This window comes from Pirellulales bacterium (genome assembly GCA_036267355.1).
In the GTDB taxonomy this organism is placed as follows: domain Bacteria; phylum Planctomycetota; class Planctomycetia; order Pirellulales; family DATAWG01; genus DATAWG01.
On the sequence record DATAWG010000007.1, the window covers coordinates 1 to 57,671 of the forward strand.

At 59.8% G+C, this 57,671-nt stretch carries 44 protein-coding genes, 1 tRNA gene and 2 rRNA genes (1 of these 47 running past the window's edge); 12 read left to right on the forward strand and 35 right to left on the reverse strand.

The annotated features are described in order from the left end of the window. The first annotated feature begins 708 nt into the window (after positions 1-708). A tRNA-Leu gene (locus VHX65_01485) sits at positions 709-790 on the forward strand. 1,541 nt (positions 791-2,331) lie between these two features. On the opposite strand, the gene VHX65_01490 is transcribed toward VHX65_01485, so the two are convergent. From VHX65_01490 to VHX65_01550, 13 genes are all read right to left on the reverse strand, one after another. After that, complete coding sequence (locus VHX65_01490; GenBank protein ID HEX3997200.1) at positions 2,332-2,787, reverse strand: helix-turn-helix domain-containing protein; 456 nt, start codon at positions 2,785-2,787, stop codon at positions 2,332-2,334. Between the two features lie 747 nt (positions 2,788-3,534). Further along, complete coding sequence (locus tag VHX65_01495) at positions 3,535-3,978, reverse strand: hypothetical protein (GenBank protein ID HEX3997201.1); 444 nt, start codon at positions 3,976-3,978, stop codon at positions 3,535-3,537. A gap of 253 nt (positions 3,979-4,231) precedes the next feature. Beyond that, positions 4,232-6,112: a bifunctional DNA primase/polymerase gene (locus tag VHX65_01500; protein HEX3997202.1), complete on the reverse strand. Its 1,881-nt coding sequence runs from the start codon at positions 6,110-6,112 to the stop codon at positions 4,232-4,234. 706 nt (positions 6,113-6,818) lie between these two features. Beyond that, entirely contained in the window at positions 6,819-7,400 is a 582-nt protein-coding gene (locus VHX65_01505; GenBank protein ID HEX3997203.1) for a hypothetical protein, read from the reverse strand. A gap of 61 nt (positions 7,401-7,461) precedes the next feature. Then, positions 7,462-8,406 (reverse strand): hypothetical protein, encoded by a 945-nt coding sequence (locus tag VHX65_01510; protein ID HEX3997204.1) that lies wholly within the window; start codon positions 8,404-8,406, stop codon positions 7,462-7,464. Further along, positions 8,396-8,908 carry a hypothetical protein gene (locus VHX65_01515; protein HEX3997205.1) on the reverse strand — a complete coding sequence of 171 codons (513 nt, stop codon included), beginning with the start codon at positions 8,906-8,908 and terminating at the stop codon, positions 8,396-8,398. Before VHX65_01515 ends, VHX65_01510 begins: the two co-directional genes overlap by 11 nt. Before the next feature lie 32 nt (positions 8,909-8,940). Then, entirely contained in the window at positions 8,941-10,947 is a 2,007-nt protein-coding gene (locus VHX65_01520; GenBank protein HEX3997206.1) for a hypothetical protein, read from the reverse strand. Positions 10,948-11,011: 64 nt separating this feature from the next. After that, complete coding sequence (locus VHX65_01525; GenBank protein ID HEX3997207.1) at positions 11,012-11,848, reverse strand: hypothetical protein; 837 nt, start codon at positions 11,846-11,848, stop codon at positions 11,012-11,014. 49 nt (positions 11,849-11,897) lie between these two features. After that, complete coding sequence (locus tag VHX65_01530) at positions 11,898-12,101, reverse strand: hypothetical protein (protein ID HEX3997208.1); 204 nt, start codon at positions 12,099-12,101, stop codon at positions 11,898-11,900. A 34-nt stretch (positions 12,102-12,135) separates the two neighbouring features. Then, entirely contained in the window at positions 12,136-12,315 is a 180-nt protein-coding gene (locus tag VHX65_01535; protein ID HEX3997209.1) for a hypothetical protein, read from the reverse strand. A gap of 68 nt (positions 12,316-12,383) precedes the next feature. Next, positions 12,384-12,698 (reverse strand): hypothetical protein, encoded by a 315-nt coding sequence (locus VHX65_01540; GenBank protein ID HEX3997210.1) that lies wholly within the window; start codon positions 12,696-12,698, stop codon positions 12,384-12,386. A gap of 105 nt (positions 12,699-12,803) precedes the next feature. Further along, on the reverse strand, positions 12,804-12,986 hold the full coding sequence (locus VHX65_01545) for a helix-turn-helix domain-containing protein (protein HEX3997211.1): 183 nt from the start codon (positions 12,984-12,986) through the stop codon (positions 12,804-12,806). A 736-nt stretch (positions 12,987-13,722) separates the two neighbouring features. Next, positions 13,723-14,271, reverse strand: coding sequence for a hypothetical protein (locus VHX65_01550; GenBank protein ID HEX3997212.1), 549 nt, complete (start codon positions 14,269-14,271; stop codon positions 13,723-13,725). 1,105 nt (positions 14,272-15,376) lie between these two features. Here VHX65_01550 and VHX65_01555 point away from each other — a divergent pair. Continuing rightward, positions 15,377-16,639 (forward strand): FG-GAP-like repeat-containing protein, encoded by a 1,263-nt coding sequence (locus VHX65_01555; protein HEX3997213.1) that lies wholly within the window; start codon positions 15,377-15,379, stop codon positions 16,637-16,639. 37 nt (positions 16,640-16,676) lie between these two features. Here the strand turns inward: VHX65_01555 and VHX65_01560 are convergent, their stop codons facing one another. Then, on the reverse strand, positions 16,677-16,931 hold the full coding sequence (locus VHX65_01560) for a hypothetical protein (protein ID HEX3997214.1): 255 nt from the start codon (positions 16,929-16,931) through the stop codon (positions 16,677-16,679). Positions 16,932-17,132: 201 nt separating this feature from the next. Continuing rightward, positions 17,133-17,960, reverse strand: coding sequence for a DUF1570 domain-containing protein (locus VHX65_01565; protein ID HEX3997215.1), 828 nt, complete (start codon positions 17,958-17,960; stop codon positions 17,133-17,135). 476 nt (positions 17,961-18,436) lie between these two features. Here VHX65_01565 and VHX65_01570 point away from each other — a divergent pair, with 476 nt between their 5' ends. After that, on the forward strand, positions 18,437-19,582 hold the full coding sequence (locus VHX65_01570; GenBank protein ID HEX3997216.1) for an SAM-dependent methyltransferase: 1,146 nt from the start codon (positions 18,437-18,439) through the stop codon (positions 19,580-19,582). Between the two features lie 47 nt (positions 19,583-19,629). Here the strand turns inward: VHX65_01570 and VHX65_01575 are convergent, their stop codons facing one another. From VHX65_01575 to VHX65_01585, 3 genes are all read right to left on the reverse strand, one after another. Next, complete coding sequence (locus VHX65_01575; GenBank protein ID HEX3997217.1) at positions 19,630-19,914, reverse strand: HEPN domain-containing protein; 285 nt, start codon at positions 19,912-19,914, stop codon at positions 19,630-19,632. A 499-nt stretch (positions 19,915-20,413) separates the two neighbouring features. Next, on the reverse strand, positions 20,414-22,231 hold the full coding sequence (locus VHX65_01580) for an ABC transporter ATP-binding protein (protein ID HEX3997218.1): 1,818 nt from the start codon (positions 22,229-22,231) through the stop codon (positions 20,414-20,416). 107 nt (positions 22,232-22,338) lie between these two features. Then, the gene (locus tag VHX65_01585) at positions 22,339-24,138 is read right to left on the reverse strand and encodes an ABC transporter ATP-binding protein (GenBank protein ID HEX3997219.1); all 1,800 of its coding nucleotides are present in this window, start codon (positions 24,136-24,138) and stop codon (positions 22,339-22,341) included. Between the two features lie 518 nt (positions 24,139-24,656). On the opposite strand from VHX65_01585, the gene cls reads away from it, so the two are divergent. Together cls and VHX65_01595 are read left to right on the forward strand one after the other, a co-directional pair. Then, positions 24,657-26,129: a cardiolipin synthase gene (gene cls, locus VHX65_01590; GenBank protein HEX3997220.1), complete on the forward strand. Its 1,473-nt coding sequence runs from the start codon at positions 24,657-24,659 to the stop codon at positions 26,127-26,129. Between the two features lie 466 nt (positions 26,130-26,595). Beyond that, the gene (locus VHX65_01595) at positions 26,596-27,207 is read left to right on the forward strand and encodes a HupE/UreJ family protein (protein HEX3997221.1); all 612 of its coding nucleotides are present in this window, start codon (positions 26,596-26,598) and stop codon (positions 27,205-27,207) included. 239 nt (positions 27,208-27,446) lie between these two features. Here the strand turns inward: VHX65_01595 and nikR are convergent, their stop codons facing one another. From nikR to pheA, 11 genes are all read right to left on the reverse strand, one after another. Next, the gene (gene nikR / locus VHX65_01600; protein ID HEX3997222.1) at positions 27,447-27,863 is read right to left on the reverse strand and encodes a nickel-responsive transcriptional regulator NikR; all 417 of its coding nucleotides are present in this window, start codon (positions 27,861-27,863) and stop codon (positions 27,447-27,449) included. Positions 27,864-27,896: 33 nt separating this feature from the next. Continuing rightward, on the reverse strand, positions 27,897-29,414 hold the full coding sequence (locus VHX65_01605; protein HEX3997223.1) for a carboxypeptidase M32: 1,518 nt from the start codon (positions 29,412-29,414) through the stop codon (positions 27,897-27,899). 137 nt (positions 29,415-29,551) lie between these two features. Further along, the gene (locus tag VHX65_01610; protein HEX3997224.1) at positions 29,552-30,187 is read right to left on the reverse strand and encodes a phosphopantothenoylcysteine decarboxylase; all 636 of its coding nucleotides are present in this window, start codon (positions 30,185-30,187) and stop codon (positions 29,552-29,554) included. A gap of 93 nt (positions 30,188-30,280) precedes the next feature. Next, positions 30,281-30,820, reverse strand: a complete 540-nt coding sequence (locus VHX65_01615) for a flavoprotein (protein HEX3997225.1) — start codon at positions 30,818-30,820, stop codon at positions 30,281-30,283. Then, positions 30,817-31,080: a DNA-directed RNA polymerase subunit omega gene (locus tag VHX65_01620; GenBank protein HEX3997226.1), complete on the reverse strand. Its 264-nt coding sequence runs from the start codon at positions 31,078-31,080 to the stop codon at positions 30,817-30,819. The genes VHX65_01615 and VHX65_01620 overlap by 4 nt, the downstream gene beginning before the upstream one ends. 134 nt (positions 31,081-31,214) lie before the next feature. Continuing rightward, a complete protein-coding gene (gene gmk, locus VHX65_01625; protein ID HEX3997227.1) occupies positions 31,215-31,817 on the reverse strand; it encodes a guanylate kinase in 603 nt (200 codons plus the stop codon). A 5-nt stretch (positions 31,818-31,822) separates the two neighbouring features. Continuing rightward, the gene (locus tag VHX65_01630; GenBank protein HEX3997228.1) at positions 31,823-32,707 is read right to left on the reverse strand and encodes a YicC/YloC family endoribonuclease; all 885 of its coding nucleotides are present in this window, start codon (positions 32,705-32,707) and stop codon (positions 31,823-31,825) included. Between the two features lie 75 nt (positions 32,708-32,782). Next, entirely contained in the window at positions 32,783-33,262 is a 480-nt protein-coding gene (gene secG, locus VHX65_01635) for a preprotein translocase subunit SecG (protein HEX3997229.1), read from the reverse strand. A 171-nt stretch (positions 33,263-33,433) separates the two neighbouring features. Next, positions 33,434-34,189: a triose-phosphate isomerase gene (tpiA, locus tag VHX65_01640; GenBank protein HEX3997230.1), complete on the reverse strand. Its 756-nt coding sequence runs from the start codon at positions 34,187-34,189 to the stop codon at positions 33,434-33,436. 167 nt (positions 34,190-34,356) lie between these two features. Beyond that, positions 34,357-35,400, reverse strand: coding sequence for a 3-deoxy-7-phosphoheptulonate synthase (gene aroF, locus VHX65_01645; GenBank protein HEX3997231.1), 1,044 nt, complete (start codon positions 35,398-35,400; stop codon positions 34,357-34,359). Between the two features lie 146 nt (positions 35,401-35,546). Continuing rightward, a complete protein-coding gene (pheA, locus tag VHX65_01650) occupies positions 35,547-36,674 on the reverse strand; it encodes a prephenate dehydratase (protein ID HEX3997232.1) in 1,128 nt (375 codons plus the stop codon). A 599-nt stretch (positions 36,675-37,273) separates the two neighbouring features. Between pheA and dnaK the strand changes: the two genes are divergently transcribed. Both dnaK and clpB read left to right on the forward strand, forming a co-directional pair. Next, positions 37,274-39,202: a molecular chaperone DnaK gene (gene dnaK, locus VHX65_01655; protein HEX3997233.1), complete on the forward strand. Its 1,929-nt coding sequence runs from the start codon at positions 37,274-37,276 to the stop codon at positions 39,200-39,202. 154 nt (positions 39,203-39,356) lie between these two features. After that, positions 39,357-42,026: an ATP-dependent chaperone ClpB gene (gene clpB / locus VHX65_01660; protein ID HEX3997234.1), complete on the forward strand. Its 2,670-nt coding sequence runs from the start codon at positions 39,357-39,359 to the stop codon at positions 42,024-42,026. A 421-nt stretch (positions 42,027-42,447) separates the two neighbouring features. On the opposite strand, the gene VHX65_01665 is transcribed toward clpB, so the two are convergent. From VHX65_01665 to VHX65_01675, 3 genes are all read right to left on the reverse strand, one after another. Then, positions 42,448-43,395, reverse strand: a complete 948-nt coding sequence (locus VHX65_01665) for a hypothetical protein (GenBank protein ID HEX3997235.1) — start codon at positions 43,393-43,395, stop codon at positions 42,448-42,450. Positions 43,396-43,540: 145 nt separating this feature from the next. Beyond that, a complete protein-coding gene (locus VHX65_01670) occupies positions 43,541-44,743 on the reverse strand; it encodes a hypothetical protein (GenBank protein HEX3997236.1) in 1,203 nt (400 codons plus the stop codon). A 272-nt stretch (positions 44,744-45,015) separates the two neighbouring features. Further along, the gene (locus tag VHX65_01675) at positions 45,016-45,501 is read right to left on the reverse strand and encodes a hypothetical protein (GenBank protein ID HEX3997237.1); all 486 of its coding nucleotides are present in this window, start codon (positions 45,499-45,501) and stop codon (positions 45,016-45,018) included. 930 nt (positions 45,502-46,431) lie between these two features. Here VHX65_01675 and VHX65_01680 point away from each other — a divergent pair. Both VHX65_01680 and rrf read left to right on the forward strand, forming a co-directional pair. Further along, a 23S ribosomal RNA gene (locus VHX65_01680) occupies positions 46,432-50,149 on the forward strand. Between the two features lie 221 nt (positions 50,150-50,370). Further along, positions 50,371-50,478, forward strand: a 5S ribosomal RNA gene (rrf, locus tag VHX65_01685). 414 nt (positions 50,479-50,892) lie between these two features. Here rrf and VHX65_01690 read toward each other — a convergent pair. Continuing rightward, entirely contained in the window at positions 50,893-51,504 is a 612-nt protein-coding gene (locus tag VHX65_01690; protein HEX3997238.1) for a Uma2 family endonuclease, read from the reverse strand. A 329-nt stretch (positions 51,505-51,833) separates the two neighbouring features. Here VHX65_01690 and VHX65_01695 point away from each other — a divergent pair, with 329 nt between their 5' ends. Further along, positions 51,834-54,950 carry a PSD1 and planctomycete cytochrome C domain-containing protein gene (locus tag VHX65_01695; protein ID HEX3997239.1) on the forward strand — a complete coding sequence of 1,039 codons (3,117 nt, stop codon included), beginning with the start codon at positions 51,834-51,836 and terminating at the stop codon, positions 54,948-54,950. Between the two features lie 18 nt (positions 54,951-54,968). Here the strand turns inward: VHX65_01695 and VHX65_01700 are convergent, their stop codons facing one another. Together VHX65_01700 and VHX65_01705 are read right to left on the reverse strand one after the other, a co-directional pair. Further along, the gene (locus tag VHX65_01700; protein HEX3997240.1) at positions 54,969-56,201 is read right to left on the reverse strand and encodes an 8-amino-7-oxononanoate synthase; all 1,233 of its coding nucleotides are present in this window, start codon (positions 56,199-56,201) and stop codon (positions 54,969-54,971) included. A 34-nt stretch (positions 56,202-56,235) separates the two neighbouring features. Further along, the gene (locus VHX65_01705) at positions 56,236-56,811 is read right to left on the reverse strand and encodes an EVE domain-containing protein (protein HEX3997241.1); all 576 of its coding nucleotides are present in this window, start codon (positions 56,809-56,811) and stop codon (positions 56,236-56,238) included. Between the two features lie 215 nt (positions 56,812-57,026). On the opposite strand from VHX65_01705, the gene VHX65_01710 reads away from it, so the two are divergent. Then, positions 57,027-57,635, forward strand: a complete 609-nt coding sequence (locus VHX65_01710; protein HEX3997242.1) for a sigma-70 family RNA polymerase sigma factor — start codon at positions 57,027-57,029, stop codon at positions 57,633-57,635. Then, positions 57,632-57,671, forward strand: partial view of a hypothetical protein gene (locus VHX65_01715; protein HEX3997243.1) — the start only. It continues 725 nt past the right edge of the window; only the first 40 of its 765 coding nucleotides appear in the window; it begins with the start codon at positions 57,632-57,634; its stop codon lies beyond the right edge, outside the window. The genes VHX65_01710 and VHX65_01715 overlap by 4 nt, the downstream gene beginning before the upstream one ends.

Sequence of the window (57,671 nt, forward strand, 5' to 3'; positions counted from 1 at the left end):
GCGACAAAGCCGCATGCACATTGGATGACGCCGCGAGGCCGACCCCGCAACGGAGCGTTCCCTCGCTTACGCTTCGGACTAGTGTTGCGTCAACGCTGGATTTTGGAATGGTCAAACCACCTCGCCCGACGATTCGCCGCCCCCACCACCGCCTCACGATCCCAAATCTTTGGCGCGACACGAACCCGAAGCGTTAGCGAGGGAGCGCCGCAACGGCGGCATCGTCTCGCTGCAGGCGGCAAAGCCGCATGCACATTGAATGACGCCGCGAGGCCGACCCCGCAACGGAGCGTTCCCTCGCTTACGCTTCGGACTAGTGTTGCGTCAACGCTGGATTTTGGGAGGTCAAACCACCTCGCCCGACGATTCGCCGCCCCCCCACCGCCTCACGATCCCAAATCTTTGGCGCGACACAAACCCGAAGCGTTAGCGAGGGAGCGCCGCAACGGCGGCATCGTCTCGCTGCAGGCGGCAAAGCCGCATGCACATTGAATGACGCCGTGAGGCCGACCCCGCAACGGAGCGCTCCCTCGCTTACGCTTCGCGCCTAGTGCACGCGTGCGGTATCGCTAAATCACCTCGCCCGACGATTCGCCGGTACGACGCAATTGGGCCGGAATGGAAGCGGCGGCCAGAGATCTCCCCCGTGGAAAAAGACAGTTGGAAGGGATAGACTAGCTCGTCGGAGATCGAGGACTGGCGACGGGAGGCCGCTTGGTGAAATTGGCAGACACGCAAGACTTAGGATCTTGTGCCGAAAGGCGTCGGGGTTCGAGTCCCCGAGCGGCTAGTTGTAGTAGCGTCAACTATCGTAGAATGCTGGTTTTCCCGTGAAAAACCGCGATTAGCGCTTTGCGGTAAATGCTGTTTATCATGCGAAATGCTGAATTCTGGCCCCGATTCTGGCCCCGAATTAAATGCCGATGCCGTTGCGAAATGCTTGTCAGTTACTTGAAGGTAATGCTTCTTAGCAATCGCCTCTGAATTGCCGAGCCACGCGCAGACAACGTGAATCGGGAACGTCTCTGCTAGCTCTGTCTCGCGAGTGCTTCGGAGGTTTTGAAACAGCTTCGGCCAGGGCGTCAGGCCAGCGCGGCGTATGATCTTCTCGAATGTCGTTCGCAGGTTTTGCGTCGGTGCCCGGTATCGCGTAATCACGAATTCCGTTCCTTCCGGCGATGCCTCCCAAACGGCTTCCAGGTGCGGGCGCAATTCAGGGAAGATCGGAATCATTCTCGATTCCTTGCCATCGTGATGTTCAGTTTTCGGCGACGTAATCCGGATGCGATTCGTCGCCCAATCCACGTCGGACCATTTCAACAATAGATGCTCGGACGGGCAGCGCAGGCCGCCAAATCGACTGAGGGCGAAGATTAACCGCCATTGCGCGTCAGGACAGGCCTCGATAACTTTTGCGGCCTCGTCGCGGGTAACGAAGTACATTCGACTTTCGTTCCCCTTAACCTTAATGCCCTTCATTTCGCCAAATGGATTGCTTGCGAGAACACGACGTTTGAAAGCCACGCGAAAAAATTGCCGGGCGCGGCCGCATCGTCGCCGCACTGTGTTCGGAGCCAACCCGAGGCCGCCGTTCTCTTTTGAATTAGAGAGCCAAGCGCGGAAATCGTCGGCGCAGGCCTCCGTCACATCGGCTAACGGTTTGTTCGCTCCGAAGAACGCCGTCAGATTGTCGCGAACGAGGCCGAACTGTTGCTTCGTGCTATACTTCACTTCCACGCGCTTAGCCAAATACGACTCAATGAACGGTCCTAGCGTTTCGCATTTCGCGTGATCGCGCCGCGGGGCGAGGCCGGCGGCGGCCAGCTTGTCGTACAGGGGCCGGTCAAGGTCGCGCAGCCAAACGGCGGTTTCGGTGTCGATGCCGATCTTGGCGATCGCAGCGCCGTTCAAAGTCTTCACCTTCGATCGTATCTCTTCGGCCGTCTTTTTTCCTTGCTTGCCGAGACAGATTTTAACCCGGCGACGATCCGCGTTGAAAAATCGAATCGTCCGGTTGCCCTTTGCGTCGGTCGATAGACTGGCCATGATTCACTTTCCCTTTCGTTTGCGGTTCGGCGGCCGTTGTTTCTTGCCGTTCGATTCGAGGCTGAGCCCCAGATATGCGCACAGCGCGCTAAAATTAGCCAGTGACATTTCGTGCTTCGACCGCGCGAACCGGCTCAACATCGACTTATCGAGGCCCGTGTCTTTTGAGATTCGATATTGGCTAACGTCAGCGTTTAGAATCGCGTGGCGTGCCTGGTCAATAACATTCGTCGGCTGTTTCATTCCGCCAGCTTAGCAAATGGTGGTCGTCACGTCAATCAAAGGTTACTGAGTCCTGGGCGCAACCTTATGTCCGCCGATCCAGGCCAAAATGTCTGAACGATCGAACCGCACGATTTTCTTGGCGAACCGCACACATGGTAAATCGCCCCGCTTGGCCATCGCCCAAACTGTTTGCTCCGAAATAGCGAGCATCTTGGCGGTCGCCTTTGCACCGATCAGTGGCTCCGGCGCTTTCGGCGCAAGCGTCCGCTCGGCCGGTTCGTAAAACCGCTTGATGTCTTGTACCGTCCGCGGACAAAGACTATCGCCGGCCACTAGCCCCGCTGCTTTCGCTCGTGCCACCATCGCGTGAATCTCCAAAAGGGTTCGGTTGATTGCCCGCGGCAACGTGCCGAGAGCATTAAGGAATCGGGCCGCCGATCCTGTCCGGACCGGTTGGCCGAACCGGTCGCCGACGCGGCCGACGTTCGACCACTGGGCCAGGTCGATGCAGCGCATGGACGCGCCGGGTTCGCGGCCTGGCGTCGAGGGCGTCGACCAGCTCGGATAGAGTCGGTCCGGTTGTAACGGCAAACGGCCAATCGGTTGGCCTGGTTGCTTCACTCATCGGTTTGGCCTCGCTCATGGGTCGAAACGGCTTCGCCAGAGGCCCGCTACGGCGTTGCAAGGCCATTGTATGACTGCTGACACATTGGCCGGTGTAATGCGTGTCCGATGATCCTGGGCGATTATGAAGGATGCTATATTTTGCCGGCATAATCGCCACCCCGCTGGCTTTGTAAAAACGACTTCCCGGCGTTTGTAAAAAAGGGAAGGCACTCGCGTACCCCGTTTGTTCCCATGCCCAGCACGGCCGCGCGTCTCGAAAAGGGACCCGTTAAGCGGAAAATCTATTAGAATCGGGCGATTAACGGTTGGCGGTGGCCTGCCAATTCTGGCCATCCAAGTTGGCCCATGCTCGCATCCTAGCTGCAAGGCTTATGCGTAGCCTGCTGTGTGCCGACATTGCAGTACGCGCCCGTCTGCAATGCCGGTGGGGTGTCTCAATCGGATGGCTAATGGCCGAACAATCCCCGGCCGAGTCGATCGCGCCCGGCAATCCATCATTGGGCCATCGACCGCAAGCGAGCGACGGCAGCCAGGTTGACCGGCCGCGTCATGCCGACACGGCTGGCGTCACGTCGCGTTGGCCGGCGGTTGCAATCCCTACATCGTTCGTCGGACCATCGTTACCGGCCGGGGTGGTCAGATCACTGCGAACAAGCAATCGCCAAGAAACACGACGAATGAATCGGACTGCGCATCGGCCGGCTTTGATTCGATGGCGTATCGCTCTTCGACTTCGCTCGGCTCGTACCAATGGAGCGTCGTAAGGAGAGAAAGATACAGGAACTTCTTGCGGACCAAACCCGACTCAACTAGCCGCTCGAGAATGCCCGGCGAAAGTGATTCGAGTTGATCGCCGTAGACGGAAGCCAATGACGCGAAGCTTGTGGTTCGACCGGCATCAACCAGGCAATTGAAAACGTCGCGCCCGTCTGCCGTGAGACGCTCCCATTCCACGGCAAATTTCGCTCGCGAGATCGGCGCATCGTCGGGCATTGCGTCCAAATCCCAAACGCGATCGCGTTTGCATATCACGCGGTCGGCAACGGAATCGTACACTTGACGGTCAGGCTTTTGGCCCATGTCTTTATCTCCAATTGGTTAGAAAAATGGTTGTGACAATTATTCTGATTCGTTTGTCATACTCGTGAAACTTAGCCTTTAGAGTCTTTTGGCGGATTCACCCGTACAGCAGCAGTACGGCTTTTGCCCTCGGGGTTTGTGCAACCGGTCAGCAGCAGTACGGACGGCTCTCTATAAGAGAGAGCCGTACCGCTGCTGCTCATGCCACCGGTACGAAAAACCGTACCGCTTCTCCGTACCGCTGTACTGTTGACTAAACCGCAAGCTGAAAAGCATCGTGCAGCCTGCCATTTTTATTTTTGAATGCCGCTACAATCGTTCCATTCGTCAATAGTTCGGAAAGTGTTTCCTCGAACCGTTGTCCATTTATGCCGGTGCGTATCCTGATTGCGGTCTTCGTTTCCGGACCGATCTCGCGCACCGCTTCGATAATCCTTTGCCGCCGATCGGCTTCCGCATCGCCATCCCGAATCGACTTTGCCAGTTCTTTACCGGCTTGCTCAGCTTTCCGGCCCTCTGTCGCGCCGACCACTGACACATCCCATTGACGGCCGCCTGGATCGCTCGGTTTGCCTTCTGTTACGTCAAGATGCCAGAGCCCAGCGTGCCCGGCGGACCCGCCAGCATTCAGCCAGAGCCAATGGCGGCCGAGGCCAGAATCCCATTCCTTGCGCGCGCCGAGCAAGAGCCAGAATCGCGCCCATTCGGCAAAGCCGGCCATTGATAGTTCGCTCAATTCCGGCGGGTCGAAGTTTCCGAGAGCATGGCCGCGGCCTTTTCGTGCATGATGGAATAGCAGGATCGAACATCCCGTGTCTTCAATCAACTTTGTCAGCGGAGAGAGAATCGAACCCATGCTAAAAAGATTGGCGGACGAATCCCCAATGTCGAGCATAGCCATGTAGGTCGGATCGACTCCAAGCACTTCAAGATTCTTTTCCTCGATTACGCGGCGCATCTCGTCGAGGTGCGTTACCAAAGCCAGCCGCGGCGACGCCGTTGACCAAACGAGATTGGAAATACCGGCCAACTCAATCCCTTTCGACTTTGCAATCGCAATACCGCGCTCTTTCAGTGTTGGCCAACCTGATTCAGCCGACATTAGCCCAGCCGCGACGGGCCGCGATACGTTGAATCGGCCGAGACAGTTACTCCCCGATGCGGCCGAAATCATGGCGTCGATACCGACCGACGTTTTCAGCGACTTCGACCGGCCGCCGATAATGCCGCCTTGTCGCGCCGGCACGAGGTCGTCGATCAGGTATTCAACCTTGTCGTCGCTTGCCGCTAATTCCGCGGAAGTGCGCCATTCAAAGTTGGGCCGATCATTCGCCCCGGTTTTCTCCGCGCCGATTATCTTTCCAGGCTCGTAGCGCTCCAAGCTTCGCGCAATTTTTTCGACCTGCGCGTCGTCAAGCGGCGGCCGGCACCGTTTTTGGTTTACGACTTTGAGCGCGGCCGCGATGGCGTCTTGATCCAAGCCGACGTATCGCATACGGCCGCCGATGCGCGTCAATTCATCGTCGCGGCCACCTTCGAGGATCGGAGCGGCCGGGCCGTGTTGGTTGGCGTCGAATCCGCTCAGATTTCCAGCCGTCGCAATCGTCGGCTTGCCAGCCGCGTCGAGCAACTCGATCAGCCAGGCCGGTGGCAACGGCAGCTTGTCCGGTTCACAACCGAGAGCGTTTTGCCATTGATACGATTTGCCGTTGACTATGCTCGGCGCGACGACGATGTAGCCGCCGGTTGTGCGAATATCGGCCGCTGCGGCCAGCTTGCCGGCACTGAGAATGAATTGTTTGCCGTCAGGCAATTTGAAAACAAAATGTTTCCCGCGCGGCGTTAGCGCGAATGGCCCATCGGTCAATCCGAGAAGTCGTTCGGAACCGGGCCACGGATTCGCCGAGCCGTCTTTCAGCGGGTCGATGTCGAGGATCAAAAGCCCGGCGGCGCTCATCGCCAGGTTGCAATTGGCGGGCGCAGCGGCGAACATCCGCTCGATGGCGTCAGGATCGGTCGAAGCGTCTTTGAATCCGCTCGTTCCACGCAGCGGTATTTTGTCGCCCGGCGCGCACGGAAAAACGGCATAGCCAAGATCGGCGAGTCTCAGAGCTTCGGCGAGTGTCGCATTCATCGTGCAAATCCTGAAAACAAAAAATGCCGGCAACGACCGCCGCTGTGCTGGGGCACAAACGACGATCGGGCCGGCAAGTAAAAATGCGTCGGCAGCGATCCCAGTCGGCTGCGACGAACGTATGTATCAAAAAGCCAGCGTGCCGCAGATCGGTGGAGATCGACCAAACGGACACGCTGGCAGCTCAGCGGAGCTGCTGCCGGGAGGCGGCCGGCAAAGCTCAACGCGAGCGATTCGCCACGGATGCCGGCGGAAGCGCACCAACCGGCCGAGCCGGACGGCCGTTAGCTTGCCGGCCGCTTTTGGTTCGGCGTGCAGGGAAAAACGGCATAGCCCAGCGTGGCAAGTTGTATGGCTTCGTCGATCGTCGTCATTGGATGTTCCATCGGGAAACGAAAAAGCCGATAGACCGTGTTTGTAGGTGCGGGCTACAAAGCAACGGTCGTCGGCCAAGTAAGAATCTCGACTGCATCCCCACGATGGCAGCCGATCGAATGGTATTTCAAAAGGCCCGCGCATCGCCGATCGCGGAAGGGGAAACCGCAACCGGACGACGCGCGAGCGCAGCCCGCGGAACTAATGCGCCGAGTCTGAGCGGCGCAGCTTCAACGCGGGCCGATCGCAATGGCTTTCACCCAGCGACGAGCGGGGCCGTCGATTCGCCAGCAGGACTCAGGCGAAGCGACTGACCATTGCGGACGCAATGCTAGACCGAAAGATTCATGGCCTTCGCCTTGACCGCGGCAAATCGTTCTTTGGCCTTTTCGATTACTGCCGCGTTGCTCTGCCTTGCCTCCATTAACGGAATCTCGCTCATTGCCTGCTCGGCGAGTGTCGCAAGGAAGACTTCCCGGTTGCGAATCAAGATATGCAGATCGATCGGAAACAAAGTGACGTTTCCGGCGATTTCAGACCTTGTTTCCGTCCATCCGCCGGCGACGAGGTATTCCGTCGCCTTCCGCTTGGCATTCTCGATTGCCGTCTTTGCGGCAGATTTTGCGATGTGAAAATCGACGTTAATGACTCGCGTGAAAAAGTGGCCCATTTCTTTGCGAAGGCTTAGTTCGCCGAGCAAGGCTTCGAGCTTACGATCGCGAACTTTCGCGACGGCTTTCGAATGGGCCGCGGTCCAATCGGAATCCGGCGTGTCTTTCAATTCGGCCGACGCCTCGGCGATCGAATCGCATTCGGTATTATGCGCCTCGATCTTCTCGACTAATGCGGCTTGCACGGTTGCGGTTTCGGCTGTAAGCGGAAATGGGACATTCAGACTGTTGATAATCGACATCCAGCGGGTTCCTTTTGGAAAACGGAAAGAAAGAAAATGGGTGCGATGCTTTAACGATTGTCTACTTGGCGTTGCCCGGCAGCTTGATCGATGCGGCAAAGGTGGCGACTGCATCGATTATTGGCCATCCGGCGTCCCGCGGCGCGTCGTTTTTCACATGATTGCTCGGCGGAGTCGAAAGCTTGCTCGCAAAGGCCGTCGACATCGCGGCCGTAAGTTGTTTCAAGCCGCTGGCCGGCTGCTTGAACATTTGCGTCGCCAAATCAGGTGACTTTGGCTTGGCGAACTTGGCAACACCGTCTCGATTGAAAAGCCCGTTCGGATTAGAGGCCGGGTCGTCAACCAGATCGACGGCGGCCAGCGATTGCAACCTTACATGCGGGAAATTGTTCACGTTCGCGGCGTCCGGGCTGCGGAAGCCGTAGCTTCCGCCAAATTTCGCCATGAATGCTTGCTCGGCGTCATAGTCACGCTGAAACGCCAGCGACGCACCGAATGCAGCAGGATCGCTTTCGGCTAAGTCCATCACATAGCCGGCGAGGTCCCCGTCCGGCGTGTTGTGGGCAGGCTCCGCGAAATGCTCATCGGCTCGGACCGTATCACCGTCGATCGAGGCATTCTTGGCGCGTCCGAGGAATTTGCCGAGTGCGTCGCCAATCGGGGTCGGGTGTGTGAACCGTGATTTCACGCCAGCCGGAGCGCTATTGATTGCCGCGGCGGCCTGCCCGAGGAACGTCGCATCGATCCAAAGGCCTTGCCCCTTCACTTCACCGATCGTGCAAGCCGCGATGCCCCGAATCAAGCCCGCCCCGTAGTCGCCGCCGTTCCGGTCAACGGGCGAACCGATTGCCGAGATGCCGCTAGAAACAGCGGTGCGGAAAAGTTGTGTCCGGCTATTATGCGCCGTTGGCACAACGAAATGCGTTTGCGGCTGACGGTTCAAGAGCGGCGACGAAAAAACATCTTCAATTGACTCGTTAAGCGACGCCAGGTGATTAAGTTCCATTTGATTCCTCGGTTTCAGGTTGATGGATTCGCAAACCGTGCGGATTGTCGCGACGGAGCTTTGTTAGAATTTCCATCGGTTCAACTTGCTTCGCCGATTTCGATTCGATCGCCGCGGGCTTACATGCCGACGCTGGCATTCCAGGCATGATGCCGTTCGCGAGAATGGCCGTCTTGGTCGTGGCGTCTTCGATTGCGATTCCGTTGGGCAAGATTGAAGCCAGCTCAGCGCCATCTTGCAAAAGCAGCGAGGACGTTACGCCGGCAGTGAGGCGGAAATTATTCCCTTGTACATTGCCGATGATGTACGGCGCGGCATTCAAAACCGAGAGCCCGATTGACGAAAAGCCTTCGCGCTCGATTTCAATCCGGCCCGGTTCGATTCGCGTGCAATCGCCACCGTTAACCAATTCGAGCCGGTCCAGGCGAAGCGTCCGCGGATGCCTGGAAACGAGCGCGACGACGGCGACGCACAGCGCGACGGTCGAAAGAAAGATTGCCATAGGACGGTTCCAGGGTTGTGGTGTCCGGTCGCTTAGTGAAATTGGAGATTCTCGTTTTGCTGCCGCCAGTGATTATGTGCGGCCGTCTTTCGGTCGATCGACGAGAGGTGATGGACCATTTTTTGCTGTAAGTTCGTACCACCGAGTTGCCGTCCGGCGGTGGCTCCGGCGAACGTGCCGCCGACGACTGATTTCATCGTGTAAATCAATTCGTCTTGCACTTTCTTGACTGGTACTCCGCCGGCTGATTCACCGGGGCGATAGCCGGTCGGGCTATGCCGCTCGTCCTCCGCGTGCTGAATCAGGCCGTCGCGCTTGACGATCAAATCCGTAATTTCCTGTTGCAGCGCCTTTTCCTTTTCGGCTCGCGCCTTTTGATGGGCGGCTAGCTCGGCATCCTTGCTTTCCTTCAACGCGGCTAGCGTGCCGACGCGATCGCGTTCGATCCGATCCAGCTCGGCCTTGCGCTTGGCCTCGCGCTGGGCGATGGCCGCATTCTGCCGATCTTGCACGGCTTGTTTTTTGGCATCCGTGTCGCTGTCTATCTTATTGACCTCGGCATCGACGTTGATGTCTTTGTCGAACAGGCCCTTTAATCGGACCCATGCCTTTTGCACGAAACCGACGGCACTGAACCAGGCTTTTTGAATGAAGCCGGTGAACACGGACCACGAATCGCAGAGGAAGCCGATCGTCTCTTGCCAGGCGGCTTGCAAGCCGGCCCAGGCCTCGGTGAACACGCCGGCCGTGAAATAGACGGCCTTCGTCCAGGCGTCTTGAAACATGCCGGTGAATTCGATCCACTGCGTGTCAAGAAAATTGATGCCGCGAGTCCATTCGAGCTTTAGAGTTGTCCAAAGAATCTGAGCGGCGAGCTTGAAGTCGCCGGCGGCAAGCGCGTCTTTGATGCCGCCGAACGCCGTCACGGCATCGCCTTTCAGCGTGTCGAATGCGCCGCCCAAAAACTTGCACGCACTGGCCGCCGCACCCGTCTTGACGGCGATCGTGGCACCGAGGCCTACCACGGCCGCGACGACGAGGCCGACCGGGGAGAGAATCGCGCCGACGGCCGCAACCACCATGCCGATCGCGGAAGCCGCGACGCCCAATAACGTGCCCAGGAAGCTGAGAGCCGTTGCAAGTCCGCCGCAAACTGCGGCCGCGGAAGTAAACAGCGTGCCAATGACAACCAGGGCGGCACCGGCGGCCATAATGCCGGCGACGATCTTCGCGGCCCAAACGACGACTTCTTTGTGGGCCTTGATCCATTTGGAAGCGACCGTCAACCAGCCGGACACCTTTGCGCCCAATTCCTCGAGCGCAGGAACCAGTGCTGAGCCGATGTTGAACGCGCCCATCTTTACCTGGTCCCACAGGCTCGAAAAGCGCTGGGCGAGCGAGACGGCCGCATCGGCATCCTTGCCGCTCATCGTCAGGCCCAGCCGATCGGCCTCGGCCCGGAGCCGCTGGATGCCCTTCGCACCTTCCAGCATCAGCGGCGCGAGGCCCATGCCTTCGCGGCCGAAGATGTCCATCAACATGGCCGCGCGCTTGGCCGGGTCCTGCACCTTAGTTAGCGCGTCGGCGAGTGCCTCGAATTGCTTGTCGGGCGAGAGGTTTCGCAGGTTGTTGATATTGACGCCCAGCATCGCGAAGCTGGTGATCGCGGCATTGTTGCCTTGCAGCGCTTCGCCGAGCTTCTGTTGCATTTTCCGCAAGCCCATTTCCAGGCCGTCCATCTCGACGCCGGAGTCTTTGGCGGCGTAGGCCAACTGGCTGAGCGCCTCCACCTGGACACCGGTAGCCGTCGATGCGCGTTGCATCTCGGCACCCATCGAGGCAAAGACACCGACCGAGGCCGCGAGCGGCGCTTCGAGGGCGGCACCGAGGCCTGAAAGCTTCAGGCCGATCCCGCGGATCGACTCGCCAAAGGCCTTGAGCTTGCCTTTCCAGGCGCGCAGGCCCTTGGTGAGCTTGCCGTCTTTCAACGTCAGCTCGTAGTAGGCTGCGCCGGCTTTGATTCCCGAGGAGGATGGCATATTAAAACTCACGAATGAGAAAAATGATTTTGAAAAGTCGCGGCGTCGATCAGCGGGAATCGCGTCAGCTCCCAATGCCGATCGTGGTGAAATCGCCTTCGTAATAGACCTGCTCGACGTAGGCGGCGATCGGTTTCTTGACCATCATCAACGGCACGGCGTCCGGGTCTTTCGCGTCGGTGTACTGAATCCACAAATACTGCCAACCCTGCTGGCTAATGCCAGTGAAGGGGCCGATCGTCTGACTCGATAAGCCCGGCCGCACTTGGAACTTGTACGTGATTTCCCAATCATCGAGGCCGCGTTGCGTGCCGCTCGCACCGAGGAATAAGACACTTCCCTCGGCATAGCCTCGCCACGTCGAATCATTCACCTTGCCGCAGACGTTCGATAGCGCGGCTTGATAGGTGCTGTTGACGCTCGCGACCGGCAAATAATGTGTCTCGGAAAACGCAAATGTCGCCGCGAAAATATCGCAGCCCTCAATTCCGTCAGACGTGACGCCAATCGCCCCGTTGTGGTTCGGGGCGGTCGTAATGCCGCCGGCGGTGTTCGGGTACTTGTGGACCGTTGAGATGCTTTGCGTGGCCTTGACGGTCGTCGTGCCGATTTCGAAGTTGTAGGTCGAGTCGTTCGGATTCTTGGGTTCGCGATTCGCGTAATGAACCGTCAACAGCCAAAATCCAGCCCCCAGCGGCTCCATATCGTACCCCTGGAAAATCAGGTTGTACGTGGTCGCATACGAGCCGGAATAGGTGTCGCCGTAGGCCTGGACCTCGGTGTCGTCGTCGCTGTCGGTCGGCGAACAAGAGAGCAGCACCTTGAGGTCGGCTTTCTTGTTTTGCCAACCGATCGAGGCGTTGCGTGAATCCCACTTTTCGCCGATGAGAGCTATGGACATTGCGTGGTTCCAAAGGGATGCGCGGCGGAGAGACGGCGACGGATCGAGGCTAGTTGCGGCGCGGTTTTGCTTGCTTTTCGCGAGCATCTTCCGGCGACGAAACCGCAATCTCCGGCCCGCGCTGTCGGAGCGCGACAAGCCGGCCTGGATCGGCGAAGCCGGCGTCGCCGTCGATAAAAGCAAGCAACGCCGGCCTGCTTTTTTCGATCGTGATTTCGAAACTTTGATCGGGCGGAGCGGAAGGATTGGCCACGATGCTTTGCCTTTCGAGATAAATGGGAGCCGGTTCAAGCCGGCGGGAAATACAGATCGGGCGGAGTGCCGACGATCGCGACTTGGCGGATTGTGTTTCCGCCGCATCCGATCTTGCGAACCGCCCCGGCAATTGACACGTCGGGGCCAGCTATATCGGAGAGCTTCGAACCGGCCGGATACTCGACGTGTTCCAGGATCGTCAACGCAAGCAAACTTGCCGCCGCGGCCCTCGTGCATGATCTTGCGATCGGCGAACACGTCTAGCGCGCCAAAGGGGGCGTCACACGGTCGCTTGCAACGAGTATTGCGAATCGACCACCAGCGGAGAATTCGGCACCACGCCTACCGTCACAACGCTTTTGACTTGTCCTTGCCCGGCTGAGTACGTTTGCCGAATCGAGACGCCAGGGTTTGCGCTGTCGGTCCCGATGATCGAGGCAACGGACGAACCGGCCGGGCATTGGACGAATTCGACCAATTGCAGACAGGTCAACGTGGCGCTTTCGGTTGCGTACAATGCGGCGCGAGCGCTAAACAGTGCGACGGCATCGGCGGTAGCATTTGCGGCCGCTCCGGCTGTGAATATGGTGGACATTGGCTAACCTCGATTGCGTGAGCAGGTGTGTCGACCGCACGTCGGCCGATTAAAGAAGCGACCGCGACTATGCCGCGGCGGATGCGTGCCGTCGAAGGGTGAGAACTACGCGGCGATGGCCAGCACGTCGGACAGGCGGAAGCGCACCGAGCGCCCGATCCGCACGCGGGGCAACTTGCCGGCATCGGCCAGCCTACGGATCGTCGGCATCGAAACCTTCAACCGGACGGCAGCGCCCTCCGTCGTCAACAGCTCGGAATCGTCATGTTCCGTGCAACTGCTATTCATGGCATTCCCCTGATAATCAGGAAGGGACGGAAGAAAGCCGGCCCGGTGCGGACCGACTGTGAATTGCCTATACCCTAAGGAGAGCGCAAATCGGCGGATTTTCCGCAGCACGGGCCGCGGAGATTTTTTTGCGCCCGGCGATCGTCCGCCACTATAAAGAGAGGCCCAATAGGTAGTTTTTTCTCCGCACTACCGATTGCGGCAGCCGGCAGCGTTAAATCTATACCTAAGAAGAGCGCACGGAGCGCCGATTTTATGCAGCAGAATCCCGGCAGCCGGCGGCAAATCGCCGCGCGGCCGCGCTGCGTGTCATGCCCGTGGACCGTCTCTCATACGGCGAGTGTGTGCTGTTGCTCGTTGTAACGAACTTCGATCGCCCTCCGGCGATTATCAAATGGTCGGCCGCGGGTTTCGCCTGTGTGCCGGCAAGCGCGATTGCCTCGCATCGCCGCAGTTTCGCTTTTCAGTGTGCATACCTAAGAAGAGGCCACGAACGATGTCTTCGTAAAACTCTTTTGCGCCGTTTTACGACATATTCCGCGCTCAGCTCGATCAGCACCGAATTCATGCCGAGATAGTCGGCGACGCGCCCGACCGTGCAGCACGCGGCGCACGCCGTCGAACACGCGGACCGGTTTCGCCAAGAATTCGTCGAGCGTTTTTTCGCTGCCGAGTTCCAAATGCTTGTCGGGATGATCGGACGGCAGATACGAACGCAGCCGGATGGTTGATGCCGTCAGGCGGCCTTCACTGGATCGGCCGTTTCGCCAACCGGTCGATCAGCTTCAATGGCCGCTGCCAGTTTGGCCGCCCGCTTGGCGAGCCGATTAGCCTTCGTATCTCGGAAGGCTTTTTTGCGCTGGCCTTCGACCCAAGCATTCTTGGCAACTTCGATGCAAAGCATCGCCTGGGATGCTGATATTTGGAGCCCGTGGCAGGCGCGATTGCCGATGTTTATGGCAACCTGAATTTGCCGTTGTGTCTCGTACCGGAGTTGGTCAGCGACGCGCAGCGTCGCGAGAAGATATTTCACGCCACAGCGCGCCTCCTCTTCGCTCATTATTTGGCCGGTGGTTGGATTACGTGGCCAGCAATCGCGGAGGCGGCAAATGTCGATCAATGAACGCTCAATTGACGCTCTAGCCAAGCACCCGGCAGCGCGGGTGTAGCCCAATAAAATCAACTCGCGTGCCTGCTCTAACAGCACGATGGCCGATGGGCGCGCCTCATTATTCCACGGTTCCCGGTAACTGCTAATCGTCACAACACGCATTTGTTCGCTCATCGGGTGTACTCCAATGAAAAGCCCCGCACGCAATCTGGTACACCCGCAAGTCCCGAGGGAATCACGGCAGAAAGCGCGCGGGGTTGCTCGAAATCGCGAACATTTACGGGACCCACGGGTGTACGGGGCGGAGAATAGCAGGCGGACGAGTGGCTGGCAAGGGCGAACGGAGAGGCGATAGAAGAGGGATTCTTGGGATAAATCGCGCCGTCATGCCGTCATAGTTCCAAGGTGCGCCCCATGCGCCCTGAGACACTTTGCGGAAATAACTAAATCATCGCGGCAGCGCGCGAGATTTTCTTTCCAGCAACCGCGAGCGTGTAGAAAAACAGTGGGGCCAAACCACGAAAAAAGAGGAAACCGCAAATGAACCAGCGCGAGCTATTGAAGCCGTTCCCGAGGGAGACCGAGGTCGACCGCGTCGATCCAAAGGCCAAGCCGACGATGCTCACACTATTAGTCAAGCTCGTGGCTTGCGCAGCAGCCGCGGCGCAGCTACTGACGTGCGATTTTCGTGGCAGCGTTGAATGGCATTCGGCGGCGAGGTTCACAAACAGGCCACACGCCAGACCGCCCGTAGCCAGCGCAACAAAAAACCGGGCCGACGAGGGGCAGGATCGTCGGCCCGGCGAATAGCGGGCATTGCTGCCCGTTGACTAAATCGTAAATGGCGGTCGCGGCGGATTCAACCAGGCCGCGTAGATCGCTTGGCAGTGGCCGTCCGCCTCGGCGTCGCCGGCGGTGCCGCGGCGTCGACTATCGCACGAATGCCGGCCCGGAGGGCTTCCGGCAATGCGCCCCAGGCCGTAGCAATAGCGAGCAAATCCGCATCAGCGTCAGAAAATGGCCCCGATTCTGGCCCCGATGTTTCAGGATTCGCTATTTTCCCGCATAATTCGCATAGGGTTCGAGTCCCCGAGCGGCCACTTTGTGACGGAGCCGAAGCCAAGACTGGAGCAGGCCATTCGGTCGAGGCAGTCATCCTGACGCCTTCCAGCGAACCCGTCCCCGGCGCCGGGCGGCGGGAAGTTGGACAACCGAGCCCGGCCGTGTTATGCTCCGAATTCCCGCCTGTTTCACGCCCCGCCAGTGAGGATTTTCTCCCATGTCACGCTCCCCTTCGCGGTGGTGCGCCACCGTTGGTGTCGCTGTTTTCGCCGGTCTTGCTTCGTCGTTCATCGTTGCTCCGGCGGTTGCCGCGGATTCTCCGGCCACGGCGTCGCAATCGGACACGGCCGGCTCGCCCCCTTATCCGCGCTCCACGGTGCCCGCCAACGGTAAACCGATTCACTTCAAGAAAACGGTGCTCGACACCAAATTTCGCGGCGAAGGTGTGGCCGTCGGCGATTTCAATCACGACGGCAAGCTCGACATCGCTGCCGGCAATGTCTACTACGCGGCGCCGGATTGGAAGATGCATGTGATCTACGGCACGGCGCCGAAGGATTTCGATCCGCACGGCTATAGCGATGAATTTATCGCCTTTGCCGACGACGTGAACCACGACGGTTGGACCGACTACATCGTGATCGGTTTCCCCGGGACGGCGGCGTATTGGTATGAAAACCCGAAGGGCGCGCCCGGCCCTTGGAAGCAGCATTTGATCGGCCCGGTGGCGAGCACGGAGAGCCCGCAATACCTCGATATCGACGGCAATGGCCATAAGGCCCTGCTAATGGCCGTGTCCGAGGGCCAGATGGCGATCGTGCGCCCCGATCCGAGCGATCCGAACAAGCCGTGGATCAACGAAGCCGTCTCGGTCAAGCATGCGCCGGGAACCGATCGGTTTTCGCACGGCATCGGGGCTGGCTCGATCCGCAACAATGGCCGCAACGATGTGCTGATTCCGGCGGGCTGGTGGGAATCGCCGGCCGATAAGAGCGAGCATCCGTGGAAGTTTCACAAGGCCGACTTCGGCAACGTTGCCGCGCAGATGTATGTGTTCGACTTCAACGGCGACGGATTGAACGACGTGCTCACTTCCAGCCCGCACGACTACGGAATCTGGTGGCACGAGCAGCTCAAAGACGGCGGCTGGAAAACGCACGAAATCGACAAGACGTTTTCACAATCGCACAGCCTCGTGCTCGCCGATCTCACCGGCGACGGGCTGCCGGGATTTGTCACCGGCAAACGCTGGTGGGCGCACGGCCCGAATGGCGACAAAGGCGCCGGCGAGCCGCAGGTGCTCTATTGGTACGAACTGCAGCGGCACGACGGCAAGGCCGAGTTCGTCCGCCACGAGATCGACAACCACAGCGGCGTCGGCACGCAGTTTCAAGTGATCGATATCAACGGCGACGGCCTGTTGGATATCGTGATTGCGAACAAAGCCGGCGTGTTTCTTTTCGAGCAGTATCGCGACTGAGGGCATCGCGATTGGCGACGGCTCCGGGGCAATCGGATCAAGACTGCCCGGCTTCGCGGATCTGTTCGAGCGACTTGCCAAGTCGCTTGCGCGTTCCCGGGGCGGTGGCGATTGCGCCGGCCGTTTCGGTGCTTGTTGCCGTTTCGAGGGCGATGGTTTGGCGCAGCGTGGCCGCGAGATGTTCGCCCAGATCTTCGCCGGCTTGGCGATTGCCCAATTCGGTAACGGCGTCGGAGAAGCCCAGGAGCACGCTGCGGCGCACTCCTTCTCGGATGAATGCAAAGAAACCCATCGTTGATCCCTCGCGTTGTTTCTCTCGTGTTTGCCGCGAATGCCGGGCGGTTGCGCCGGCGAATGAAGCGGGCCGGAATGGTATCGCGACGCGGCCGAAGCGAAAAGAGCAATCCTTGGCTCGACGAATCCGCGCGAATGGGCCGAATCCGTAGCGGCCCGAATTTGCATTTGCGGCAATTCGCCTATTTCCCCGCAATTTCTAACCGCTCTTCCACTCCCGGAAATGCCGAGCGATTCGTGCGTCGAGATCGGAAATGCGGCTTTCGAGCCGTGTGCTGAGGCGGTCGGTGGGCTTGCGATCGCGAATGTCGCCGAGATAGCGGACCAGTTCGTCGTGCGCTTCCGGCGGGCCGTTGAGCAGGAAATGCACCCAAGCCCAAGAATTGCGATATTCGCTGATGCCCATTTGCCGCAGATCGCGCTTCTGCTCGAGCACCGACAGCTTGGTAAGCTGGCCGAGTTCGGCCTCGCGCCTGACGGTCTTCAGATACGGATGGCCGTCGATGCGCTTATCTCGCGGCATTTCGAAATACTTGGCCAGCCCTTCGTCGAGCCAGAGGGGCACTCGCGGGAGGCTGCCGTGCAACAGGGCATGTGTCGCTTCGTGGCGCAGATCGATCTCAAAATCGGGGCCGACCTGGGCAAACATTTCCCCCGGCCCGCGATCCTTGATATACATCGCCCGCCGGTACGGCACCTGCGGATAGCGCGAATTCAGATACTGCACATACGCATCCGGATACGCAAATAAATACAATTCGATCGGCTCGTGCGTCGGTTCGACTTCCAGCGCGCGAACCAGGTCCGACTGCAAATAAGCCAGATCGTCGAGCAGCGGTTGATACGGGTCGAGATGGAAATCGGCGTGGCAGTGAAACGGTTCGGCCAGCCGCTGGTCGACCCAATCCTCGGCCCGCAACAGCGACGCCGCGCCCGCGGCGGCAAAGAAAGCGAGAACCAAAGCCAAGCGGCATGGCAGCGGCAAGCGAAGTTTGCCATTGCCGAACGGTGAGCCGGCGTCGCGCATGCGATTCCATCCTTGGTGGCGGTCTCTTGGCACGGGCGACTGGCCCGCACCGCAATCGTTCCTTCGACCGGGCGGATGATAGCTGCTGCATTGGAAAAACGTCAAGCGGACTTTTGCTAGCGTCGGCGGTGGTATACTGACGTGCTCAAGATGAACTGGAAATTGAAGACGGTTTCGGCTGAAGACGGTTTTGGGTGCCATGCCCACCACCCTGAGTGGAACCTCCAGCGGCGTGCGTCCCTCGCTAACGCTTCGGGCTACAATGCAATCGCCGGTGTGCCACTGGCCAGCGCAGTCGGCCAGTGGGCATGTGGAGCGATCGAGAGCTTAGACCGAAACATGCCCATGTAAAACGGTGGGCATGGCACACGGCGGAAGTGATTTCGTCTGTCACGGATTCCCTCGCTAACGCTGCGGGCTTGTGTGCCGATCCGGCGAGTTTGAAGCAAAAAGATCGGGTTGTTTGAAAGCGAACGATGCGCGAACCGGAATTTATTTTTGTCACCTGCCAGATCGGCGCCGAAGCGGCGGTGAAGGGAGAACTTGCCCGCGATTGGCCGGGGCTGCGTTTTGCCTATTCGCGTCCAGGATTCTTGACGTTCAAACTCGCGGGAGAGCATGGAATCGACGATCGCTGTTTGCTCGGCTCGGTGTTTGTCCGCGCCGCGGCGCTGAGCTTGGGCAAAGCAACCGGAGAGACATTGAACGAGCGGGCCCGCAGCGTTTGGCAATTGTCGGCAGGCCACGCGATCGATCGGCTGCACGTTTGGCAGCGGGATCTGGTTTCGCCGGACCACCGCAGCGCGAAACAAGCGGAGCCGCCGCCGCTGGTGGCAGAAGTGCGCGATGCGATTCTACGCTCGGCGCCGTCGAACGTGAATGGCGATCCGAAGGCCGTGAGCGCCGGCTCGCCACTCCTCGATCGAACGCGTCCTGGCGACTTGGTGCTCGATTGCGTGCTGGTCGCGCCGGAGCAATGGTGGGTCGGATTGCACCGGGTTTCGGGCACGGCAAGTTGCTGGCCCGGCGGATTGTTTTGGGAGCCGTTGCCGCTCGACGCCGTCAGCCGGGCCTATTTGAAAATGGACGAAGCGCTGGCCTGGTCGGGCTTGCCCGTCGAGCGCGGGGATGTGTGTGTCGAGATCGGCAGCGCGCCTGGCGGGGCAAGCCAAGCGCTCTTGAACCGCGGTTTGCATGTGATCGGCATCGATCCGGCCGACATGGACCCGCGCGTCGTTTCGCATCCGCATTTCGAGCATTGGAAGAAACGTGGTGCCGACGTTCGCCGCCGCGAGTTCCGCAAAGTTCGCTGGCTGACCGCCGATATGAACGTCGCCCCGCGCTACACGCTCGACACCGTCGAAGCAATCGTCACACACCGCGAAGTCCACATCGAAGGGCTGCTGCTGACGCTCAAATTGATGGACGGCGCCCCGGCGCTCGCCGTGCCCGAGTATCTCGAGCGCGTGCGCTCGTGGGGATATTCGCAAGTCGCCGCCCGGCAATTGCACCACAATCGTCACGATTTCTGCCTGGCGGCGACGACCGGCCGCGTGCGGAAAAAAAAGGCCGTTACCGCTCGCGTGGTCAAAAGGCTCGGCAGAGCGGCCCGGCATCGATGACGAGAAGCGAAATCGCAAGCGAGCCGCAACCGCGAAGCCGGCTTGGATCACGGGAATTTCTTGCGGATTTGCCGCTCCGCCCAATTGATGACTCGCTCTGCGATCCGCACACCTCGCGCGTGTTGCGCCTTTGTCACCGGAGGGGAACGACCCGGATAACGCGCGATAACAGCATATCGGGTAAGTTGATCGGCCTGCAAGAGATACTTGGGCACCGAGACGCCCGCGTTTGCCAGCTCGGTCAGCAATCGTCCCAGGTCGTGGATGTATTGGAACTTTGCCTCGCGAAGAATGAAGACGGCTTTGATGGCCTTCTCTGTCTGGTGATCCACCCTGCATTGCGGGCAGGAAAAGTCGTGTATGTCGCGTAAGCGATTCGCTCCTCCCGATCCACGCGAGTGGTTACGCCGCGCCCAGCTCAATTCTCGAAACGTTTTGCCAGCGGCCGACTTCGAAGACTACTGTTCTGACGCCCAGCAGGCAGCCGGAATCGCATTTTCGACACGTGCGCGATCGAACTTGCCCCCCCTTGATGACCAATAGGCCAACGTCGCTGTAGCGCCCCATCGTGCCTCGATCAGCCGATCCGAAAAGGATGATTTTTTTCCGGCCGCGCCGCCGCAACGACGCGCCGCACGATGTCCCGCAGCACCGCGGGCGGCAGCTTTTTTCGCGGTTGACTTGCGGTGCTTGCGGCGCGATCCGTGGTCATGGCTCCAGCCGCCAAGTGGCCGAGTCGGCGAAGTTCGCAAAGTCGTGGGACCGCCCGATTATAATCGCCAGCCGAGGCAGATTTGCAGATCTTGGCCAATCACCGGCACGGCAATGGCGCTATTGCTCGACAAACCGCCGGTAGAGCTGCGCGTATGTGCCGCCGAGGGCCAGCAGCTCCGCGTGGCGGCCGCGTTCGACGATTTTACCGTTGTCGAGCACCAGCACCTGGTCGGCATGCCGCACCGTGCTGAGCCTGTGGGCGACGACAAAGCTCGTGCGGCCTTCGAGCAATAAGTTCAATGCTCGCTGGATGCGCGCTTCCGTGATTGTGTCGACGCTGCTCGTGGCTTCGTCGAGGATCAGGATTCGCGGGTCGGCCAGCATCGCTCGGGCGAAGCAGACGACCTGCCGCTGTCCGAGCGACAAGTTGCCGCCGCGCTCGCCGACCGCGGTGGCCATTCCTTCCGGCAGGCCCTCGATCAGGTCGAGGCAATCGAGCCGCCGCACGGCTTCGAACACTTCTTCGTCGGTCGCCTCGGGCCGGCCCACGCGGATGTTTTCCAGCACGGAATCGCTGAACAAGAAATTGTTTTGCAGCACGATGCCGATCTGCCGATGCAGCGAGCTGCTCGTGGTCTGGCAAATGTCGCGGCCATCGATCAGCAACTGGCCGGCAGTGGGCAGATAGAATTTGGCGATTAGATTGATGATCGACGTTTTGCCGCTGCCGGTGTGACCCACCAGGGCGATCATTTCGCCCGGCTCGGCAATGAAATTGACGCCGTGCAACACCAGCCGCTTCGGATCGTAGCCGAACGAAAGATCGTGAAACTCGATGCGGCCGCGGATCGGTTCGAGGTCGGTAGCGGTCGGGGCGTCGCTCCAATCGGCGGGCGTGTCCAGGAGCAGGAACACGCGCTCCGAGGCGGCCATGGCCGTCAGGGCCTGATTGTATTGATTGCCGAGCGTCGAGATCGGAGAGAAAAACATTGATGCCATGAACAAAAACCCGAGCAAATTGCCGACGTCGGTCGGCGCGCCGGGCAAGAGCGCCTTGTAGCCGCCGACGAGCAACAACGCGGCGACGAAAAACTGATTGTTCAAATCCAATAGCGGCAGGAACAGTCCTTGAGCGCGGTTCAGCACGGCGTTGTATTGGGCGTGGTCGGCCACGAGTTCGCCGAACATCTGGCCATTGGTGTCTTGCCGCACATAGCCCTGCGTCAGGCGAATGCCGTTGACGCTCTCGGCCAGCGTTGCCGTCACGCGGCTGAACGATTCGCGCAACCGCCGCAGGGCGATGCTCATCTTGCGGCGAAAATAATGATTGATCGCCGCGAGCACCGGCACTAGCGGCAGCACCATCAAAAACAGCGTCGAATCGAACCACAGCATGCACCCCGCGGCCACGGCCATCTGCCCCAGCGACACGAGGCTGACAAACAGCACTTCTTGAATTCCCATCCGCACGTCTTCCACGTCGGAACTCATGCGGCTGATGATGCGGCCCAGCTTGGTGCGATTGAAAAAGCTCATCGGCAACGTTTGCAGATGCGCGAAAATCTGATTGCGCAAGTCGAACACCACCGATTCACCCAATTCGAGCGCAAGCCGCTGCCGGAAGTGCATGACGAACTGCGTGCTGATCGCCAGGGCGAGAAATGCGACCGCGCCGATTGCGATTCCCGAAGTGCTCCCGCCCGCGACCGGCCCTTTGATCACTGCGGCGGTCAACCACGTCAGAGCCGGCAATTGGATCGCACGAAACAGCACGCACAAGAGCAGCCAATTGCGCTTCGTGGCGTATGGCCCGGTGTATGAAAGCAGCCGCACGATCAGCCGAATATCCAGCGGCCGAGTATCCGCTTCGTACGAATCGTTGCGATCCACGCGCGTCAGCGTTCGATCGACGGTGTAGGTGGTTGCAGACGACATTCGTTAGACGACTCGGTTTTCTCTGCCGATAAGTTGTACGACGCGACACCGCAAGCGAGCCGCGACGCATTCCGTCCTCGCCCGTCCCTCGTCCCTCGCCCCTTTCCTCACGCTGCCGGCATCGCCGCTCCCGCATCGGCCGCTTGCAGCCGGGCGCTGGCCAGATAATGTCCATCGCCTACCAGCAACTGCTGATGCGTGCCGCGCTGCACGATTCGGCCATGATCGAGCACGATCACCATGTCGGCCCGGCGAAGCGTGCTCAAGCGGTGCGCGATCACGAACGTGGTGCGGCCGCGCATTGCAGATTCCATCGCGGCCAGGATTTCGTGCTCCGTACCGGGATCGATCGATGCCAGCGCGTCGTCCAGAATCAGAATCGGGGGCTCGAGCAGGATCGCCCGGGCGATCGCCAATCGTTGCCGCTGCCCGCCCGACAGATTGCAGCCATGCTCGCCGATGACGGTGTTGTAGCCTTCCGGCAATTTGGAAATGAATTCGTCGGCGGCGGCGATGCGGGCCGCGCGCTGAATCTGGGCGAATGTGGCATCCGGTTGGCCGAAGGCGATGTTCGACGCCACGGTGTTGCTGAACAAAAAGCTTTCCTGAAACACCAGCCCGACGTTTCGCCGCAGGTGGTCTAATTCCCAATCGCGCACATCGACGCCATCGACGATCACGCGGCCGAACGTCGCGTCGTAAAATCGCGGAATCAGGCTGAGCAGCGTCGTTTTGCCAGCCCCCGTGGCCCCGACGACGGCGACGCGTTGCCCCGGCCGCACATCAAGCGAAATCTCCTCGATCACGTTCGATTCCGGCCGATAGCCGAACGCAACATTGTCGAACCGCACCGCGCCGCGGCTTTTCGCCGGACGCACCGGTTGCGGCGGGTTTTCCACCTCCAGCGGCGCATCGAGAATCTCGAACACGCGCTCCGCCCCGGTCAGGCTGGCCTGGATGCTGTTGGCGATGTTCGTCACTTGGCTAACTTGATTGGCAAATTGATGCAACAGATTGGCGAACACGAACAGCCCGCCGCCGAGCGCGATCTGCCCGTGGATCACCAGCCATCCGCCGTAGCCGAGCAGCACGACCATGTTCAATTGCGTGAGCAAACCCATCACAGGCTGAAAAATGCTGATCCGGCCGAAGATCCAGTGCATCTGGTCGCGAGCGGCACGGTTGGCGGTCGTGAATTTTTCGATCTCGAGCCGTTCGCGGCCGAAGCCTTTAATCACCGGCACGCCCTGTATATTCTCCGAAAGCACCAGCACCAGCCGATCGATCAACTCGCTGCTGCGCAAATAGGCCGGCCGAACCGTGCGTGAAAATCGCACCGCGGCCCACCACAACAGCGGCGTCGTGGCGAGGCAGGCGAGCGTCAGCAGCACGTGCACCGATAGCATGTAGGCCAGATAAACGGTCAGCGAAAGCGCCACCGTCAGCACCTGGATGATCACCCCGTCGATAAACATTCGCACGGCCTGCACGTCGCCGGCGACTCGATTGATGATCGAGCCGCTCTGATTGGCGTCGAAGAAGCGGAAGCTAAGCCGTTGCAATTTGTCATAGACTTCGGTGCGCAACTGCACCACGATCCTCAGCACGAGATTCGACACGGTGATCGCGGCGCGAAATCGCAGCGCGGCATGCATGAGCGCGAGACCCAGAATCGTGCCGGCGATCAAGGCCACTTGCCCGAGCGGCGACAAACCGGCGGGCGTCCAGCCGAAAGGCCAACGAAGCGGAATACTGCCGGGCAAAACATGATGCCGAATCACGTCGATGCCCAAGCCGGTCAGCCCGAGTTGCGCCAGCGCGAGCACCACCAGCAGCACCTGCTCGCCGACCACATGGACGCAACCCAAACGGTGGCGCCATGCCAGCCCGAGCAGGCGGCGGATCAAGATCCCGTTCGAAAATTCTTTTTGCGGTGGGCTCAACGGCAATGTCGCGGTCTTTAAAGTCTTGGTGCAATCGAGCGGCACATCCAACGCCGGCGCAGCAGCAGTCGCATGCTGGCCGCAAAGGCAGCTAGAACATCACGACCGCGTCGCGGTCCCAAGATCGAAGCAAAGCGGCGGGCGGCGCGCGGAAAGGTCGCTCGCGGCGGCTGGCTGGTGGGGCCGGCTTCGCAAACAAGACTTTCCGAAGGTAGGACAAATACGGAGAATCGTGTCGATTATACTGTGAATTAAGCATCGCCGACAGGATCATCGCTGCCGGGTAGGGGTATCGGCGCCACGCGCTGCGACCGCCGAACCGTACCAAACTTTGGCCGATCGGAAAACGCCGATTCTCGACTGGTTTTTGCTTGTGCCAGCCTTTGGTTGATACGATGTTGCACGACGGTTAGGACACTCGCGGTCGCCAAAGGCTCGGGTTGCTGTTTTTTTCCTTCGCGGCGCGGCAGAACCGACTTTCCATGGATCATTTCCTCCGCGGAGCGCAAGTCGTTCTGCACGATTTCTGGCAGTACGTATTCACCGGCGGAATGCTGATCGCCACGATCGTCGCCTCTTGCCATGCCGCGCTGACGAAACGGAATGTCCGCGGGGCCATTGGTTGGGTCGGCATCATCTGGCTTGTGCCGATCGTCGGCGTCGCGCTTTATGCCCTGCTAGGCATCAATCGCATCAAGCGCCGCGGAACCCTGCTGCGCAGCGGGCAATATCGGGCCGAGCCGCGCGCGCTCGAGCGCGAGGTGCCAGCCGAACAGCTCGAAAAAACGCTCACCGCTCACAACCACCACATGCGAACCCTCGTCGAACTGGTCGGCCGGGTCACCCACCGGCCGCTGTTGGCGGGCAACCGCATCGAAACGCTGGCGGGCGGCGATGCCGCCTATCCCGCGATGCTCGCCGCCATCGACGCCGCCACGCAATCCGTCTCACTGATGAGCTACATCTTCGACAACGATCGCCTGGGCCAGCGTTTCGTCGATGCCTTGAAAGGGGCGGTCGAGCGCGGCGTCGAAGTTCGCGTGTTGGTCGACGCAATCGGGTCGCGCTACAGCTTTCCTTCGATCATCGGCAAGCTGGTGCGGGCCGGCATCCGGGCCGAAAGGTTTTTGGAATCCCTTTTGCCCGGCTATTTCGCCTATGCCAATTTGCGCAACCACCGGAAGATCATGGTGGTCGATGGCCGGATCGGTTTCACCGGCGGGTTGAATATCCGTGCGGCGGAAATGCTTTCGCTTCACACCAGATCGCCGATTCAGGATCTGCACTTCCGTCTGACCGGCCCGGTCGTGCTGCAATTGCAGGAGGTGTTTGCCGAAGATTGGTCGTTTGCCACGAAAGAAGTCCTGTCGGGAGAGCAATGGTTTCCACCGGCAAAGGAGGCGGGAACAGCGCTTGCCCGCGGGATTCGCTCGGGGCCGGATGAAGATCTTGGCGAAATATCGCTGGTGCTCGCTGGGGCGCTATCGTGCGCCCATTCGAGCGTCGCGCTGCTGACGCCCTATTTTCTGCCTGATGAGACATTGATGTCGGCCTTGAACGTGGCGGCGATGCGCGGCGTCCAGGTCGATATCATCCTGCCTAGCAAAAATAATCTGGCACTGGTGCAGTGGGCCTCGACGGCATCGCTTCCGGAACTACTCGAGCATGGTTGCCGGGTTTGGCTATCGCCGCCGCCTTTCGACCATACGAAACTGCTGCTGGTCGACAATCTGTGGAGCCTGGTCGGTTCGAGCAATTGGGACCCGCGCAGTTTGCGGCTGAATTTCGAATTCAATGTGGAATGCTACGATCGCGATTTGGCGAAATCGCTCGGCGAAATGGTGGCCCACAAGCGGAGCGTCGCGCGGCAACTGTCGCCGGTCGACATCAATGGCCGCGCGCTGCCGCTCCGCCTGCGCGATGGCATCGCCCGGCTGCTGTCGCCGTATCTGTGAGAAGGGGCGAGGGGGCGGCGGCCTCCCGCTCACGGCATCTTCGAGCCGCCGATCGGGGTAATTTGACGTAGCAGCCAGACCCCATGTGCCGCCAACGGCAGAGCCGGCCGCGGCCAATGTTGGCGGCACACCCGCCAAGTTCATCTAGGCGACGCTGAATGAAGGCGGGCCCGCATGATGGCTTTCCGCTCACAAAAAGTTCAGAAGACAGGATTGAACGGGCGGCGATCAAGTTTCTTCGCGTTTGGCCTTCCAGTTGCTAATGCCGCTGGATGATTTCCCTGGCTCGCCGAAAAAATCTTGGGCAGACGAAAGAATTCGGCCGTTTTTCGAATGAGCCCGCTTGACAAGCCAGTAATACGTTTGTAATAAATGTATTAACGGCGCAGGCGATTGTGGATTAAACGCTCGGCCTTTTACTGGGATGCCCGCTTCAAGGTCAAAAACCCCTGCAAGGAGAACGGCGATGACCAATCGACACAGGACGGTGCTGGCCACGCTAGCTGCGATGATGACGTTGGCGGTTGCGACTCCGGCACTGGCCCATCCGGGCCATGGCGGTCACGAATTCGCCGATGGCTGGGCGCATCCGTTCAGCGGGCTCGATCATTTGCTGGCGATGATTGCCGTCGGGTTGCTGGCTGTGCGGATGGGTGGCAAGGCGATTTGGATCATGCCCTGCACCTTCATCGCCGCGATGCTGGCCGGTGGCGGATTGGCCGCGTTGGGCGTTCCGATGCCGGGCGCGGAGTGGTGGATCGCCGCGTCGGTGTTGGCGCTGGGAGTGATGGTCGCCGCGACCGGGGTGATTCCGCTGAAATATGGGGCGGCATTGGTGGCCCTATTTGCCGTCTTCCACGGCCATGCGCATGTGCACGAGTTGCTGGGAAGCTCGGCCGCGGCATCGATCGCGCCCTACGCGATCGGTTTCGTCTTGGCGACCGCCATCTTGCACGCCAGCGGGATTGCGATCGGCCTTGGACTTCGCCGATGGGGCCAGCCGATGGCGATGCGTGTCGCCGGCGGCATGATCACCGCCGCAGGTCTCTTGATCCTATGCGGCATCATCCAGGTCTGAAAAATGCCGAATGCCGAATGACTTGAAGAATGAAGAATGAAGAATGAAGAATGACGAATGACGAATGACGAATTCGCGCTGATCCGATCCACGCCAACGATTCGCGATAATCACTAGCCCGAAGCGTTAGCGAGGACGCGAGCCGAAACGCCCAAGCTATCTCGTGCGGGCGTCAGCCGTTGTTATTTAGGTCATCCGTCATTCATTAGGCATTCGTGCATCGTCATTCGTCATGGCGCCTAGGGTGTCGCCTGCGCGTTGGCCAGCACAAGCTGTCCCTGCCGAATGCCCTTCAGACCTTTGAGCTGCGAGGCGACATGCCGCAGCTTGCCGGCCTTTCCACGCAGAATGATCACCTCGAGGCAGGTGTCGTGGTCGAGATGGACGTGGGTCGTGGCGACGACCAAGTCGGTATGCTCGTGCTGCAAGTGGAGCAGCGAATCGGCGAGATTGGCTCGATGATGGTCGTAAACGATCGTGAGTGTGGCGGCCGTTTCATGGTCGTCGGATTCCCAAGCCTGGGCCGTCAGCGTTTGACGGAATATCTGCCGGATCGCTTCGCTCCGCGTGGCGAAGTGGTTTTCCTTGCAATAGCGATCGAATTCGTCGAGCAACTCGCCTTCGATCGAAACGCTGAATCGAACGATGTTTTCCATGAGACCGGAAGGGTGGGACGCCAAAACTGTCTGTCAAATGTCGTACAGCGCGCTGAACTTGCCGCGTAGATGTGCCAGCAGCGGTTCGTGCGATAGGGGCTTGCCGGTTACGCGCTCGACCAAATCGGCCGCCGTATAACATCGGCCGGCGCGATGAATTTTGGTCCGCAGCCAGTCGAGCAGTGCGGCGAAATCGCCCCGGGCAAACGGCGCCGCCAAGCCGCCGAGATCGCGGTCGGCGGCCTCGAAAAATTGCGATGCGAACAAGTTTCCCAGCGAATACGTCGGAAAATATCCGATCAGGCCCGCGCTCCAGTGCACGTCCTGCAGCACGCCGTCGCGATCGTCGGGCGGCACGATGCCCAGCAATTGCCGATATTTTTCATTCCAAGCGCCGGGCAAATCGGCGACCGATAATTCGTCGTTCAACAGCGCCTGTTCCAATTCGAAGCGAATGATGATGTGCAGGTTGTAGGTCGCTTCATCGGCTTCGACACGAATCAGCGACGGACGCACGTCGTTGATGGCGAAATAGAAATCGGCCAGCGATGTTTCGGCAAGCGCCTCGGGAAATGCCTGCTGCGCTTGCGGGAAGAAATGCATCCAAAACGCCCGGCTGCGGCCCACCAGGTTCTCCCACATCCGCGATTGCGATTCGTGAACGCCCAGCGAAACGGAATCGCCCGGGGGCAGACCGAAAAAGTCGGACCGCAAACCCTGTTCGTACAGCCCGTGGCCGGCTTCGTGCAGCACCCCGAAAAACGCGCCGGGAAAATGATGCTCGTCGTATCGGGTGGTCAGGCGGCAATCGTTCGGGCCGAGATGCGTGCAGAACGGATGGGCCGTTACGTCGAGCCGGCCCCGTCGAAAGTCGAAGCCGATCGCCGCGGCAGCCGCCTCGCCGAAATGGCGCTGCGCGTCGATCGGATAATGCCGCGCGAGGATGCCGACGTTCGGCTCCCGTCCGCTTTCGGCGATCGCTGCCACAAGCGGCGCCAGCCGCTGCCGCAGCGCCGACAACACTGCCGCGATTCGCGAAGTTGATCCGCCGGGCTCGAAATCGTCCAGCAGCGCATCGTAGCGGCATTCGGGATAGCCCAGGGCATCGGCTTGTTCGCGCTTCAGCCGGACAATTTTTTCCAGCATCGGGCGGAACGAAGCGAAATCATTGTCGGCTCGAGCCGAAACCCAGGCTTGCTGGCCCAGCGTCGTGGTTCGGGCCAATTCTTCCACCAGCGCTTGCGGCAACTTCACGACCTTGTCGTACTGCCGCTTCAGTTCGTGAATCGTTGCGCCGGTGTCGGAATGACGGTCGGCCGCCAACGGGCTGACGAGCAATTCATCAAGCCACCCGCCGACGTGAGGATCGGTGCGGCGCTCGTGAATCAAGCCGGCCAACAGCGTGATCTGCTCGGCGCGGTAGGCGCCGGCCTGGGCGGGGAGATAGGTGCGCTCGTCCCAGTCCAGCACGGATTCGACCGCCGACAGCAGCCCCGTTTGCCGGGCATGCGATACCAATTGTTCGTAAGCTGCGAGATGAGCGTCTGCCATACTGCGAGCGTAACGGGCGAGCCCGTGGTTCGCAAGCACCGTGCCGGCGTCGCGCCAAGCCCGGCGGAACCGATCTCGTGAAAGCCGTTTTTCAAAGCGGGCAGAGGGGACAGTCTCCAGCGGTTCTGGAACTGTGTCTACCGCGGCACGATCAGCCGCGACTGGATCAACGCGAAGATGCTTCGTGCGACCTCGTCTTTCGAGCCTGCCAGTGCGGCCACCACGCGGCCCGACCGATCGAGAATTTCCACCGTATTATCGGTCGCTCCGATCGCCGCGACTCCGTTGACGACGATCAGATCGCAGTGTTTCTGCTCCAATTTCGCCATTGCGCGGAGATGATGGTCTTCGGTTTCGAGCGCAAAACCGACCAGCCATTGGCCGGAGCGGCGGCCGGCGGCGACCGAGGCCACGATGTCGGGGGTTTCGTGCAGTTCCAACTGCAAGGGAGCGCCCGATTTGCGAATCTTTCGCGGCTCGATATGCGCCGGCCGATAGTCGCACGGAGCGGCGACGCCGATTAGTCCGTCGCAACGGCCAAAATGATCGCGGCAAGCGGCGAGCATTTCATCGGTCGAAACGACGCGAATCACCTCCGCCGCTTGTGGATATTCCACTTCTACCGGCCCCGACACGATCAGCACTTCATGCCCCGCATCCATCGCCGCGGCCGCCAACGCCCGGCCCATCCTACCGGTCGAGGCGTTCGACAAATATCGCACCGGATCGAGATGCTCGCGCGTCGGCCCGGCGGTGATGAGAATGCGCGCCATTGGTCGTTTCCCGCTGCGCCGTGGGCGATTTTGTATTTGCGCCGGAAGCGCTAGCAACGGTGGTTCGTTAGGCGCCCTTGCTTGCGCTGCGGGCTAACCCGCCAACAGACGCTCGATCGCGGACTGGATTTGCTCGGGGTCGGCCATGCGGCCGGGGCCGGTCGTGCGGCAACTGAGCCAACCCTCGTCGGGCCCGACAAGTTCGACGCCGTCGCTGCGAAGTATTTCGGCATTCCGCTGCACGGCCGGATGTTGCCACATGCGGTCGTTCATCGCCGGGGCAAGCAGCACGCGTCCTTTGAACGCCAAATAGACCGTGCCGAGCAGATCGCCGCTCAGCCCATGTGCGGCCTTGGCCATGAAATTCGCCGTCGCGGGAGCGACACAAAGCAGATCGGCGGCGGCCAAATCAATGTGCGAACCGAGTGGATGGCGGGCATTGCCGAACATCCGCCGCAGCACCGGCCGGCCGGTCAATGCGGCGAATGTGTCGGGGCCGACGAATTTTTCGGCCGCTCGCGTCATCACCACATCGACCTGAGCGCCGCTTTGCACGAGCCGGCTTACCAGTGCCGCCGTTTTATAGGCGGCAATTCCACCGGTAACGCCGACCACCAAGCGACGTCCGTTCATAGGTTCGTCAGATCAAGATCGGGCAGGCCGCCCCCTTCATCGTGCTGGCCGGTGATGCGGAGATTCGACGACGTGTCGAGATAGATCTTGTCTTGAATGATCTCTTGGATCACGAGTTCGAGCTTGTTGTCGGTGTCCATGTCCACCAGCGGGCGGCTGCCGCCGTTGATAGCCACCAGGCGCTTCTGGATCAATGTCGACAGCTTGAACCGGCCGCCGACCTTATTGACGATCGCCTCTTCGCGGAGTTCATCGAGCATGCGGTTTCAATCTCCCGGGCTACTGCTGAAGGTAAAAACGCCGTGGTTATATGTTCTTCGTGTGCCACTGGCCCTGCCAGTGCTGCCGACCAGATCGTGTTGTTGTACCGCCTGCCGCAGCGAAAGCGCCAATTCTATCGCGCGGCCGGCACTGTGTTATCGTATGCCCCTTCCGCTTTCAATATCTCGCAAATTTCGCCCACCGCTTCTTCGACCGAGCGATTGACCACTTGATACCGGTAACGGCCGGCAATCGCGATCTCGCGGCGAGCCACTTCCAACCGGCGGCGCACGGCCTCTTCCGACTCGGTGTTTCGCCCCCGCAGCCGGCGCTCCAACTCCTCCGGCGACTCGGGTTGGATAAAGATCGTCAGTGCGTCGGGGTATTGTTCGAGAACCGCGAGCGCGCCCTGAACGTCAATCTCTAAGACTACCCACTTCCCCGCTGCCAATCTAGGGGCAACTTCGCTTCGCAGGGTGCCGTACCAGTAGCCACGGCCGAACACTTCGCAGCATTCCAGAAACTCCCCCGCCTCGCGGCGCCGGGCAAACTCCTCGGGCGGGAGAAAATGATAGTCGCGACCATCGACCTCACCGGGACGGGGAGGCCGGGTCGTGGCCGAAACACTCGCCACCAGCCGCGAGCAGCGCGGATAGACCTGCCCGACCACGGTCGTCTTGCCGACGCCCGACGGTCCCGAGATCACCACCAATCGACCGGCCGAGGATTCAGGCATGCGCTCTATTCTACGTTTTGAATCATCTCGCGGAGCCGCTCGACCGCCGTTTTGATTTCAATGACGTGCCGGGCGATTTCGATATCGCTGCTTTTCGAGCCGATCGTGTTCACTTCCCGAAAGATTTCCTGGGTAAGAAATTCTAGCTTGCGGCCGGAGCTTTCCTTCAGTTCCATGATCGTTTCGTACTGCTCCAAATGGCTGCGCAGACGCACGATTTCTTCGGAAATGTCGGACCGCTCGGCGAAAATGCTGATCTCTCGAATCACATCCGCAGACTCGAGGGCCACGTCGTGATCGGAGAGGATTTTTTTCAATCGCTCTTCGAGCCGGTTGCGGTAGGTTTCGATGGCCAGCGGCGCCCGGACGCCAATCTGCGCCAATTCGGCGCCGATCGCGCGGCAGTTCGACCGCATGTCGTTGGCCATCGCCTGGCCTTCGTCCTGGCGCATGCGGGCCAGGTTGTCCATTGCCGCCGCGAGGACGGTCGAGATCGAAGGCCAATCGTCGTGAGCGTTGCCGGCAGGAAGTTTGCCCTCGTCCACCACGCCGGGGAGCACCAGCAACGTTTCCAGCGCGGTCGGGCGCGGCAAATTCCATTGCGACGGAAGTTCGTTCAACTGCCGCCAATATGCCAGGAGCGCCGGCGTGTTGATTCGAAACGCATCGGCAGCCGCGGGGCGATCGACGCGCAGGTTTACCTGCACCGTGCCGCGCTTGATTCGCTCGCGAACCAGGCCCTCGATCTGCGATTCAAGGGCTGCGTGCCATTCGCCGGTACGGATCGCGATTTTGAAATAGCGGCTGTTGATCGTGCGCACTTCGACCGCGATCGACAAGCCGCCGTCTTGCCGCCGAGCCTCGCCGAAACCTGTCATGCTGAGGAGCAATTTTCCGACTCCGTTTGGACCGCGGCCATCGGCCGTCGGAGAGAAATGCAACGCACGAGAGGGAAGCCAATCTACCTACTTACCCGCGGGAGTAACGGGGGCCGTTGTTTTGCCTGCAGGCGCTGGCGTCGCTGTAGGCGCTGGCGTGGGCGGAGTGGCAGGCGTGGATGCTGGTGCTGCGTTGCCGCTGGCCGGACTTGTGCCGCTCGGGGTTGCTGTGCCGCTCGTTTTTCCGTTGGTTCCGCTTTCGCTGGTCGGGGGCGTGGTGGTCGATCCGCCAGGAGTTGCCGGAGCCGTCTGGTCACTAGAATTGGTGAACCTTGTGCTGCTCGACGACAGCACCCGCAGCGCCACGATGCAGAGCAGGATCCAAAACGCCGCCAAGCCGATCGTAATCTTCGTGAATAGATCGCCGGCCTTGGTTCCGAATGCACTCTGCCCTCCGGCGCCACCGAGTGCTCCGGCCAAGCCGCCGCCGCGACCACGCTGGATCAGCACCACAATAATCAGCACGATCGCGGTGAACGACAGGAAGAATCCGAAAAACGTCGACATGTCCACTCCATTTCCGTTGGATTGAAATTGCTTGACGCCGGTGATTGGCGGATCATAGCAACCCGGCCCGGATTATTCATAGTAGCTCCACTAGCCCGAAGCGTTAGCGAGGGATCGCCGCGAGCGATTTCTCCCTCGCTAACGCTTCGGGCTACTGTTTCGCAGCATATTTCACTTGGCTGCCGCGGCAATCCCGCAAAAATCGGCCACTTTCAGGCAGGCGCCGCCGACCAGCGCTCCGTCGATGTCCGGTTGGGCCAACAGGGAGGCAGCATTGTCGGGCTTGACGCTGCCGCCGTATTGAATCCGCACCGCCATCGCAAGCTCCGCATTGTATCGCTCCGCAAGCATTTTGCGAAGATCATGATGCACTTCTTGGGCTTGCTCGGGCGTGGCGACCTTTCCGGTTCCGATGGCCCAAACCGGCTCGTAGGCAATCACCAACCGGCTGGCCTGCTCCTCCGACAGTTTCGCGAGCGAGCCATCGAATTGGCGCCGGATAACGTCGTGCGTGCGCCCCGCTTCGCGATCGGCCAAGAGCTCGCCGACGCAGACGATCGGTGTCAGGCCGGCGGCGAGCGCGGCCAGCAATTTTTGGTTCACCTCGGCGTCGGTTTCCTTGAAAATCTGCCGCCGTTCGCTATGCCCAAGAATGACGAACTTGCAGCCGAGGTCCAACAGCATTCCGGCGCTGATTTCGCCGGTGTAGGCGCCTTGCGGCTGGTGGTACATATTTTGGGCCCCCAACGCCACCGGGGCGTCGCCCAACGCCTGCCGCACCGCGTCGAGATAGACAAACGGCGGGCATACCACGAGATCGACATGTGGAAAATCGACCGAGCCCTTCGCCACCCCAGCGGCCAAGGCCACCGCGGCCGCGCGGTCCGTGTTCATCTTCCAATTGCCGGCAATCAGAGGGCGTCGCATGGGGGATGTCGGCTTTCGTGTCGGTAGAAATTGTTTGGTGCGAGGACGCCAGCGGGACGCCACAGCGGCGGAGCCGCAATCAACGTAGCAGGCACACTCCGTGTGCCGTCGGCGCTGCTCGGTGCGTGGCACGCCGCGGGGCGCAGACGGCACACGGACTGTGCCTGCTACGATAACGCGGCCATTGCCGGCGGCGCCGAAATCGTCTTGCCCAGCAGTTCCGCCAGCTTCCGGATCTGCTCGGCCAACGCCGCGTATTGATCGGGCAACAAGGCTTGCGGGCCATCGGAAAGGGCTTCTTCCGGGCAATCGTGAACTTCGATGTGCACGCCGTCGGCCCCGGCCGCAACGCCCGCCAACGCACAGGCCGGGATCAAATCGGGCCGGCCTGTCGCATGGCTCGGATCGACGATGATCGGCAAATGCGAAAGTGCATGCACGCTCGGCACCGCGGCGACATCGTATAAATTCCGCGTTGCATTGTCGAAGCCCTTTACCCCGCGCTCGCAGAGCACGACCATCGAATTACCCTGCGACAAAATGTATTCGGCGCTCATCAGCAGATCTTGAACCGTGGCGCTCATGCCGCGCTTGAGCAACACCGGCTTGTGCGTCTGGCCGACTTCCGTGAGCAGGACGAAATTTTGCATGTTGCGGGCGCCGATCTGGATCATGTCGGCATATTCGGCGACCAGCTCGACGCAGCGAGGGTCCATCACTTCCGTGACGATCGGCAGGCCATGCTTTTGCCCCGTTTCGCGAAGAATTTTGAGCCCTTCTTCGCCCATTCCTTGGTAGGCATACGGACTAGTGCGTGGCTTGAAAGCGCCGCCGCGCAGCAAGTTGGCCCCCGATTTCCGCACCGATGCCGCGATCCGATCCATGCGGGCCGGGTTTTCCACGGCACAAGGCCCGGCGATCATCGCCATGTATCCGCCGCCGATTTTCACGCCGCCGACGTCGATAATCGTCGGCTCCGGCTGGGCTTCGACGCTGGCCAATTTGTACGGCGGCAACACCGGGATGACTTCGACGACGCCGGAAATCGCCCGCAGCGGCGCGACATGCGCCTTGGCTTCATCTCCCAGCACGCCGATGATCGTGCGATACGTGCCGCGGCTGAGGTGCGTTCGCAGGCCCAGGGCTTCGACACGCTCGATGACGTGTTGCACTTGTTCGTCGGTGACGTGAGGTTTGAGGATGATGATCACGGTAGGAAGCGGTGCCTCGGTGGAAATTGGTGTTGATTCGACGCGCGAAACCGCCGGGGACCGTCCCCGTTTCGCGTAGTCTTCGGAGAAAAACGGGGACTGGCCCCTTCTGCCTCACCGAGGTTCGAGCCGTTATTTTGTTTATCTTAATCCACCGGGGCCGTTCTTGCGTAGGAGCCGAGCACCACCAATCGCACGCTGCGGCGGCCGACCTGCTCGATCGCCCTTTGCAAACGCTTGTCGGTCTGATGGCCTTCCAGCTCGACGAAAAACAGATAGCCGCCGTCGGATTGGGGAATCGGAAACGATTCGATCCAAGTGAGATTCAAGCGGTTGCGTTTGAATACCCCTAAGGCATCGGCAAGCGCGCCGGGCCGATGGTGAATCTCAAACATCAGCGCCGTTTTGTCGTTGCCGGTGCGGGTGCCGCAATGATCGCCGATCACGGCAAACCGGGTGGCATTGCCGGGGTTGTCTTCGATATTTTCGGCAAGGCTGTTGAGGCCATAATGGACGCCGGCTTGAAAGCTGGCAATGGCCGCAGCGCCCGGCTTGTCTTGGGCCAACTGTGCGGCGGTCGAAGTGCTGGTGACTTCGATGGTGCGGGCGGTCGGATGGTGTTTTGCTAGCCAATTGCGGCATTGCGACAGCGCTTGCGGCCGGCTGTAAATCTCCTGCACCTCTTCCCGCGCGCACCGGCCGAGCAAATGGTGATGGATTCGCAATTGCACTTCACCGCAGATTTTTACCGGCAGGCGGGTGAACATATCGAGCGTATCGGCGACACGGCCATCGGTCGAGTTTTCGATCGGCACGACGCCGAAATCGGCATGGCGGCGATTCACTTCTTCGAACACCGCCGCGAAATTGCCGACTCCGACCAGTTCCACCGCTTGCCCAAAGCGATGGATCGCCGCCAAATGACTGTAGCTATACGCCGGCCCCAGGTAGGCCACGCGCATCTTTTTCTCGAGCGCACGCGAGCCGCTAATGATTTCGCGAAACACGGCCCGTAGATTGGCGTCGCAGAGCGGACCCTTGTTCAATAGTCCGGTCCGGGCGAGCACTTCTTCTTCGCGCACCGGATCGTACGTCGGCTGTCCGGAAGTGTCTTTGATTTGCCCGATCTTGTGGGCCAATTTGGCGCGCTGGTTGATGAGCTGCACCAACTCGCGGTCGATATGGTCCACTTGCCCGCGCAAGCCGGCTAATGTGGGAGCCTTCGCCGGAGAATCCTTGTGCGGTTTATTGTCTGCGGGCTTGGCCTTGGCCATGGTTGCGTTTTCTCGACCCCGAGCGAAAAGTAGAACCGCCCCTGTTCGCGGCGCTCGAGGGCTCTGAAATCAAGTGGGAAGCCACACGAAAGAAGCCACTGCCAGCAGCGCGAACCCCCTTGTAAACTCGCGACGCACGGCTTGTCAAGGATGCGGCCGAGCGGCACTCGGCGGATGCAACATAGGAGCCCGCCGCGCTAGCAAGGGAATGAGGTCGAGACGAATCAACCGCCGGCAAGAGGCAACCCGCACTCCCGTGCTAGCGCGGCGGGCTCTGGACGCGAGTCGTTTCACAACCGGATTGCTGTCAATATGGCAGGCCGTTTATTCGGCTTGGTTTGGCCCAAACCGTCCAGCCATGCATCCCCAGCCTCAAACCTAATAATCGCAATGGTTTGTGCTTCCAACCCGATGTGGGCGAAAGCCGGCACAGACTTTGCTTTATGCTTATCCGACACGCGATAACGGTGCCCAAGGCGGCAGTTTGTGCTTGAAGCTGCGCGTGTCCAACGAACAATAACTTATTGACGCCCCGACGTGCGACTGGAACGGCTGCGATCGGGAATTAACGCTGAGCGAAGGCGAAAAGGAGCAAGGACATGGCTGAAGGCGAAAAAATTATCGGCATCGACCTGGGTACCACGAACTCGGTCGTTGCGGTTATGGAAGGAAAAGAGGCAAAGGTGATTCCCAATCAAGAGGGAAACCGCCTGACGCCGAGCGTCGTCGCATTTACGGACAAGGGAGACGTCCTAGTCGGCGATTTGGCCCGCCGCCAAGCGGTCACTAATCCCAAGCGGACGGTCTATTCGATCAAGCGGTTCATGGGCCGGCGACACTCGGAAGTTGCTTCCGAAGAAAAGATTGTTCCGTACGAAGTGGTCGGTGGCCCGGACGATTATGTCAAGGTCCGCGTCGGCGATAAGCTCCTTTCCCCCGCCGAAATCTCCGCCAAGATTCTGCGCAAGCTGAAAGAAGCGGCCGAGGCCTATCTGGGCCACAAGGTGAATAAGGCCGTCATTACCGTGCCGGCCTATTTCAACGACGCGCAGCGGCAAGCCACCAAAGACGCCGGCGAAATCGCCGGCCTTGATGTGGCGCGCATCATCAACGAGCCGACCGCGGCCGCATTGGCCTACGGTCTCGACAAGAAGGAACATGAAAAAATCGTCGTGTTCGATCTCGGCGGCGGAACGTTCGACGTTTCGGTGCTCGAAGTGGCCGACGGCGTGTTCCGCGTTATCAGCACCAACGGCGATACGCACTTGGGCGGCGACGATTTCGATCAAGTGCTGATCAACCACGTGGCCGACGAATTCAAGCGCGAAAACGGCATCGATCTCCGCAAAGACACGATGGCCCTCCAACGGCTCCAAGAAGCATGCGAGAAGGCCAAGAAGGAATTGAGCTCGGCCAGTTCGACCGACATCAATCTCCCCTTCATCACGGCCGATGCCAGCGGGCCAAAACACCTGCAGATCAATATCACCCGGGCGAAGTTCGAGCAATTGGTCGACCATTTGATCGAGCGCTGCCGCGGTCCCGTTACCCAGGCCTTGAAAGACGCCAAGCTGAAACCAAGCGAGATCGACGAAGTCGTGCTCGTCGGCGGTTCGACGCGAATTCCGAAGGTGCAGGATTTGGTCCGCGAGATGTTCAAGAAGGAGCCGCACAAAGGCGTGAATCCCGACGAAGTCGTGGCCGTCGGCGCGGCGATCCAAGGGGGCGTGTTGTCGGGCGAAGTGCACAACGTGCTGCTGCTCGACGTTACGCCGCTCTCCTTGGGCATCGAAACCGAAGGCGGAATTTTCACGAAACTCGTCGAAAAGAACACGACCATCCCCACGGAACGCAAACAGGTGTTCAGTACCGCGGCCGACAACCAAACGGCCGTCACCGTCAGCGTGTTTCAGGGCGAACGGCCAATGGCCCGCGACAATCGCTTGCTCGGCCAGTTCAACCTGGAAGGCATTCCGCCCGCGCCGCGCGGCATGCCGCAAGTGGAGGTGAAATTCGATGTCGATGCCAACGGGATCCTGAACGTGTCGGCCAAGGATCTTGGCACCGGCAAGGAGCAAACCGTTCGCATCGAGCAATCGAGCGGATTGAACGAAACCGAGATCGAGCGGATGCGCAAAGATGCCGAGGTTCATGCTTCGGAAGACAAGCACAAACGCGACCTTGCCGAAACACGAAACAAGGGCGAGTCGATGGCCTTCCAGCTCGAAAAGCTGATGAAGGAACACAAAGACAAGCTCACCGACGCCGATCGCGCGCCGCTCGAGGCCGCGATCAAGAAGGTTCGTGAAGTCAGCATGGAAGACAACCTCGATGCGATCAAATCGGCCGTCGACGAACTCGAGCAGGCATCGCATGCGTTCAGCAAGAGCTTATATGCCCGAGCGCAACCGGCGCCCGGCGCTGGCGCCGCGCCAAGCGGCGCGGACGGAGCCGCCGGAGCACATGCCGGTGCAGGAGCCGGCGGTGAGGACGAAGCTATCGACGCCGAGTTCGAAGTGAAAGAGTAAGCAATGAATTAATGGCCACTGGATTCGGCCGTTCGCGCCGAAAGCTCGCTCGCGGTCTCGCGCGTCAAAGCCCTCGGTTCAAACCCGAGGGCTTTTTCGTGGGCTCCAAAACAAAAGCACAAAAACGGGCAGAGAAAACGCGGAGGATTCGCGCATGGCATTTCGATTCGACAAATTCACCATCAAGGCCCAAGAAGCAGTGCAGCGGTCGCAAGAGTTAGCTGCCGATCGGGGCAATCCGCAGATCGACCCCTTGCATCTCCTCGCCGCGCTTGTGGACGAGAACGAAGGGGTCATCCGGCCGATTTTCGACAAAATCGGCGTCAACCGCGCTCAACTGGATTCAGTCGTCGAATCCGAGTTGAACCGCTTTCCAAAAATGTCTGGCGGGGCGCCGCCGCAGCCGTCGCAAGAATTGACGCAAGTGTTCGAAACCGCCCAGCGCGAGGCGGCGACGATGAAAGATGAATTCGTCTCGACCGAGCACCTCGTGCTCGCGCTGACGAAAGTCGATTCAAAAGCTCAGCGCGTGCTCAAGCTGAACGCGGTCGGCCCGAAGGAGGTGCTGCAAGCGCTGCAAACGATTCGCGGTTCGTCTCGGGTCACCGATCAGAGCCCCGAGGAAAAATTCCAGGCCCTCAAAAAATACGGCATCGACCTGGTCGAACGGGCGAGCCAAGGCAAGCTCGATCCGGTGATCGGCCGCGATAAGGAAATTCGCCGCGTGATTCAAGTTCTCTCGCGGCGCACCAAGAACAATCCCGTGCTCATCGGCGAGCCGGGGGTCGGCAAGACGGCCATCGCCGAAGGCCTGGCCCTGCGGATCGTGCAAGGCGATGTGCCGCTCAGTTTGAAAAACAAACGCGTCATCGCCCTCGACATGGGCGCGTTGATCGCCGGCACGAAATATCGCGGCGAATTCGAAGATCGGCTCAAAGCCATTCTGCGCGAAGTGGAAGCTGCCGGCGGAAGCGTCATCCTGTTCATCGACGAACTGCACACCGTAATCGGCGCCGGCAAGGCCGAAGGGGCCAGCGACGCTGCCCAACTGATGAAGCCCGCCCTGGCACGCGGCGAACTGCATTGCATCGGTGCCACGACGCTCGACGAATATCGCCAGCACATCGAAAAAGATGCGGCCCTCGAGCGGCGGTTTCAACCGGTTTATGTCGATGAGCCGTCGGTCGAAGACACGATCGCCATCCTCCGCGGCCTAAAGCCGCGCTACGAAGCACACCACAAGGGCGTGAAGATCAAGGACTCGGCACTGGTGGCCGCCGCCCGTTTGTCGCATCGCTACATTACCGATCGCTTCCTACCGGACAAAGCCATCGACTTGATGGACGAAGCGATGAGCCGGCTGGCGATGGAATTGCAAAGCGTGCCCTCGGAGATCGACGAAGTGCAGCGCCGGCTCATGCAGCTCGAGCTCGCCGCCCGCCAACTCGCCGACGAAACGGAAGAACACGCCCGGCAGCGACTGGCCGACATCGAAGAAGAAATGCAATCGCTGCGGCACAAACTCGCCAGCCTCCGCGAGCAGTGGGAAGCCGAGAAGGCAGGCATGGGCAATGTCCAAGAAATGAAAGCCCAGCTCGATCGGCTCGATCACGGCTACTCGAACAAGACGACCGAAATTCGTGAGCTGCAATCGCGCGGCGAACCGGTCGACGAACGGCTCTATCAAGAGTTGTTCCAACTCGACAAAGATCGCAAGAAACTGCGCGAGCAGATCGAGGCGGCCGAGTCGTCGGGCAAAGACGGCGCCGCCGACGGCGCTAAATCCGGCCGTCGTTTGCTGCGCCGCGACGTCGGCCCGGAAGAAATCGCCGAAGTCGTCAGCGCGTGGACCGGCATCCCTGTCACCCGGCTCGTGGAAACGGAAAAAGCAAAGCTGCTGGTGCTCGAAGAACGGCTTCACCAGCGCGTCGTCGGCCAGGATGAGGCCGTCGCGGCCGTGGCCAACGCGGTGCGCCGTAGCCGTAGCGGCTTGCAAGATCCGCACCGCCCGATCGGGTCGTTCATTTTCCTCGGGCCGACGGGCGTCGGCAAAACCGAGCTTTGCAAAGCGCTGGCCGAGGTGATGTTCGATGATGAAAAGGCGATGATCCGGCTCGATATGAGCGAATTCATGGAGCGGCACACCGTCAGCCGGCTGATCGGCGCCCCGCCGGGCTACGTCGGCTATGAAGAAGGGGGCCGGCTCACCGAGGCCGTGCGCCGCCGGCCGTATTCGGTCGTGCTGTTGGACGAAATCGAAAAAGCTCATCGCGACGTGTTCAACGTGCTTTTGCAAGTGCTCGACGACGGTCGGCTTAGTGACAATCAAGGCCACACGGTCGATTTCACCAACACGCTGATCGTGATGACCTCGAACATCGGCAGCCAGATGATTCAGGAAATCACCCGTGAGCACGGCAGCCAGGAAGAAATCCGCGTGGCAATTCAGGAAGCCTTGCAACAGCGGTTTTTGCCCGAGTTCTTGAACCGCATCGACGAGACGATCGTTTTCCATCCGCTAAGGCCGACGGAAATTCACACGATCGTCGGCCTGCAAGTCGGCCGCCTGCGCAAGCAGCTCGCCGAGAGCGGATTGTCGCTGGAGGTAACGGGCGAAGCGATCGATGAAATCGCACGCCAAGGCTACGACCCCCAATACGGCGCCCGGCCGCTAAAGCGAGTGATCCAACAGCAGATCGAAAACCCGCTGGCGTCGGAAATTTTGAAGGGCGAATTCCCGGAAGGAAGCGCCGTGCGAATCGACTTCCGCAACGGCGAATTCACGTTCGAACGGCTCGAGCAGCCGCATGCAATTGAATCGTGACCCCAAGCATGCCGGTGCAGTTCCTCGACTGTGTGGATCTGCAATGCGGTCCACGGAGCCCCGAATCCGCTGAAGTTGCTCAAATAACCCCAAGAGCGACCGGCCCCGTCAAGGCGAGTTTGTTGTCGCTCCAGGGTTAATCCAGATTCGATCCAGGTGGGTTCCGTGAAGATGGTCGAAGTCCACATCCGTGGTCAAAAGAGTTGCCTTCGTGACTTTTGCAGTAGCGGCGATCCACACGTCGTTCTTTCCCATTGACCGGCCACTCGTTCTGCTCGCGTGGTCGATTTCTCCATAGGCGTCGAGAATGTCTGGATGATCGATGTCGATCCAAACCACCTCGTCCAGTATCGCCTGCAACGCGTCGCGCTTTGCTTGGCCCCAGCCGAACTGTCGAGCAGATAACCCATAGCGGAAGGCATCAGCTCATTTCCCTTAGGGCCGCCGCGATCTGCTCGTCGGTTTCGTTCCCGGGCCATTTGCCGAAAACGGCGGTCATTCCATTCTTGTGCTGCTGTTCCCGCAATACTCCCCTCAGATCGAACCGAGACCGCTTCGGCTTTGGAATTGTGGAGAAGAACTGATCCCACTCGGCCGCCGCAGACACATGGTCGGCGTCGATCCGCAATAGCTTTCCCGACGGGCGATAGACCGCTTTGCCCAATACCAATACGTTCTGCTCAAGCAATCCTTTGAAGTCGGCAATCTTCCCCTCGTTCAATACTCCGTGGATGTCCTGCCCATCTTTGAGCTTGATTGCGAATGTATTCGTGCTGCTGCGAATCATGTCCAGCTTACCGGCAACACGAGTTTGCTGCGGCTCCGGCGTTCCGTGGCACAGCTTCGACGCAGCGCCGATGACTGCCGAATTGATGACGACCGGTTGCGCCTGTGAAAAACGGTTGCCAGGAAACGCAAGTCGTTGGAAGGTGCCGTTCAACCCGCGACTGAATCGCTCGATTTGCCGGAGCAATGGTCGGTCGAAGCGTTCGCTGTCTACGTCGCTCGCGGCAACATCCGAAATCACGTCGCCCAGGAGGTCGAAGCCGGTATCCTCCGGATCTGGGCGAGTCGGCCACAGTTCTTGCTGACGATAGATTTCCGCCGCCGCGTCGCCGAGTCGGGGTACTTCAAAATGCAGGAACGTTTCGTCGTGACCGCCGTGATCCAGAAACCGAATGTCGGACGCTGGAGCAAGCCATTTTGGTAATTTGCCCGTCGCCCGGCTTCTCGACTCAAAAGCCATACGAACCGAGAGACGAATCGCGTCCGGAATGGCCCGCAACAGTTCGCCGAAAGCCTTCGGTGGAACGTTGCGCCCAAAATGGCCTTTGCTTGATAGGGTTACCGTTTGGATGGTCGTGCTCATTTGTCGGCCCTCCCTTCCAGTTCTTTTCGATGTTCACCGACGAGCCCGAATCGGGCGAGGCCCTACCCCATTATGGCGAACGCGGCTGGCAACGGTAAATGCCGCAGTTCTGGCTGGCCGTTCACGGCGATGGGCGATCGTCGCCTTACCAGCCTTGTTCTTCCTGCGCCTTGAGTTTGCGCAAGCGTTTGCGCTCGGCTTTGCTAAGCTTGCCGTGGCTGTCGTCAGACGGCACTGCATCGTGAGCAGAATCGATGCGGCGCCGTTGCTCGGAGCTGGCATGAGAAGCGACTTCGTCGATCTGGCGCATGGTTTGTGACGGCCCGTCGTCTGTCTCTGTCTGTGAATCTTCCTCGGGTTCGTCGGAAGCCGAGCGGAAAGGTATGTGTGGTTGCAGATCGGTGCGCGGCTTTCCCGCAGCGGCAGTTTCTTCCGCGTTAGCTTCGGCAGCGGTTGGCGAGACGGTTTTCGAATTGCGGGCCGGCTTTTCCTTCGCCCTGCGCCGCTTGCATGTCGGCAAAAGACCTTGGGCGTGCAGGATCACATGCCGGGCGTAAACGCCAAGCGCGAACAGCAGCGACAAGTCGCCGAGCAGCTTCGCAACAGCCGCAGGCAACACGTTGCCGGCCGATCCGATCCGAACCCCGGTCGTTTCGATGGCGATCCCGACAGCCCACAGCCCCAGTGTCGAAAGATAGGTCCACATCGCCGGGCGGCAAACGCGCATTTCCCACGCCAGCCGAGCGCTCATTCCCCCGAGCAAGAGGCCGAAGCAGCCGAGCCACCAGAGCATCCCGCCGCCCGGCCCTATGCAACCGGTCAGATGGGCCATTGCGGCAGCGAACAGCCAATGGATCCCGCACGTCGCATCGACGCTCATCAGAATCCAAACAACGGCCCCCGCCAACCACCACCGGTATCGCCCAAGATAATCATCGAGCTTATGTCGACGAATCGAGTAAATCAGCAGCGATATTGCCGCGGCGAGCGCGAGCCACAGCGATGCGATCCACCCGGCCAAACTTCCCGGTGCCGCAGGATCAAGCGGCGCGGCCACTCGGGCTGAAGTTCGCGCGGCGATCGACGGTAGCCAAACGTCAGCCAAGGCCAACGCCACGATCACGCCGACTCCCGCGCCAATCCAAAGCCCGGCCGACAAATAGGTGCCGGGCACCAAATCGATCGCCCGCCGCTGCTGGACCGACTTTGCCCCGGGCCCATAGCCATCGGTTCGGCGATGCGAGCGCGACGGCGGCGCGACAACGGGCCGGGCCGCGGCATCGTTGCCGCCCGATAAATCGTCGGCCAACACGCGTCGTCGCCGCGAATTCGCTTGGGAAAAATGCATGAATCGGCTGAACGTTAAGCAGGGCAGTTCGGGTAAAGATCGCACAATAAGCAAAGCACGCGGAGCGTGGGCCGAACGATTCGCCATGCGCGCAGTGCTTTCCGTCTCAACCGACTTCGGCATTACCGGAGCTACGACTGGAGATGCCGCAATGTCGCGACAAAGATACGAGAGACGGCGTCGAATGGCGCGAGTTTGCCGGCCGCAGTTAGGGCTTCTATCGGACGAAAAATGGATTGTCGCGAGTCTCGCCGCCTCGTAAGGTTCGCTCCTCACTTGACCCAATCCACATCCGTGATCGCCACAAGTTTGCCGATCGCGTTGCAGCGCCCGCGAACAATGACTTCGTCGGCCGCGCCGATGCCAGCGGGCATATCCATTCCGATCGGAAGCAGGCCGCAAACGGCCGCGGTGCGATGATCCTGGCCAAGCAGCCAAACACGCCAGTTGCCGTGCGTCGAGCGATCCAGTTTGGCAATCGTTCCATGCACCTCGACGAGGCGACCCTTGAATTCCGCGGCAAACTCTTTAGGGTCTCTAGCAAGACTCGCGTGCAGACTAGCTGCCTCGATCGCGATCGGCGTCTCGAGAATTACCGCGGGATTGTTGGCCCTCCAAAACCAGTAGGCGATGCGAGCCGCTACGAGGGCGGCAATGCCGATGCCGCCGAAAATTACGCCGGTGCGCGTCCGCATTACCGGCGGCGTTTCCCGCGGCGGAGGAGGCGGCGCGTTCAAAAAATCAAGCGAATCGTCCATGTTCCCCTCTAGTCCAGAGCCCAACAGAGAGTCTTGCGAGGCGCTGGGATCACGGCAACTAATGTTGGAGTTCGCGCTTTAGCGTGTCGGCGCATGGCTGCCGCACCAGGATGATATTGCCCGCCGGGCTCCGCAATCAACCACCTTTTTCGCGGTTTTGGCCGGTTGCCCGCCAGCGGCAAATTCCTATAATCGAGGTTGACGACGAGTCATCGGTCTGTGATGAGCAGGCGGCCGTGAGAGAACGCCTCGAAGATCGTGAAAAAAGTTTTCGACCCCCTTTGACACGCATCCAGGCCGCTTGTATATTTGGACCCTTCGCCACAACGTAGCGGATAGCGTGTTTGACGCTTGATGTGGTGGCGGAAGCAATCGGGGGAATGGCCGAGGGCCAGATTCAAACGCAGTTCGCCGTGCGACTTTGTTGACGCTGCTATGCGTTGACGAGGAGCGCGGCCAACACGCTGAGTTTGGCCCCCGTCCATGAGACGGCGACGCATGGCAGGATCGGCGCAGGGCTTTTGGCTCGGCGAGGATTTTGGGATGCGGCGAGGTTCTTTGACAATTCGGGTTTGTGGTAATTGGCATCTTGATGAATTAATCGGCGCATTATCCTTAATGCGTCGTTTTAGTTCTCTAAGGCTCTTAGCACACTTGCTTGCCGCAAGGCGCACATAGGTCAGGCTTTCCAGCCTGACGGAGTGTTTGTCAGGCTTTCCAGCCTGACGACTGGCCGAAGCGGTGGAGCTAGTGAAAAGATTTAACGTTACTGCCCGTTCGTGGTGTCGGCGCTTGCGCTTGCCGGCGATGACGAATGGGCGACAGTAGTCTTGATTGAATGCAAACGTCCGGAGTCTGGCGTGGATCGAGTTCGTTTGGATAGCGGCGAAAGCCGTCATTTGGGCGGGCGAGAGAGCGTTGGATAAAGGCGGTCAAGCTACTAAGGGCACATGGGGGATGTCTTGGCGTCAGGAGGCTTCGAAGGGCGTGGAAGACTGCGATAAGCTCGGGGGAATTGTCAAGCGAGTGTTGATCCCGAGATTCCCGAACTGGCATACACTGAATCCATAGGTGTATGCGGCGAACGCGGAGAACTGAAACATCTTAGTATCCGCAGGAAAAGAAAGAAAAATCGATTTCCTCAGTAGCGGCGAGCGAACGGGAATCAGCCCAAACCGCGGAGGTTTTCCTCGGCGGGGTTGTAGGGTCTTTCACATGAGAGTTACCAAGCGATTTGCTAGCAGAACGAATTGGAAAGTTCGTCCACAGAGGGTGACAGGCCCGTATGCGACAGCGAATCGCCTCTCGAAAGATACCTGAGTAGGTCGGGTCACGTGGAACCCCGACTGAATCTACGGGGACCATCCCGTAAGGCTAAATACTACCTGACGACCGATAGTAAACTCAGTAGGGCGACTGAAAGATGAGAAGAACCCCTGCTAGGGGAGGAATGTGAACCTGAAACCATGTGCCTACAAGCGGTCGGAGCGCTATGGTCCTTTAGTGGACAATGCGTGACGGCGTGCCTTTTGCATAATGATCCGGCGAGTTACCGTCAGCGGCTCGGTTAAGGTCTTTAGGACCGGAGCCACAGGGAAACCGAGTCTGAAATGGGCGACATTGTCGCTGGTGGTAGACGCGAAACTGCACGAACTACCCATGAGCAGGTTGAACCGCGGGTTATACCGCGTGGAGGACCGAACCCACTTGGGTTGAAAACCGAGGGGATGACTTGTGGGGAGGAGTGAAAGTCTAATCAAGCGCAGAGATAGCTCGTTCTCTCCGAAATAGCTTTAGGGCTAGCCTCGAGCCACTACACACCGGGGGTAGAGATACTGAATCGGCCGAAGGCCCTTCCCAGGGTACTTTGCTGAACCAAACTCCGAATACCGGTGTGATTATCTCGGGAGTCAGTCCGCGAGGGATAAGCTTCGCGGTCGAGAGGGAAACAACCCAGACCATCGGCTAAGGTCCCCAAGTCGAACTCAGTCACTAAGGAAGTTGAGTTGCCGTGACAGCCAGGATGTTGGCTTAGAAGCAGCCACCATTTAAAAAGTGCGTAACAGCTTACTGGCCGAGCAATTCTGCGCCGATAATGAACGGGAGTAAGTTCGACACCGAAGCCATGGATTCGAGCACGCCTACGGGCTTGCTCGAGTGGTAGGAGAGCGCTGTACGTCAGATACGAGTCGTACCGTAAGGAGCGATGTTGGGGCGTACAGGTGATTATGCCGGAATGAGTAACGATTAAGCAGGTGAGAATCCTGCTCGCCGAATGCCTAAGGTTTCCTGGGGAAGGTAAATCCGCCCAGGGTTAGCCGGTACCTTAGTCGAGGCCGAAAGGCGTAGACGATGGACAGCAGGTCAACATTCCTGCGCCACCAAGATGAACTGAAGAAGGGACGGCGCCTGTACGGTGAGCGGCTCGGTTAGAAATGGCCGTGGCTCGTCGGAAGGCGGGGGATTGGCAAATCCGCCCCCATCAACCAACCGTCGGGACCGAGAGCGTTTATGATCTCGAAGTCATCCGAAAGGCGTCCAAGAAAAGCTTCTAAAGGTTAAAATTTTGGTGACCGTACTAAAACTGACACAGGTAGGCGAGATGAGAAGTCTAAGGCGCTCGGGAGAACACTGGTTAAGGAACTCTGCAAAATGGCCCCGTAAGTTCGCGATAAGGGGTGCCCTCGGAGGTGAATAGCTTCTGGGGGTCACAGTAAATCGGCATCAGCGACTGTTTATCAAAAACACAGGACTCTGCAAACTCGCAAGAGGAAGTATAGAGTCTGACGCCTGCCCGGTGTCGGTAGGTTAAGGAAGAGGGTTAGCTCGTAAGAGTGAAGCTCGCGACCGAAGCCCCGATAAACGGCGGCCGTAACTATGAACCAATCGTAGTTGTAAAATTTGGCTATATGCTGGAACACCTGAGCATCCGCTTGGTACTCGCTTGATCCCTGCCGCTCTCGAATCCCTTCGATCGGCAAACAAGCAGTGACAATCCAACGGTGCAGGCAATCAGCAGGAAAGGCCAGAACGCTGTGTTTCATGTCGATAAGATTCCAGAGTCGATCGGATATTACTTCGCCGGGTTCGTTGACGGCGAAGGAAGCTTTCATCTAACCTTCCGTCGGCGGCAAGACCATAAATTGCCGTGGAAGGTTTCCTTGTGCCTGAATGTGTCGCAAAAAGACAAGGTGATTCTCGCCTTGCTGAAGCGACATCTCGAATGTGGAGAAATCAGGTACAAGTCGGATGACGTGTGGATGTACGAGGTGAACAACCTCAATGCGATCCGCTCGAACGTCATCCCATTCTTTAGCCGCTTCGGCTTTTTGTCTGCCAAGAAGAAACGCGATTTCGCGATCTTCCAGCAGATGGCCGAACTGATGGCGGCGAACGCTCATCTTTCGCAAGATGGGATTCGCAAGCTGTTGGAATTGCGGCCGACGATGAACGATGGAGGCAAGCGAAAATATACCGACGTGATGATCTTATCGGCGTTCAGCGTCCTGGAATCCCCAGAGACTACACGCCAAACCTCGCCCACGCTCTTGGTGGTCGAGGATGATATAGTCCGATCTGCGGTGCGAGCCGTAGAGCCAGGCAGAAATGACCTGGCCCAAGCGAAGCCGGAATCGGAAGATTCCTCTTCGGTTGAGTAACATCTTGGACGGTCCTAAGGTAGCGAAGTTCCTTGTCGGGTAAGTTCCGACCTGCATGAATGGCGTAACGACTGATGCACTGTCTCAACCAGTGACCCGGTGAAATTGTAGCCGTGGTGAAGATGCCACGTACCCGCAGTGTGACGGAAAGACCCCGTGAACCTTTACTGTAGGCTGATATTGGTCTTGGACATGTTCTGTGTAGGATAGGTGGGAGGCTATGAAGCCGCGACGCAAGTCGTGGTGGAGCCACCGTTGAAATACCACCCTGACCATGTTTTAGTTCTAACTCCGATTCCCGTTGATCCGGGCGGAGGACAGTGTCAGTTGGGCAGTTTGACTGGGGCGGTCTCCTCCAAAAGAGTAACGGAGGAGCCCAATGGTACTCTCAGCCTGGTCGGTAATCAGGCAGCGAGCGTAAAGGTAGAAGAGTGCTTGACTGTGAGACTCATAAGTCGAACAGATACGAAAGTAGGGCTTAGTGATCCGGCGGTGCTGGATGGAAAGGCCGTCGCTCATCAGATAAAAGGTACTCCGGGGATAACAGGCTTATCGCTTCCGAGCGTCCATAGCGGCGAAGCGGTTTGGCACCTCGATGTCGGCTCATCACATCCTGGGGGTGGAGAAGCTCCCAAGGGTTTGGCTGTTCGCCAATGAAAGTGGTACGTGAGCTGGGTTCAGACCGTCGTGAGACAGGTCGGTCCCTATCTGCTGTGGGCGTACGAAACTTGCGGAGGTTCTTCCTTAGTACGAGAGGATTTGGAAGGACGTTCCTCTGGTGTCCCAGTTGTCGCGCTAGCGGCATGGCTGGATAGCTATGAACGGAACGGATAAACGCTGAAAGCATATAAGCGTGAAGCCCGCTCCAAGATCAGGTTTCGTAGGCAATTGCCGAAAGTCCCCTGGAAGACGACCAGGTTGATAGGCCGGATGTGTACGCGCAGTAATGTGCTTAGCTAACCGGTACTAACGGACGAATGCTTGACCGCCTTTATCGAACGCTCTCCTCCAAGCGGCCCGCGTGCCTCGCGCACGATGGCCGCCGATAAGAGCCAAGTTCTAAGGCGTTTCAAATGCTACAATCAATTGCTACTGTCAATTTTTGCTTTAATCAGCAAAGAGCCCTGCGAAAAACATCAACGATCCAGTTGCCACAAACCTTGTCAAAGAATCAAGCGGCCGGAATGCCTACCGGCGCCGGCCGCTTTTTTCCGGTGACCATATCTGAAAGGTCACACCCGTTCCCATTCCGAACACGGTAGTTAAGCTTTCAGAGCCGATGGTAGTACCAAAAGTGCGAGAGTAGGTATCGCCGGATTTTTTACAATTGCCCCGCTGCGGTCGAAAGACCCCAGCGGGGTTTTTGTTTGGGCTACGATCGATCAGCTCATCTCACCGGGACCGACTGCGCGTCGACGATCGGCTCAAATTGGCACACGGTGTGCGGCTTTTTGGTGGCATGTCCCGGTCCTTCGTATTGCGGCTGCTTGGTTTCTTCGCGTGCTCGGGCGCGGCATGGGGTTCGCTCTGCTTATATATTGGTGCGATCGACGGACCGCCGACTCCTGCAATGCTCTACATTTTAGGATTCTTCCTATCCGTTGGTGCAGCCGTCGGCTGCGTCTTTGGCCGGTTCCTGACTGGCGCCCTTGTAGGAGCTGCCCTGTTTCTCATTCTTTTTCTTTGGCGGTGACCACTACGAAGGCCGCCGATTTGTTAGGCCGAAGGGCTATCAAGCGTGCCATCGCTGCACGCCGTCGGCGTGGCGGACTTCGATCTGCGGCCGCGGGTCGCCGGGGACGAAGCGGAGCGAGAGCGGCAATACGGCGCTTCGCAAAATGTCGGGCTGCTCTAGCCGCGATTCGCCGGCTGGTTTCAATTCGCCGCCCTGCAGGCGATATAATTCCAGACCCCACGGGTCGCGGTCCACCAGCAGCAACTCGCGCACGCCGATTTGCCCGTAAAACGAAATCTTTTCGCGGCTGCGATCGTGTGGGCTGATGATCTCGACGATAAAATCGGGGCCGCCGAGATAGTACGCTGCGCGTTCTTGGGCGATTCCGCCGGGCAGCACCACGGCCACGTCGGGGCAGCGATAATTCTTCGTCCAATCGTCGGCCCGATCGCTGACGTTGATTCCCGGATAGACGATGGCCGGGACAGCAATCAGCACATTCTTGAATGCCCATACGAGATTGCCCTGAAGCGCCATATGCTCCGGGTTCGGAATTGGATTCATCAAGTAGGTGCCCTCCCAAACTTCGTCGAATCGGTCGCCGCCCCGTTCCGCCCGCTCCGCGCGGAGTTGTTGCTCGAGTTTGGGATCCGTAATCAAGGTCGCCATCGACTGGTTCTCCCTGTTCGAGGTAGCTCACCAGCGATTCATTCTACCACCCTGTCCGGCAGCGAACCAAAGCAATACGTGCGGCGTGCCCCGCCTGCCCGCCTGCGGTTGAATTCCGATAGGGCCAACGCCTGGCCGATTTCATGCTTTGGCAAATAGTTGTTCGCTCGCCGGATCGGCATTAAACTGGTTGGTGCTTGCGACATACCGTCGGCCGCAGTGCCACGTGCGATTCCCACCTTCCCGTGGCGGCAGCGAAAGAGCGGGTGCAGATTCGGTCTCAGCGGGGGGATCGCGATCGGCCGCATTCTAGTGAGGGGACCATCGAATTGTTTCAGGCACGATTTGCTCTCGCGTGTTTGCTTATCTCGGCGTTGCCGTCGCTTGCGATTGCGGACGAGAAGCCGAAAGTCGATTTTGGCGGCGACATTTTGCCGCTGTTGAAGGCCCGGTGCTTCGAGTGCCACGATGGCCGAAAGCGGACGGCCGGTTTGCGGCTCGATCTGCGGGCTAGCGCGCTGCGGGGCGGAGATAGCGGCAGCCCGGCGGTGGTGGCCAAGGATCGCGACAAGAGCGAATTGCTCCGCCGCGTCTTGTCCGACGACAAAGACGAAGTCATGCCGCCGAAGGGCGAACGGCTCACGGCCGCGCAGGTTCGGCTGCTACAGGATTGGATCGATCAAGGCGCGGCGTGGCCCGATTCGCATGCTGGCGACGATCCAGCCCTCAGCCATTGGGCATTTCGCCCGCCACAACGGCCGGCACTTCCTGCGGTGAAGAATGCAAAATGGTGTCGCAACGACATCGATCGCTTCGTGCTGGCCCGGCTGGATAGGGAAGGATTGTCGCCATCGCCCGAAGCCGATCGCACGACGCTGATTCGCCGGCTTACGCTCGATCTGATCGGCCTTCCGCCGACGCCGGACGAAGTCGATGCGTTCGTCCGCGACACATCGCCCGACGCTTATGAAAAAGTGGTCGATCGGTTGCTGGCTTCGCCACATTACGGCGAGCGCTGGGGACGCGAATGGCTCGATGCGGCCCGCTATGCCGATAGCGACGGCTTCGAGAAGGACAAGCCGCGCTGGGTGTGGTTCTATCGCGACTGGGTCGTAAACGCACTCAATCGCGACCTGCCCTACGATCGCTTTCTGGTCGAGCAACTCGCCGGCGACGAATTGCCCGGTGCCGGGCAAGACGAAATCGTTGCCACCGGCTATCTGCGAAATTCGATGATCAACGAGGAAGGAGGCGTCGATCCCGAACAATTCCGCATGGATGCGATGTTCGATCGCATGGATGCCATCGGCAAGGGGATTTTGGGGCTCACGATCCAATGTGGCCAATGCCACGACCATAAATACGATCCGCTCACCCAGCGTGAATACTATCGCCTGTTCGCCTTTCTCAACAACGACGATGAAGCGAATATCACGGTCTACACACCCGAGGAGCAACGGCAGCGGGCCGACGTTCTCCGCCACATTGCCGATGTCGAAGCGAAGCTGAAACAGCGCGTGCCCGATTGGCAATCGCGGATGGCCAATTGGGAAGCCCAAGCCATTGCGAACCCGACACCTTGGACGGTGTTGCGGCCGAGTGTGGACATCGAATCGACTGGCGGACAGAAATATCTTCCGCAGGCCGACGGTTCGTTTTTGGCTCAGGGATATGCTCCCACCAAACATACTGTCAAGTTGCATGCCGCCATCGCGGAGAAGAGCATCACCGCGTTTCGCCTCGAATTGCTCAACGATCCGAATCTTCCCCGCGGCGGCCCGGGCCGATCGATCCAGGGCACCGCCGCACTGACGGAATTTTTTGCCGAAGCGGAAGTCAAGGGGAGGGTCGAGCGGCTTAAGTTTGCCAAGGCCACGGCCGACTACGATCCACCGGCGCGGGATCTCGATCCGATCTACAACGACAAGACCAAGAAGCATCGCATTATCGGACCGGTGTCGTTCGCCATTGATGGCAAAGATGAAACGGCTTGGGCCACCGATGCCGACCCTGGCCGTCGCAACGTGCCGCATCAAGCAGTGTTCACGCTCGAAAAACCGCTTGCCGACGGAGCGAAGATCACGATCGGTCTGACGCAAAACCACGGCGGTTGGAATAGCGACGACAATCAGAACCACAATTTGGGCCGCTTCCGCCTTTCATTTACGACCCGGCTGGGTGCCGTGGCCGATCCGGTCCCCGCCGCGGTGCGTGAAATTCTCGCGATGCCGCGCGACAAGCGAACCGCCGAGCAGCAGGCGACCGTCTTCAGCTATTGGCGGACCACGGTGCCCGAATGGGCCGACGCCAACAAACAGATCGACGGCATTTGGGCCACGCACCCCGAGGGTTCGACGCAATTGGTGCTGCACCGCCGGGCGACGCTGCGCGACACGCGAATTCTGAAGCGCGGAAGCTTTCTCTCGCCGACGGTGCATGTCGATCCGGGGGTGCCGGCATTCTTGAATCCGCTCCCCGCAGACGCGCCGCCGACCCGGCTGACATTGGCCAAATGGCTTACCGATCGCAGTGCGCCGACAACCGCCCGGGCGGCGGTGAATCGGATGTGGCAATCGTACTTCGGCATCGGGCTGGTGGCGACTCCGGAAGATTTCGGCATGCAGAGCGAACTGCCATCGCATCCGGAATTGCTCGATTGGTTGGCCGTCGAATTCATGGATGGCGGCTGGAGTCGAAAGCGGCTGCACCGGCTGATCGTCACGAGTGCGGCGTATCGTCAGTCGTCGATTGCGTCGCCGGAATTGCGCACTCGCGATCCCTACAATCGGCTGCTGGCCCACGGTCCGCGATTTCGCGTCGACGCCGAAATGGTGCGCGACGTGGCGCTGGCCGCCAGTGGTTTGCTGAACGATCGGATTGGCGGGCCAAGCGTGCATCCGCCGCTGCCGGAGTTTTTGTTTTTGCCGCCGGTTAGTTACGGCCCGAAGAGTTGGGTCGTGGAAAAAGGGACGGAGCAATATCGCCGGTCTCTATACATTTTCCGCTATCGTTCGGTTCCGCACCCGGTTTTGCAAACATTCGATGCGCCGAACGGCGATTTCGCGTGCGTGCGCCGCAGCCGGTCGGACACGCCGATTCAAGCATTGATTACGCTAAACCAACCGACCTTCGTCGATTGCGCTCGGGCGCTCGCGGCACGAGCGCTGCGCGACGGCGGCGCTTCGGACGATGATCGGCTCGCGTTCGCCTTCCGCCGCTGTGTTGCCCGGCGGCCAAACGCCGTCGAGCTATCGACGCTGAAATCGCTGTTGGCAAAAGAGCGGCAGCGATTTTCGGAGCCGGGGGCAAAGCCGTGGGAACTGGCCGCGGCCGACCCGGCGAATCCGCCGAAACTGCCCCCCGGCGCGACGCCGGCGAGCTTGGCCGCCTGGACCGTCGTTTCTCGAGTGATCTTGAATCTCGATGAAACGATCACGAAGGAGTGACCGCGAAGCGCCGCCCGGCTACTGCTGAGCTCGAGATTGGCAAAGCACGTCCCGCAGCGTTTCGACAAGTTGGTCGAGCATTTCGGGAGTGTGGCAATAGCTGAGGCTGATACGCAGCAGCGATTCGCCGTCGGGCACCGACGGAGGTCGGATTCCTGGAACGAAGAAACCCCGTCGGCGCAACGCCGCAGCGAATTGCATGGTCGCGTCCGCAGGGCCGATCACCAACGGAATGATTTGGCCGGCGGCGCGGGCGGCAGAATTGGAACCGAAACTGCTTGCAAGCGACTGCCGCAGCCGAGCGGCATTTGCCAGGAGTTGAGTGCGACGACGGGGCTCTCCTCGCACGATATCGAGCGCCGCAATTGTTGCGGCAGCAACGGCCGGCGGATGGGCCGTCGAGAAAACATACGATCGAGCCCGATTCCACAGCCAATCGATCAGTGGCCGGCTGCCGGCCACGAAACCGCCGGCGCCGCCGAGCGCCTTGCTCAACGTGCCCATCCGAATCGAAATGGCACTCTCGACACCAAAATACTCGGCCACGCCACGGCCCGATGGGCCGAATACGCCCGTCGCATGCGCCTCGTCGATCATGAGCATGCAGGCGTGTCGTTCGGCCAATTCGGCGAGATCGGCTAGCGGCGCCAGATCGCCGTCCATGCTGAAAAGCGAGTCGCTGACGATGAGCCGCCGGCGGGCGGAATTGATTCCCGGTTGGCGGAGAATCGCGGCCAGCGCCCTCATGTCGCAATGGCCGTAGATCCGCACCTCCGCGCGCGACAGCCGGCAGCCGTCGATCAGGCTGGCATGATTTTTCTCATCGGCCAGAATCACGTCGCCGCGACCGACAATCGCGGCAATGGCGCCGCTGTTGGCGGCAAAGCCCGAAGAAAAAACCAATGCAGCTTCGGTGCCCAAGAACTCCGCCAGTCGCAGGTCGAGCAGCCGATGCGAAGCCGAATAACCGCTCACCAGCGGACTAGCCCCCGCGCCCCAGCCTTCTTCGCCGGCGGCGGCATTTGCCGCGGCGGCAAGACGCGGATCGGCGGCGAGACCGAGATAATCGTTCGCGGCGAAGTTGACGAGTTCGCGGGCCGCCTTGCCGGACGCAACGGCACCGTTGTCATCGTCTGTCTGAATTCGAACGGTCGCGCCTTGCGGACCAACGCGGGCAGCAATTCGCCGCCTCAATCCGGCGGCATCGAGCCGAGCAAGCTCATCGTCGAGCCAAGCTAAAGGATGTTGCATGAGACCAGGCCGCGGTGGACTCGGCTCGTCGCCACTACGCGCGATTGCGCTTTTTCTTCACGGCCGCGGGACGGGCTCTTTTTTCGCGCCGAACGAGCTTATGCTTCGCGGTCGGGCCGCCATCGTGCGACGTCGCCTTAGCGTGACCGAGTTCTAGAATCACTCGATATTCGTCTTCGCTCACCGGCTGCACCGACAAACGCGAACCGCGGCGCAAGAGTTCCATCTTTGCCAACCGCGGCTCGGCGCGCAGCGTTTCAAGCGGAATTGGCTGAGCAAAGATCGCCTTCAGCCGCAGATCGACCATGTCCCAAATCGGGTTGGCCGGCGAGGCTTTGGAATCAAAGTGGTCACTGGCCGAATCCCAGGCCGTCGGATCCGGATATGCGGTGCGGGCGACGGTGGCCGCGCCGACAATCGCCAGCGGATCGGCGTTCGAATGGTAGAAGAGCACTTCGTCGCCAAGTTCCATGGCCCGCATATGGTTTCGAGCGAGATAATTGCGCACGCCGTCCCAACAGGTAGTTTTGGAGGGCTGTGCGGCAAGATCGTGGATTGAAAAGCAATCCGGCTCGCTCTTTACGAGCCAACGGGCTTTGGACTTGGGCATATTTCGCAGTTCGAGGTGTTGTCGAGAGTATTTGTGGGCCGATCCCAACTTCCTTGACGCAGGCTGATTATTGCGATTTACGGTTGTGTACAATATCCTTCGCAGCCCGGGGGGCAGTCAACGGGTTAGCGTAAATCCATTCCTTTTCGCGATTTAACACAGAAAAGCAACCTTCGCCGCAAGATTTTCGGGCCGGAGGTAACTTTCTAACAGTCATGACGCGATCGGTTTCCCAATCAGCGAGTTCGGCCTCGCCCGCCGAGGGCGATGAGCCCGCTGGCGGCGCGAACCAGCCGGAAATCGACTGGCCCGCGGTTCTCGTTAAGCATGAGCGCTGGCTTCGGGCAGTCGTTGGAGCGCGGGTCGGAGAGCCGCAGGCGGTCGACGAGGTGATGCAGGAGGTTTCGCTGGCGGTCGTGCGTGGCAAAGCACCGCTCACCAATCGGGAGCGAATCGCGCCGTGGTTATACCAATTGGCGGTCAGGCAATCGCTTCTGTATCGGCGGAAAGTCGGCCGGCGGCGAAGGCTGGTTGGCCGATATGCGGATCGGTTCCACCCGACAGAGCATGACACGCGAACCGCCGATCCGTTGGAATGGCTCCTATCGGAGGAGCGGCAGCGGTTGGTGAGATTGGCGCTGGCCAGGATGGCGCCGCGGGATTCCGAAATTTTGCTTTTGAAATACATCGAAGGTTGGAGCTACCACGAATTGGCGGAACATCTCGGCGTCAGCCATAGTGCGGCCGAATCGCGTTTGCATCGGGCGAGGGCAAACTTGCGCCAGCAACTGGCGAAGCTTAAAGTGATTGAGGTGACGAAATGAGTGGAGAGTCGGCAAACGAATCCGAACCGCCCCGCG

Excerpts from the sequence above, each read along its gene's own strand:
- VHX65_01490 (HEX3997200.1), bottom strand. The coding sequence starts at position 2,787 with ATGCGCTGCATCGACCTGGCCCAGTGGTCGAACGTCGGCCGCGTCGGC.
- VHX65_01495 (HEX3997201.1), bottom strand. The coding sequence starts at position 3,978 with ATGGGCCAAAAGCCTGACCGTCAAGTGTACGATTCCGTTGCCGACCGC.
- VHX65_01500 (HEX3997202.1), bottom strand. The coding sequence starts at position 6,112 with ATGAATGCGACACTCGCCGAAGCTCTGAGACTCGCCGATCTTGGCTAT.
- VHX65_01505 (HEX3997203.1), bottom strand. The coding sequence starts at position 7,400 with ATGTCGATTATCAACAGTCTGAATGTCCCATTTCCGCTTACAGCCGAA.
- VHX65_01510 (HEX3997204.1), bottom strand. The coding sequence starts at position 8,406 with ATGGAACTTAATCACCTGGCGTCGCTTAACGAGTCAATTGAAGATGTT.
- VHX65_01515 (HEX3997205.1), bottom strand. The coding sequence starts at position 8,908 with ATGGCAATCTTTCTTTCGACCGTCGCGCTGTGCGTCGCCGTCGTCGCG.
- VHX65_01520 (HEX3997206.1), bottom strand. The coding sequence starts at position 10,947 with ATGCCATCCTCCTCGGGAATCAAAGCCGGCGCAGCCTACTACGAGCTG.
- VHX65_01525 (HEX3997207.1), bottom strand. The coding sequence starts at position 11,848 with ATGTCCATAGCTCTCATCGGCGAAAAGTGGGATTCACGCAACGCCTCG.
- VHX65_01540 (HEX3997210.1), bottom strand. The coding sequence starts at position 12,698 with ATGTCCACCATATTCACAGCCGGAGCGGCCGCAAATGCTACCGCCGAT.
- VHX65_01545 (HEX3997211.1), bottom strand. The coding sequence starts at position 12,986 with ATGAATAGCAGTTGCACGGAACATGACGATTCCGAGCTGTTGACGACG.
- VHX65_01550 (HEX3997212.1), bottom strand. The coding sequence starts at position 14,271 with ATGAGCGAACAAATGCGTGTTGTGACGATTAGCAGTTACCGGGAACCG.
- VHX65_01555 (HEX3997213.1), top strand. The coding sequence starts at position 15,377 with ATGTCACGCTCCCCTTCGCGGTGGTGCGCCACCGTTGGTGTCGCTGTT.
- VHX65_01560 (HEX3997214.1), bottom strand. The coding sequence starts at position 16,931 with ATGGGTTTCTTTGCATTCATCCGAGAAGGAGTGCGCCGCAGCGTGCTC.
- VHX65_01565 (HEX3997215.1), bottom strand. The coding sequence starts at position 17,960 with ATGCGCGACGCCGGCTCACCGTTCGGCAATGGCAAACTTCGCTTGCCG.
- VHX65_01570 (HEX3997216.1), top strand. The coding sequence starts at position 18,437 with ATGCGCGAACCGGAATTTATTTTTGTCACCTGCCAGATCGGCGCCGAA.
- VHX65_01580 (HEX3997218.1), bottom strand. The coding sequence starts at position 22,231 with ATGTCGTCTGCAACCACCTACACCGTCGATCGAACGCTGACGCGCGTG.
- cls (HEX3997220.1), top strand. The coding sequence starts at position 24,657 with ATGGATCATTTCCTCCGCGGAGCGCAAGTCGTTCTGCACGATTTCTGG.
- VHX65_01595 (HEX3997221.1), top strand. The coding sequence starts at position 26,596 with ATGACCAATCGACACAGGACGGTGCTGGCCACGCTAGCTGCGATGATG.
- nikR (HEX3997222.1), bottom strand. The coding sequence starts at position 27,863 with ATGGAAAACATCGTTCGATTCAGCGTTTCGATCGAAGGCGAGTTGCTC.
- VHX65_01605 (HEX3997223.1), bottom strand. The coding sequence starts at position 29,414 with ATGGCAGACGCTCATCTCGCAGCTTACGAACAATTGGTATCGCATGCC.
- VHX65_01610 (HEX3997224.1), bottom strand. The coding sequence starts at position 30,187 with ATGGCGCGCATTCTCATCACCGCCGGGCCGACGCGCGAGCATCTCGAT.
- VHX65_01615 (HEX3997225.1), bottom strand. The coding sequence starts at position 30,820 with ATGAACGGACGTCGCTTGGTGGTCGGCGTTACCGGTGGAATTGCCGCC.
- VHX65_01620 (HEX3997226.1), bottom strand. The coding sequence starts at position 31,080 with ATGCTCGATGAACTCCGCGAAGAGGCGATCGTCAATAAGGTCGGCGGC.
- gmk (HEX3997227.1), bottom strand. The coding sequence starts at position 31,817 with ATGCCTGAATCCTCGGCCGGTCGATTGGTGGTGATCTCGGGACCGTCG.
- secG (HEX3997229.1), bottom strand. The coding sequence starts at position 33,262 with ATGTCGACGTTTTTCGGATTCTTCCTGTCGTTCACCGCGATCGTGCTG.
- tpiA (HEX3997230.1), bottom strand. The coding sequence starts at position 34,189 with ATGCGACGCCCTCTGATTGCCGGCAATTGGAAGATGAACACGGACCGC.
- pheA (HEX3997232.1), bottom strand. The coding sequence starts at position 36,674 with ATGGCCAAGGCCAAGCCCGCAGACAATAAACCGCACAAGGATTCTCCG.
- dnaK (HEX3997233.1), top strand. The coding sequence starts at position 37,274 with ATGGCTGAAGGCGAAAAAATTATCGGCATCGACCTGGGTACCACGAAC.
- clpB (HEX3997234.1), top strand. The coding sequence starts at position 39,357 with ATGGCATTTCGATTCGACAAATTCACCATCAAGGCCCAAGAAGCAGTG.
- VHX65_01665 (HEX3997235.1), bottom strand. The coding sequence starts at position 43,395 with ATGAGCACGACCATCCAAACGGTAACCCTATCAAGCAAAGGCCATTTT.
- VHX65_01670 (HEX3997236.1), bottom strand. The coding sequence starts at position 44,743 with ATGCATTTTTCCCAAGCGAATTCGCGGCGACGACGCGTGTTGGCCGAC.
- VHX65_01675 (HEX3997237.1), bottom strand. The coding sequence starts at position 45,501 with ATGGACGATTCGCTTGATTTTTTGAACGCGCCGCCTCCTCCGCCGCGG.
- VHX65_01690 (HEX3997238.1), bottom strand. The coding sequence starts at position 51,504 with ATGGCGACCTTGATTACGGATCCCAAACTCGAGCAACAACTCCGCGCG.
- VHX65_01700 (HEX3997240.1), bottom strand. The coding sequence starts at position 56,201 with ATGCAACATCCTTTAGCTTGGCTCGACGATGAGCTTGCTCGGCTCGAT.
- VHX65_01705 (HEX3997241.1), bottom strand. The coding sequence starts at position 56,811 with ATGCCCAAGTCCAAAGCCCGTTGGCTCGTAAAGAGCGAGCCGGATTGC.
- VHX65_01710 (HEX3997242.1), top strand. The coding sequence starts at position 57,027 with ATGACGCGATCGGTTTCCCAATCAGCGAGTTCGGCCTCGCCCGCCGAG.